This window comes from Aeromonas sp. 602200, assembly GCF_049173895.1.
In the GTDB taxonomy this organism is placed as follows: domain Bacteria; phylum Pseudomonadota; class Gammaproteobacteria; order Enterobacterales; family Aeromonadaceae; genus Aeromonas; species Aeromonas veronii_A.
This window is the reverse complement of the sequence record NZ_JAAKSL010000003.1, coordinates 1-56426: the sequence shown is the minus strand read 5'-3', so window position 1 is coordinate 56426 and position 56426 is coordinate 1. Positions and strand designations below refer to the sequence as shown.

The 56426-nt window shown below is 59.9% G+C and carries 56 protein-coding genes, 2 tRNA genes, 1 pseudogene and 1 riboswitch (1 of these 60 running past the window's edge); of the genes and pseudogenes, 23 read left to right on the top strand and 36 right to left on the bottom strand.

Annotated elements, in window-relative coordinates:
- Window positions 1–120: the start of an NAD-dependent malic enzyme gene (locus G5221_RS05600; RefSeq protein WP_421262951.1), read on the bottom strand. The gene continues 1575 nt to the left of window position 1, outside the view; only the first 120 of its 1695 coding nucleotides appear in the window; the start codon lies at window positions 118–120; its stop codon lies off the left edge, out of view.
- A gap of 69 nt (window positions 121–189) precedes the next feature.
- Window positions 190–1047 carry a helix-turn-helix transcriptional regulator gene (locus tag G5221_RS05595; RefSeq protein WP_227341102.1) on the bottom strand — a complete coding sequence of 286 codons (858 nt, stop codon included), beginning with the start codon at window positions 1045–1047 and terminating at the stop codon, window positions 190–192.
- A 120-nt stretch (window positions 1048–1167) separates the two neighbouring features.
- On the opposite strand from G5221_RS05595, the gene G5221_RS05590 reads away from it, so the two are divergent.
- Together G5221_RS05590 and G5221_RS05585 are read left to right on the top strand one after the other, a co-directional pair.
- Complete coding sequence (locus G5221_RS05590; protein WP_047435970.1) at window positions 1168–2547, top strand: MATE family efflux transporter; 1380 nt, start codon at window positions 1168–1170, stop codon at window positions 2545–2547.
- Window positions 2548–2670: 123 nt separating this feature from the next.
- Window positions 2671–2919, top strand: coding sequence for a YciN family protein (locus tag G5221_RS05585; RefSeq protein ID WP_005338382.1), 249 nt, complete (start codon window positions 2671–2673; stop codon window positions 2917–2919).
- A gap of 33 nt (window positions 2920–2952) precedes the next feature.
- On the opposite strand, the gene G5221_RS05580 is transcribed toward G5221_RS05585, so the two are convergent.
- Complete coding sequence (locus G5221_RS05580; protein WP_227341103.1) at window positions 2953–4074, bottom strand: GGDEF domain-containing protein; 1122 nt, start codon at window positions 4072–4074, stop codon at window positions 2953–2955.
- A 246-nt stretch (window positions 4075–4320) separates the two neighbouring features.
- Between G5221_RS05580 and G5221_RS05575 the strand changes: the two genes are divergently transcribed.
- Together G5221_RS05575 and G5221_RS05570 are read left to right on the top strand one after the other, a co-directional pair.
- On the top strand, window positions 4321–5718 hold the full coding sequence (locus G5221_RS05575; protein ID WP_040066712.1) for a nucleobase:cation symporter-2 family protein: 1398 nt from the start codon (window positions 4321–4323) through the stop codon (window positions 5716–5718).
- 103 nt (window positions 5719–5821) lie between these two features.
- The gene (locus tag G5221_RS05570; protein ID WP_421262950.1) at window positions 5822–6538 is read left to right on the top strand and encodes a lipoyl protein ligase domain-containing protein; all 717 of its coding nucleotides are present in this window, start codon (window positions 5822–5824) and stop codon (window positions 6536–6538) included.
- A 115-nt stretch (window positions 6539–6653) separates the two neighbouring features.
- Here the strand turns inward: G5221_RS05570 and G5221_RS05565 are convergent, their stop codons facing one another.
- Window positions 6654–8030, bottom strand: a complete 1377-nt coding sequence (locus tag G5221_RS05565) for an alanine/glycine:cation symporter family protein (RefSeq protein WP_421262949.1) — start codon at window positions 8028–8030, stop codon at window positions 6654–6656.
- Window positions 8031–8137: 107 nt separating this feature from the next.
- Window positions 8138–8253: riboswitch (glycine riboswitch) on the bottom strand.
- A gap of 507 nt (window positions 8254–8760) precedes the next feature.
- On the opposite strand from G5221_RS05565, the gene G5221_RS05560 reads away from it, so the two are divergent.
- Window positions 8761–9927, top strand: coding sequence for a type III PLP-dependent enzyme (locus tag G5221_RS05560; protein WP_058059164.1), 1167 nt, complete (start codon window positions 8761–8763; stop codon window positions 9925–9927).
- A gap of 68 nt (window positions 9928–9995) precedes the next feature.
- Here G5221_RS05560 and G5221_RS05555 read toward each other — a convergent pair whose 3' ends face one another.
- Together G5221_RS05555 and G5221_RS05550 are read right to left on the bottom strand one after the other, a co-directional pair.
- A complete protein-coding gene (locus G5221_RS05555; protein ID WP_216951830.1) occupies window positions 9996–10964 on the bottom strand; it encodes a calcium/sodium antiporter in 969 nt (322 codons plus the stop codon).
- Window positions 10965–11089: 125 nt separating this feature from the next.
- Window positions 11090–11563: a peroxiredoxin gene (locus G5221_RS05550; RefSeq protein WP_100646526.1), complete on the bottom strand. Its 474-nt coding sequence runs from the start codon at window positions 11561–11563 to the stop codon at window positions 11090–11092.
- A 126-nt stretch (window positions 11564–11689) separates the two neighbouring features.
- Here G5221_RS05550 and G5221_RS05545 point away from each other — a divergent pair, with 126 nt between their 5' ends.
- Window positions 11690–12616 carry a phenylacetate--CoA ligase family protein gene (locus tag G5221_RS05545; RefSeq protein WP_421172538.1) on the top strand — a complete coding sequence of 309 codons (927 nt, stop codon included), beginning with the start codon at window positions 11690–11692 and terminating at the stop codon, window positions 12614–12616.
- Between the two features lie 83 nt (window positions 12617–12699).
- Here the strand turns inward: G5221_RS05545 and yfcD are convergent, their stop codons facing one another.
- Entirely contained in the window at window positions 12700–13182 is a 483-nt protein-coding gene (gene yfcD, locus G5221_RS05540) for an NUDIX hydrolase YfcD (protein ID WP_021229132.1), read from the bottom strand.
- A gap of 203 nt (window positions 13183–13385) precedes the next feature.
- Between yfcD and G5221_RS05535 the strand changes: the two genes are divergently transcribed.
- Window positions 13386–13604 (top strand): DUF1107 family protein, encoded by a 219-nt coding sequence (locus G5221_RS05535; protein ID WP_421172537.1) that lies wholly within the window; start codon window positions 13386–13388, stop codon window positions 13602–13604.
- Window positions 13605–13658: 54 nt separating this feature from the next.
- Here the strand turns inward: G5221_RS05535 and G5221_RS05530 are convergent, their stop codons facing one another.
- The 12 genes from G5221_RS05530 to G5221_RS05475 form a co-directional block, all read right to left on the bottom strand.
- A complete protein-coding gene (locus G5221_RS05530; RefSeq protein ID WP_227341111.1) occupies window positions 13659–13973 on the bottom strand; it encodes a DUF2845 domain-containing protein in 315 nt (104 codons plus the stop codon).
- A gap of 188 nt (window positions 13974–14161) precedes the next feature.
- Window positions 14162–14773, bottom strand: a complete 612-nt coding sequence (locus tag G5221_RS05525) for an FKBP-type peptidyl-prolyl cis-trans isomerase (RefSeq protein ID WP_005338405.1) — start codon at window positions 14771–14773, stop codon at window positions 14162–14164.
- Between the two features lie 150 nt (window positions 14774–14923).
- Window positions 14924–15649 (bottom strand): copper homeostasis protein CutC, encoded by a 726-nt coding sequence (locus G5221_RS05520; protein ID WP_421172536.1) that lies wholly within the window; start codon window positions 15647–15649, stop codon window positions 14924–14926.
- Window positions 15650–15690: 41 nt separating this feature from the next.
- On the bottom strand, window positions 15691–16593 hold the full coding sequence (locus tag G5221_RS05515; RefSeq protein ID WP_421236333.1) for an ROK family protein: 903 nt from the start codon (window positions 16591–16593) through the stop codon (window positions 15691–15693).
- A 108-nt stretch (window positions 16594–16701) separates the two neighbouring features.
- Window positions 16702–17208, bottom strand: coding sequence for a GNAT family N-acetyltransferase (locus G5221_RS05510; RefSeq protein ID WP_421262948.1), 507 nt, complete (start codon window positions 17206–17208; stop codon window positions 16702–16704).
- Window positions 17196–18002 (bottom strand): M48 family metallopeptidase, encoded by an 807-nt coding sequence (locus G5221_RS05505; protein ID WP_216951834.1) that lies wholly within the window; start codon window positions 18000–18002, stop codon window positions 17196–17198. Before G5221_RS05505 ends, G5221_RS05510 begins: the two co-directional genes overlap by 13 nt.
- A gap of 181 nt (window positions 18003–18183) precedes the next feature.
- On the bottom strand, window positions 18184–19158 hold the full coding sequence (locus G5221_RS05500) for a PstS family phosphate ABC transporter substrate-binding protein (protein ID WP_216951835.1): 975 nt from the start codon (window positions 19156–19158) through the stop codon (window positions 18184–18186).
- A gap of 178 nt (window positions 19159–19336) precedes the next feature.
- Window positions 19337–20632, bottom strand: coding sequence for a phosphate regulon sensor histidine kinase PhoR (gene phoR, locus G5221_RS05495; protein ID WP_227341115.1), 1296 nt, complete (start codon window positions 20630–20632; stop codon window positions 19337–19339).
- Window positions 20633–20640: 8 nt separating this feature from the next.
- A complete protein-coding gene (phoB, locus tag G5221_RS05490) occupies window positions 20641–21330 on the bottom strand; it encodes a phosphate regulon transcriptional regulator PhoB (RefSeq protein ID WP_026457670.1) in 690 nt (229 codons plus the stop codon).
- A gap of 101 nt (window positions 21331–21431) precedes the next feature.
- The gene (locus G5221_RS05485) at window positions 21432–21845 is read right to left on the bottom strand and encodes a VOC family protein (RefSeq protein ID WP_167572379.1); all 414 of its coding nucleotides are present in this window, start codon (window positions 21843–21845) and stop codon (window positions 21432–21434) included.
- A gap of 35 nt (window positions 21846–21880) precedes the next feature.
- The gene (locus G5221_RS05480; protein WP_227341118.1) at window positions 21881–23161 is read right to left on the bottom strand and encodes a GGDEF domain-containing protein; all 1281 of its coding nucleotides are present in this window, start codon (window positions 23159–23161) and stop codon (window positions 21881–21883) included.
- A gap of 167 nt (window positions 23162–23328) precedes the next feature.
- Entirely contained in the window at window positions 23329–24123 is a 795-nt protein-coding gene (locus G5221_RS05475) for an AraC family transcriptional regulator (protein ID WP_227341120.1), read from the bottom strand.
- 233 nt (window positions 24124–24356) lie between these two features.
- On the opposite strand from G5221_RS05475, the gene G5221_RS05470 reads away from it, so the two are divergent.
- The gene (locus tag G5221_RS05470) at window positions 24357–25256 is read left to right on the top strand and encodes a DMT family transporter (RefSeq protein WP_421262947.1); all 900 of its coding nucleotides are present in this window, start codon (window positions 24357–24359) and stop codon (window positions 25254–25256) included.
- 76 nt (window positions 25257–25332) lie between these two features.
- On the opposite strand, the gene G5221_RS05465 is transcribed toward G5221_RS05470, so the two are convergent.
- From G5221_RS05465 to G5221_RS05450, 4 genes are read right to left on the bottom strand one after another with little or no spacing between them, the layout of a single operon-like run.
- A complete protein-coding gene (locus tag G5221_RS05465; RefSeq protein WP_421262946.1) occupies window positions 25333–26028 on the bottom strand; it encodes a response regulator in 696 nt (231 codons plus the stop codon).
- A 3-nt stretch (window positions 26029–26031) separates the two neighbouring features.
- The gene (locus G5221_RS05460; protein WP_227341121.1) at window positions 26032–27600 is read right to left on the bottom strand and encodes an ATP-binding protein; all 1569 of its coding nucleotides are present in this window, start codon (window positions 27598–27600) and stop codon (window positions 26032–26034) included.
- Between the two features lie 17 nt (window positions 27601–27617).
- A complete protein-coding gene (locus G5221_RS05455; protein WP_227341122.1) occupies window positions 27618–29168 on the bottom strand; it encodes an NAD-dependent malic enzyme in 1551 nt (516 codons plus the stop codon).
- Window positions 29169–29191: 23 nt separating this feature from the next.
- Window positions 29192–30508 (bottom strand): 2-hydroxycarboxylate transporter family protein, encoded by a 1317-nt coding sequence (locus G5221_RS05450; RefSeq protein WP_421262945.1) that lies wholly within the window; start codon window positions 30506–30508, stop codon window positions 29192–29194.
- 987 nt (window positions 30509–31495) lie between these two features.
- Here G5221_RS05450 and G5221_RS05445 point away from each other — a divergent pair.
- The 5 genes from G5221_RS05445 (at window position 31496) to G5221_RS05425 (ending at window position 35587) form a co-directional block, all read left to right on the top strand.
- Window positions 31496–32008: a MarR family transcriptional regulator gene (locus tag G5221_RS05445; protein WP_005349886.1), complete on the top strand. Its 513-nt coding sequence runs from the start codon at window positions 31496–31498 to the stop codon at window positions 32006–32008.
- Between the two features lies 1 nt (window position 32009).
- Window positions 32010–33065 carry an HlyD family secretion protein gene (locus G5221_RS05440; RefSeq protein WP_227341125.1) on the top strand — a complete coding sequence of 352 codons (1056 nt, stop codon included), beginning with the start codon at window positions 32010–32012 and terminating at the stop codon, window positions 33063–33065.
- A complete protein-coding gene (locus tag G5221_RS05435) occupies window positions 33055–34152 on the top strand; it encodes a DUF2955 domain-containing protein (RefSeq protein ID WP_227341127.1) in 1098 nt (365 codons plus the stop codon). Before G5221_RS05440 ends, G5221_RS05435 begins: the two co-directional genes overlap by 11 nt.
- A 171-nt stretch (window positions 34153–34323) precedes the next feature.
- The gene (locus G5221_RS05430; RefSeq protein ID WP_075115715.1) at window positions 34324–35088 is read left to right on the top strand and encodes a substrate-binding periplasmic protein; all 765 of its coding nucleotides are present in this window, start codon (window positions 34324–34326) and stop codon (window positions 35086–35088) included.
- A gap of 142 nt (window positions 35089–35230) precedes the next feature.
- Window positions 35231–35587, top strand: a complete 357-nt coding sequence (locus G5221_RS05425) for an MliC family protein (protein ID WP_005338437.1) — start codon at window positions 35231–35233, stop codon at window positions 35585–35587.
- A 56-nt stretch (window positions 35588–35643) separates the two neighbouring features.
- Here the strand turns inward: G5221_RS05425 and G5221_RS05420 are convergent, their stop codons facing one another.
- From G5221_RS05420 to nrdD, 4 genes are all read right to left on the bottom strand, one after another.
- Window positions 35644–36036 (bottom strand): TonB family protein, encoded by a 393-nt coding sequence (locus tag G5221_RS05420; RefSeq protein ID WP_005358848.1) that lies wholly within the window; start codon window positions 36034–36036, stop codon window positions 35644–35646.
- 176 nt (window positions 36037–36212) lie between these two features.
- On the bottom strand, window positions 36213–36383 hold the full coding sequence (locus G5221_RS05415; protein ID WP_005338440.1) for a YqaE/Pmp3 family membrane protein: 171 nt from the start codon (window positions 36381–36383) through the stop codon (window positions 36213–36215).
- Between the two features lie 64 nt (window positions 36384–36447).
- Complete coding sequence (gene nrdG / locus G5221_RS05410; protein WP_128815586.1) at window positions 36448–36957, bottom strand: anaerobic ribonucleoside-triphosphate reductase-activating protein; 510 nt, start codon at window positions 36955–36957, stop codon at window positions 36448–36450.
- Between the two features lie 100 nt (window positions 36958–37057).
- The gene (gene nrdD / locus G5221_RS05405; protein ID WP_201997898.1) at window positions 37058–39175 is read right to left on the bottom strand and encodes an anaerobic ribonucleoside-triphosphate reductase; all 2118 of its coding nucleotides are present in this window, start codon (window positions 39173–39175) and stop codon (window positions 37058–37060) included.
- A 446-nt stretch (window positions 39176–39621) separates the two neighbouring features.
- Between nrdD and G5221_RS05400 the strand changes: the two genes are divergently transcribed.
- Window positions 39622–40596 carry an ABC transporter substrate-binding protein gene (locus G5221_RS05400; protein WP_227341129.1) on the top strand — a complete coding sequence of 325 codons (975 nt, stop codon included), beginning with the start codon at window positions 39622–39624 and terminating at the stop codon, window positions 40594–40596.
- A 73-nt stretch (window positions 40597–40669) separates the two neighbouring features.
- Here the strand turns inward: G5221_RS05400 and G5221_RS05395 are convergent, their stop codons facing one another.
- The 3 genes from G5221_RS05395 to G5221_RS05385 form a co-directional block, all read right to left on the bottom strand.
- Window positions 40670–41221: a hemerythrin domain-containing protein gene (locus tag G5221_RS05395; RefSeq protein WP_216951846.1), complete on the bottom strand. Its 552-nt coding sequence runs from the start codon at window positions 41219–41221 to the stop codon at window positions 40670–40672.
- Window positions 41222–41293: 72 nt separating this feature from the next.
- A complete protein-coding gene (gene ung / locus G5221_RS05390; protein ID WP_227341130.1) occupies window positions 41294–41971 on the bottom strand; it encodes a uracil-DNA glycosylase in 678 nt (225 codons plus the stop codon).
- A gap of 69 nt (window positions 41972–42040) precedes the next feature.
- Entirely contained in the window at window positions 42041–42763 is a 723-nt protein-coding gene (locus tag G5221_RS05385) for a substrate-binding periplasmic protein (protein ID WP_227341131.1), read from the bottom strand.
- Window positions 42764–43147: 384 nt separating this feature from the next.
- Between G5221_RS05385 and grcA the strand changes: the two genes are divergently transcribed.
- The gene (gene grcA / locus G5221_RS05380) at window positions 43148–43528 is read left to right on the top strand and encodes an autonomous glycyl radical cofactor GrcA (protein ID WP_216951849.1); all 381 of its coding nucleotides are present in this window, start codon (window positions 43148–43150) and stop codon (window positions 43526–43528) included.
- 144 nt (window positions 43529–43672) lie between these two features.
- Here the strand turns inward: grcA and kdsA are convergent, their stop codons facing one another.
- The 6 genes from kdsA to hemA form a co-directional block, all read right to left on the bottom strand.
- Complete coding sequence (gene kdsA / locus G5221_RS05375) at window positions 43673–44527, bottom strand: 3-deoxy-8-phosphooctulonate synthase (protein ID WP_216951850.1); 855 nt, start codon at window positions 44525–44527, stop codon at window positions 43673–43675.
- A 183-nt stretch (window positions 44528–44710) separates the two neighbouring features.
- The gene (locus G5221_RS05370; RefSeq protein WP_005334938.1) at window positions 44711–45511 is read right to left on the bottom strand and encodes a SirB1 family protein; all 801 of its coding nucleotides are present in this window, start codon (window positions 45509–45511) and stop codon (window positions 44711–44713) included.
- Window positions 45512–45523: 12 nt separating this feature from the next.
- A complete protein-coding gene (locus G5221_RS05365; protein WP_005334939.1) occupies window positions 45524–45907 on the bottom strand; it encodes a SirB2 family protein in 384 nt (127 codons plus the stop codon).
- Between the two features lie 56 nt (window positions 45908–45963).
- On the bottom strand, window positions 45964–46815 hold the full coding sequence (gene prmC / locus G5221_RS05360) for a peptide chain release factor N(5)-glutamine methyltransferase (protein WP_227341132.1): 852 nt from the start codon (window positions 46813–46815) through the stop codon (window positions 45964–45966).
- 61 nt (window positions 46816–46876) lie between these two features.
- Entirely contained in the window at window positions 46877–47965 is a 1089-nt protein-coding gene (gene prfA, locus G5221_RS05355) for a peptide chain release factor 1 (protein ID WP_213386574.1), read from the bottom strand.
- A 51-nt stretch (window positions 47966–48016) separates the two neighbouring features.
- Window positions 48017–49276: a glutamyl-tRNA reductase gene (gene hemA / locus G5221_RS05350; RefSeq protein ID WP_005362209.1), complete on the bottom strand. Its 1260-nt coding sequence runs from the start codon at window positions 49274–49276 to the stop codon at window positions 48017–48019.
- Between the two features lie 126 nt (window positions 49277–49402).
- On the opposite strand from hemA, the gene lolB reads away from it, so the two are divergent.
- The 8 genes and pseudogenes from lolB to G5221_RS05310 all read left to right on the top strand — a co-directional run bounded on the left by lolB (window position 49403) and on the right by G5221_RS05310 (window position 56426).
- Window positions 49403–49981, top strand: a complete 579-nt coding sequence (lolB, locus tag G5221_RS05345) for a lipoprotein insertase outer membrane protein LolB (protein WP_227341133.1) — start codon at window positions 49403–49405, stop codon at window positions 49979–49981.
- Window positions 49981–50851: pseudogene (gene ispE / locus G5221_RS05340) on the top strand (4-(cytidine 5'-diphospho)-2-C-methyl-D-erythritol kinase). Before lolB ends, ispE begins: the two are co-directional and overlap by 1 nt.
- Window positions 50831–50905, top strand: a tRNA-Gln gene (locus tag G5221_RS05335). Before ispE ends, G5221_RS05335 begins: the two are co-directional and overlap by 21 nt.
- Window positions 50906–51100: 195 nt before the next feature.
- On the top strand, window positions 51101–52048 hold the full coding sequence (locus G5221_RS05330; protein WP_005343846.1) for a ribose-phosphate pyrophosphokinase: 948 nt from the start codon (window positions 51101–51103) through the stop codon (window positions 52046–52048).
- Between the two features lie 116 nt (window positions 52049–52164).
- Complete coding sequence (locus tag G5221_RS05325; RefSeq protein ID WP_421262944.1) at window positions 52165–54153, top strand: bifunctional metallophosphatase/5'-nucleotidase; 1989 nt, start codon at window positions 52165–52167, stop codon at window positions 54151–54153.
- Between the two features lie 218 nt (window positions 54154–54371).
- A complete protein-coding gene (gene pth, locus G5221_RS05320; protein WP_227341136.1) occupies window positions 54372–54962 on the top strand; it encodes an aminoacyl-tRNA hydrolase in 591 nt (196 codons plus the stop codon).
- Between the two features lie 61 nt (window positions 54963–55023).
- Entirely contained in the window at window positions 55024–56115 is a 1092-nt protein-coding gene (gene ychF / locus G5221_RS05315) for a redox-regulated ATPase YchF (RefSeq protein ID WP_005353921.1), read from the top strand.
- Window positions 56116–56349: 234 nt separating this feature from the next.
- Window positions 56350–56426 (top strand) — tRNA-Met (locus G5221_RS05310).

Here is a 56426-nt window from a genome sequence, read left to right as displayed (position 1 = left end):
GAAGTTGCTGCGCTCTTCGTTGGTGAAGGCGCTGCCCTTGTTGAGCAAGGGGGTCTCCAGCAGGGCGGGACCGGCGTAGGGAATGTAGAGAGGACGTTTCTGGTTATTATCTTCAAACATGGATCTTGGTACCTAAACGGTTAGCTAGACGCAGGGACCCGCCGATCCTAGGGGCTTGTCTCATTAATTTCAAAGAGTTTGCACATCCGTTGCAAAAGGTTTGCGACCCAGTCGACGAAAGGCGCCGGGGGTCTGACCAGTCAGACGGCGAAAGCAGTTGGCAAAGTTGGCCCCATCGCTGTAACCGACCCGGGCCGCCAGCTCGCCAAGTGGCCAGTTGGTATAGAGCAGCAGCTGGCGTGCCTTGTTCATTCTGAGCTCGGTCACCCTCGCCATCGGCCCCATACCGAACGCTTGCTGACAGAGGCGATGCAGATGGGGGACGGAGCAGGCCATCTGTCGGGCCAACAGGGCGACACTCCAGGGTTCATCCAGGCGCGCCTCCACCCGGCGAAACAGAGCCTGCAATCTGAGTTCAGGGGTGCCGCGCACCTCCCCTTGCAGGGTGCGCTCCAGCAGCGCCAGCAACAGGCTGAGCAGTTGAGGTTGCAGCGAAGAGCGAACCCCTTCCCCCTGCATCAGGCTGAGCAGATGGTAGAGCTGATCGCCGCCATCCCCTTGCCAGATACGGTGACCAAGGCGATGCAGGTGCTGCCAGCGCGGCACGTCATCGAGCAAAATCCAGCTGATCTGCCAGCTTTCGCCAATCAGTTTGAGACCACCGGGCACGGCGGCGGGCAGGAAAATCAGTGACCCGGCCGGAATGGCTTGCTCCCCCTCGTCGGTGAGCAGCGCGCCCCCCTCATCGTGACTCACCATCAGGATGTGAAACTCGGGGCGATTGCGGCGGATCAGGTAGTGATCCCGCACCCGGGAGAGGCCGGTCAGGAAGATCCCTGCCTCGCCGAGCAGGGGCAGCCCTTCACGTCCCAGCATCTGCTCTTCACAGGCTGGCGCTATCTCCAGACACTCGCTGGCAAATGGCATAACACCTCAAAAGGATAGTTTTACACAAGAAAACCGAGAGCTACTCACAGTGAGAAGAGCCTCATCAGCCCCTATCATACCCCTGACAAACCTTGCTTTTCTCATACCCGGTTAACAACTATGAATTATTGGCAAGCGATTTTAAAACAAACCACCGATCGCGAGTTCATGACCCGATTGTGGCGGCTGGCCCTGCCTGTCTCGCTGCAATCCATGATGTTCTCCCTGCTCGGCCTCATCGATATCATGATGGTGAGCCAGCTTGGCACCACGGCTGTGGCGGCGGTCGGCTTGGGTAACCGGGTCTTCTTCTTCAATCTGCTGGTGATAGCGGGCCTCGCGGGCGGGGTCTCGGTATTGGCAGCACAATACTTCGGGCGCGGGGAGATGGCCGGGGTACGCCGCTCCCTGGCGCTGGCCATAGTGGGCGCCCTGCTGGTCACCCTGCCCTTTGCCTTCATCTATGTGTTATCACCGGGCAGCGTACTCGGTTTTGCCAGTCAGGATCCGGCGCTGCGGGCACTGGCGGATCAATTCTTGATGATCACCGGCGCCACCATCCTCTGTACCGCCATCGTGGTGCCGCTGGAGTCAGCCCTGCGCTCGGTGGGCAATGCCGCTGCGCCAACCCGCATCGGCATTATCGCCATCATCGCCAACGTCATCCTCAATTACGCCCTCATCTTCGGTCACTTCGGCTTCGAGGCGATGGGGGTGGCTGGCTCGGCCTGGGGCACCACCATTTCCCGACTGCTGCAGACAGCCCTGCTGCTGCTCTACGTAAAGCGTTATGAGGCGCGCCTGATCCCGCGCGCACCAGACTGGCTGGCCGCCTTCAAGCGCAAGGAGGTGGTGCGCTTTACCCTGATCGCCCTGCCGCTGCTGTTCCATGACGGCCTTTGGGCCTTCGGCATGCTGATTTACGGCTTTCTCTATGCCCATCTTGGCACCGATTCGCTGGCCATCATGACCACACTCGGCACCCTGGAGAGCATCCTTATCTCCCTCTTCTTCGGACTGGCGGTGGCCTGCTCCACCCTGCTCGGCCACCGGCTCGGGGCCGAGGAGTACGAGATTGCCTGGCAGCACTCCCAGCTGTTCCTGCTGCTGGCACCGATTGGCGCACTACTGGTCGGGATCATCGTCTGGCTGCTGCAAGCCAACCTGCTGCAGTGGGTCGGCAACCTGCCCCCCGAGCTGATGACGGAAGCGGGTCAGGTGCTCGGCATCATGTGTCTCGGGATGCTGCTCAAGGTGTTCAACATGGTGGGGATCATCGGGGTGCTGCGCTCTGGCGGTGATGTGAACTACAGCATCTTTATCGACATCGTCGGCATGTGGTGCATCGGCATCCCGCTCGCCTGGGTGGCGGTCACGCTGCTCGGCTGGCCCCTCTCCTGGGTGGTGGCGGTGGTCTTGCTGGAGGAGCTTAGCAAGGTGCTGCTGGTGCAGCGCCGTATTCGCCAGCGCTGCTGGTTGAAGAATCTGGTGATCGGATAAACAGCCACAAATCGGGGTCATATCAATGACAGAAAAACCCTGTTTGCAGTATGCTGGGCGCCTCTTCAATCAGAGGCAGGGATCCACGGTTTCCCTGTCCAGTAGTCGTTTAAGGAGACGAGCATGCAACCACAGAAAGAGCTGATCACCGAGACGGCCCTGCTTGAGATGGCCAACAAGATCATCAAAGAGCATGAAGACTTCATCCACGGTATGCGCGCCGATTCGGTGGAGCAGAAGGGGGATATTCTGGTGTTCAAGGGGGAGTATTTCCTGGCCGAAGACGGCACCCCGACCGGCAAGACCATGGCGGTCTTCAACATGTTCAAGCTGCTGGCCCAGCAGCTCTCCGGCAAGTACAAGCTGGCCTGATCTCGCCAGCTCATTGCCAACAGGATGCCGCCCTCAGGCGGCATCTGTTTTTGCGCGGTTCTGCCCCTCGACCACCACGCAGTTGCGTCCCGCCATCTTGGCCTGATAGAGACACTCGTCGGCACGGTTGATCAGAATATCGATGGTGTCATCGGCACGAGCCATGGCAATCCCGATACTCACCGTCACCTCCAGCAATTCGTCCGAGGTGGGGCTCTTCACCAGCCGCGCCTCGACGGCAATGCGCAGCCGCTCGGCCATTTTGCTCGTCAGCGCCGGATCGGCGCAGTTGTGCATCAGGATGGCAAACTCTTCGCCGCCATAACGCCCCAGCACCATGTCAGGCTCCAGCTGCTCTCCCAGGGTGGTCGCCACCTCCTTGAGCACCGCATCCCCCGCCAGATGGCCGTAGATATCGTTGATCCGCTTGAAGCGATCGAGATCCAGCAGCATCACCGCAAAGGGCTTCTTCTTGAGTTGCAGCCGGATTCTGGCCTGCTCCAGCTGCTTCATTAGCAGGCGGCGGTTCATCATGCCGGTCAGCTCATCGGTGGTCGATTCCCGATATAGCCGCAGCAGCATGTTGAGCTGGCCGCACTGCACCCAGCAACTGGCCATGGTAAACATGCCGAGCACCCACACCTGATTCAGGGTGGCCTGACTCCAGATGCTCTGGCCCACCAGCAGCCAGTGACCCAGCAGCATGGTCACCAGCACCACGCCTGCCAGTTGCAAGCCGAGGGAGAGGGGGATGGGGAAGATGGCAAACAGGGTGATCAGCAGATAGGGAAAGGCCGCATAGCCCGCCTGCAACTCCTGTCCGGCGCCAAAGCTGTTCAGGCAGAAGAGGGAGAAGAGCATCATCACGGCCATCAGGTAGCCAAGGGCCAGCTTCATCCGTTCCCGCTTGAAGTGGATGAGGTACGAGAGCGGAATAAGTGGTGAGAGCGCCAGGGTGCAGAAGATCCTGGCCTGGAACAGCTGCTCGAAATGAACGGCGGGCAAGGTCAACCAATCCACCACGGCCCAGGCGGGCAACCCGAGCATCAGCAGACAGGTCAGCAGGCGCAAACGCACCGTCATAAAGCCCATGCGAGTACGAGTAAAGTCTTCGGAGTGAACCCTCGCACTCCAGAACTCTGACAACTTGAGCATCCAGAGTCTCCACGATGAATACTGAGGGCTCATTCTACACCTACAAAGTGGTAAAAATGTCATTAGCGTGGAGAATAAAAAGGAGAGGTCGGTCACACAAACCGACAGATGATAATCGCAGTGCGCAAACGTTTCAACCCATCAAAAAATAAACCTTTTTTTGCATAATTAGCGCTGGTCAGCCTCATTTCAATCACTACAATAGCGCCCAATTTTCTCCCCCTCCCCACACAATTCGAGGTACTTATGGAACAGGCTGCTGTCACACGCGCCAATCGAGAGGCACATCCACCCAGGCGAGCCCATAGCGAACTGGTCTATGGCATAGAGGATGTCCCGCCTCTGCCCCAGACGCTGTTCGCCGCCCTGCAGCATATGCTCGCCATGTTTGTCGCCATCATTACCCCGCCCCTGATTATCGCCAATGCCCTCGGCCTCCCTGCCGCCGACACCCGTTATATCGTCTCCATGTCGCTGGTCATGTCCGGCATCGCCTCCTTCATTCAAACCCGCCGCTTCGGCCCCATCGGTTCCGGCCTGCTCTCGGTACAGGGCACCAGCTTCAACTTCCTCGGCCCCATCATTGCCTCCGGTCTCGCCCTCAAGCAGGCCGCTATGCCCACCGAGGATCTGTTGGGCACATTGTTTGGCACTATGATGGTTGCCGCACTCACCATAGTGGTGATGAGCCGCTTCCTCCATCTGGTGAAACGGATCATCACCCCGCTGGTGACCGGCATAGTGGTGCTGCTGATCGGTCTGACCCTGATCAAAGTGGGCCTGATCAGCATGGGCGGCGGTTATGCAGCCCTCTCTGATGGCAGCTTCGCCAGTCACACCAACCTCTTCCTCTCCCTGCTGGTGCTCGGCCTTATCGTGTTGCTGCAACGCAGTCGCAACCCCTGGTTGCGCCTCTCCGCCATCATGATCGCCATGCTGGCGGGCTATGCCGTGGCCCTGCTGTTGGGCAAAGTGAGCGCCCCCACCTTCGATGGCCCCCTGGTGATGGTGCCCATTCCGCTTCACTACGGTCTCGGCTTTGACTGGCAGCTGTTCGTGCCGCTCGCCATCATCTTCGTGGTGACGGCGCTCGAAGCGATCGGCGACATGACCGCCACCTCGGACATCTCCGGCGAGCCACTGGAAGGGCCTGTCTATATGGAGCGGATCAAAGGCGGCGTGCTGGCCGATGGTGCCAACTCCATGCTGGCGGCGGTGTTCTCCACCTTCCCCATGTCCACCTTCGCCCAGAATAACGGCGTTATTCAGCTGACCGGGGTGGCCAGCCGCCATGTCGGGCTCTTCATCGCCGCCATGCTGGCCCTGCTCGGCCTGTTCCCGGCGGTCGCCAGCCTGGTGCAGCAGATCCCCGAGCCCGTGCTGGGGGGCGCCACCATCGTGATGTTCGGCACCATCGCCGCCGCTGGCGTGCGCATCATTGCCCGCGAGGAGCTGGATCGCCGCGCCCTGATGATCCTGGCGGTGTCGCTGGCCATGGGGCTGGGGGTCGCACAGGTGCCGGAAGTGCTGCAACACCTGCCAGAGCTGGCCAAGAGCGTGCTCTCCTACGGCGTCGCCACCGGTGGCATTACCGCCATCGTGCTCAACCTGCTGCTACCAAAGCGCGAAGCGCGTCACTCCTGAGACATCGTCCACCGATAGCCAACCCAAGCCCCGCACTTGCGGGGCTTTACCTTGCCTGTCGCCACGGGTAGTGTGCTGGGCAGCCTTTTTTGAGGATGCCGCCATGCCCTATTGCCTGCTCTCCACCCTCTCCAATACCGCTTCACCCGCACAGATACTGGCGCAAGAGCAGTGCTGGTTGCGCGACTGTGCCCATGACGGCCAGCCCCGCGCTCACCTCTGGCAAGCGCCCCAATGCCTGATTGTCACTCGCAAGGATACCCGCCTCCCCCGTTACGAAGCCGCCTGCAAACAGCTGGCAGACGAAGGCTGGCCGGTGCATGTGCGCGACAGCGGTGGCACTGCCGTGCCCCACGGGGCGGGGATCCTCAACCTATCCCTGCTGCTGCCCCGTACCACCACAGATCTCGCCCACTACTACCGGCTGCTGGGGGCGCCACTGCTGACCCTTCTGGCGGAATACGGCCTTGAGGGAAGCTATGACTTCGTACCCGGCTCCTTTTGCGATGGTCAGTACAATCTGGTGATCGGGGGACGCAAGATCACCGGTACCGCCCAGCGCTGGCTGGCGCCGGGGCAGGATCACCAGGGCGCCGTGCTGGCGCAAGCCATGCTGCTGGTGGCGGGTGATGTGGATGAGGGAACCAAGATGGCGAGCCGCTTCTACGAGCTGGCGGGCGGCGAGCTGCGTTTTATGGCGGGAACCTCCACCACGCTGGCAAGCTGCATCGATTGGCACGGTAGCGATCAGGCGCTGGTAGAGAAAGTGCGAGCACGTCTGGATAGCCTGCTGAGCGAGGGGCTATCCCCCCCATCCTGACCTTATCCCGAAGGGAGAGGGAAAGTCCTCGTCCATAGACACAGCGCACAAAAAAAGCCATGACCGGAGTCGTGGCTTGTTCTTTTCAAGGGGAGCGTGAAACGGGCTGAGGCGTTCAGGCCGTCTGCGGCTCCGGCTCGGCTTCGCTATCCAGATCCCGGCTAAAGTAGGCGCGGGTCTCGGCGATCACCACATGGCGCAGGCCAATCAGGCCGATGAGGTTGGGCACCGCCATCAGGCCGTTAACGATATCGGCCAGCAGCCAAATCATGTCCAGATGGAGGAAAGCACCGCTCGCAACCAGCGCCAGATAGACCAAACGATAGGGCTTGATCGCCTTCACCCCGAACAGGTATTCGGTGCAGCGCTCGCCGTAGTAGTTCCAGCCAAGGATGGTGGTAAAGGCGAAGAACAGCAGGCCAATGCTCACCAGATACTGGCCGACATGGGCATCGAGCCCCTGGGCAAAAGCCAGACTGGTCATGGCCGCGCCGCTTGCATCGCCGCTCCACACCCCGGTCACCACCAGGGTCAGGCCGGTCATGGTGCAGATGATGATGGTGTCGATGAAGGTACCTGTCATGGAGACCAGCCCCTGCTCCACGCAAGAGTCGGTCTTGGCCGCCGCCGCCGCGATGGGCGCAGAGCCCAGTCCCGATTCGTTGGAGAAAACCCCGCGCGCCACCCCGGACTGGATTGCCAACATGATGCTGGCCCCAACGAAGCCGCCGGTCGCCGCATGGCCGGTGAAGGCACTCTCGATAACCAGCATGACGGCATCGGGCAGGGCGCTGGCGTTGTTCACCAGCACGCCCAGACAGGCGACGATGTAGAAGATGGCCATGAAGGGCACCACCTTGCTCGACACGCTGGAGATGGACTTGATCCCTCCCAGAGTCACCAGCGCCACGATCAGGGTCAGCACCACGGCGGTCGCTTCACGGGGCACCGAGAAGGAGAGGCTCATGGCGTCGGAGATGGCATTGACCTGCGGGAAGGTACCGATGCCGAAGAAGGCCACGCCGATACCGAACAGGGCAAACAGCTTGGCGAGCGGTTTGGAACCGAGCCCCTTCTCCAGATAGTACATGGGACCGCCAGCCATCTGGCCGTTGGCATCCTGCTCGCGGTATTTGACCGCCAGCAGGCACTCGGCATACTTGGTAGCCATGCCGAACAGTGCCGCCATCCACATCCAGAACAGGGCACCGGGGCCGCCGAGCTTGATGGCGGTAGCCACCCCGACGATGTTACCGGTGCCAATGGTGGCAGAGAGGGCGGTACAGAGGGCGCCGAAGCTGGAGACATCCCCCTGCTTGCCCTGCCCCTGATCGCGGCCAAAGACCAGCCGCAGAGCGAGCGGCAAGCGCACGACCTGAAGCAGACCCAGACGCAGGGTGAGATAGATACCGATCCCGACCAGCAGGATCAGCAGGGGCGGCCCCCAGATAAAACTATCGATGGCGGTTAACGCCGATTGAATTGATGACATGCATCCTCCTTAAGAAACATAAATTAAGGAGGAGAAGGATGATCTTCCCATAGGTGTCGCGATCGGCCAGAGGCGATCGGATGCGGGCCAAGCCCAGGTACAACCATCCCATCCCCTCTGTCCTTTTGCCTGAGAGTTTCCGGCGCCAGCCTGCCCTTGCGGGTAGTCATGGTGCCTTGCTCCTTCGGCGCCCGATTTAACGGGTCTCTCCAGAGTATCGTCCAGTAGCAGTCCACACCGGTTGCCCGGTACCTGAAAGATTCACTTCTTCGGTGGATGGTTGCCCATCGCTCTCCTGCTACCTTCATCCGAACTAGTTTGGATTAGGAAGTCGGCATGTTAATCCAAAAAATGTGAGCTGTCTCGCACTTGGCCGCCCCCATTTATATTTTTTTAGTGACCACCAGAATCGCAGCAAGAATGTTAAATATTAGTTAACTATCAACAAGTTAGGCTTTCACGGATCAAATGTGGCCCAAACGGGAAAAATGGCGGATAGAGAACAGTGATCCCTCTCGTTTCGCCAAGAAAATCTTGCCGACATATCTAATCAAAATGCTTGCACACAGAATCAATAAGCCGATAATCCGCTGCATAACCAAGCACTTTGTTATCAATTTATGCACTGTGTTCGGTTGGTCCCACCGGACCGCTCGCCTGACCCGGCCGTCGCCGGTTCAATCGCATATGGCTTGGGCATATCACGCCCCCTAAGGATGACCAAAAGAGAATGAACGAGACCCTGGTTGCAAAAGATGTGGTCGCACAAGATTACCGTCAGCTGGTTGAACAATTCGGCTCCCCCCTGCTGCTGCTCGACAAGGCAGCCGTCCGCAAACAGTATCGGGCCCTGGCCGCCGCCCTGCCCGATGTACGATTGCACTATGCACTCAAACCCCTGCCCCATGAGGCGGTGGTCTCTGTCTTGAAGGAAGAGGGGGCCTGTTTCGATCTGGCCACCAATGGCGAAGTGGATCTGGTGCGCAGTCAGGGGGTTCGCCCGGGACGTTGCATTCATACCCATCCCATCAAGCGCGACAGCGATATCCGTTATGCGCTGGAGTTCGGCTGCACTGTGTTTGTCTACGACAACCCGCTGGAGCTGGAGAAGTTCATTCCCTACAAGGACGAAGTGAAACTGCTGCTGCGGGTCAGCTTCCCGAACCCCGAGACCAAGGTCGATCTCTCCAAGAAGTTCGGCTGCACTCCGGAGCAGGCGCTGCCGCTGCTGCAACTGGCCCACGCCAAGGGGATCAAGGTGATGGGGCTGTCGTTCCACGTCGGCTCGCAAGTGCCTCATGCCCGTCGCCATGTGCAGGCCATCGACGCCTGCCGCGAGATCATGGAGCAAGCCTGGGCGCTCGGGCTCAAGCCCTGGGTGCTGGATATCGGCGGCGGTTTCCCGGTCGATTATGAGGGGGGCGAGTTCGATATCGACGGCTTCTGCGCCCCGATCCGCGAAGCGCTGGCCAAGCTGCCCGCTACCGTGCAGAAGATTGCCGAACCGGGCCGCTTTATCAGTGCGCCGGCCATGACTTCGGTATCCAGCGTGATGGGCAAGGCCCACCGTGGCGACAAGATCTGGTACTACCTGGATGATGGCCTCTACGGCAGCTACAACGGCCAGCTCTATGACCACGTCACCTATCCGGTGAGCACGCCTTATGCCAGTGGCGAGCTGCATAACTCGGTACTCTCAGGCCCCACCTGCGACAGTGTGGACGTGATCCGCGATGGCATCATGCTGCCCGATCTGGCTATCGGCGAACTGGTGGTTGGCAAGGTGATGGGCGCCTATACATGGGCCTCCGCCTCCACCTTCAACTTCTTCCCCAAGGCGAGCATCCTCATTCTGGACAGCAGTCAGAAGGGGCAGAAACTGGTGGCCGTCGCTTAAGACCGACACCCGAATGCAAAGAGGGGAAGCCAGGCTTCCCCTCTTTCGTTTTATCTTGCCAGATCTGGCTAGACGAACTGACTGGTCAGCAGCCAGCCGGTGTAGGCGACGAAGCAGGTGAGCAGCACGCCCCCCTCCAACCGGTTGATACGGCCCTGCCCCTTGCGGCCCAGACACATCACCAGCAGCAGCAGGGTCAACCCCATCATGATGCTCCAGTCGCGGGAGAGCACTTCCGGCGCCACATCCAACGGATGAATACCCGCCGCGATCCCCACCACCGCCAGGGTGTTGAACAGGTTGGAGCCCAGCACGTTGCCAAGGGCCAGATCATGCTCGTTCTTGCGAATGGCGATGAGAGACGAAGCCAGCTCCGGCAGGGAGGTTCCTATCGCGACTATGGTGAGACCAATCACCAAATCGCTGATACCAAGCGCCTGAGCGATGGTCACCGCCCCCCAGACCAACAGGCGGGAAGCGCCGATCAGCAGCACCAGCCCGACCACCAACCAGAAAACGGCGCTCTTGAGGGACATCCCCTCGCTCTCGATATCCTCGGCGGTCTCGGTATCCAGCGCATCTCCCTTGCCATTCATGCCAGCCCAGATGGACCAGCCCATCAGGGCAACGAAGACGGCCCCCAGAATGACCGCATCCATCCGGCCCAGATGACCATCAATCAGCAGGGCACCTGAGAGCAGGGTAATACCGAGCAGGATCGGGATCTCCTTGCGCACTACCTGAGAGGCCACCGCGATAGGGCTGATCAGTGCCGTCAGACCCAGGATCAGCGCGATATTGGTGATGTTGGAGCCATAGGCATTACCAAGCGCCAACCCGGGATTGCCCTGGGACGCCGCCAGCGCCGAGACCACCATCTCCGGGGCCGAGGTACCAAAACCGATGATCACCATGCCGATCAGCAGCGGCGGCATCCCCGCATAACGGGCGGTCGCCGCAGCGCCATCCACAAACTTGTCAGCACTCCAGACCAGCAGCGCCAGTCCGGCAATCAGGGCAACAACAGCCAGGGTCATAACATCTCCATCCCATCGCCAGTAAGCAACAGAGTCAGGACAAGCTCCTGACCCGATTCAAAAGTGGCGCCAGTGTAACGAGCCAGCCTCCCATTTCAAGGGGAAATCAAACTGCGATTAACATTTCACAGCACAGCCAGCAGACTCGCGGCATCGGAGACCTCAAACTTGCCAGGCGCCTCCACAAACAGCTGCTCGACCACGCCATCGTTGGCGATCAACGCAAAGCGCTGGGCGCGGATACCTCCAAAGGCGCCGGTATCCTTGGCCAGACCCAGCGCCCGGGTCCAGCTGCCGTCGCCATCCGCCAGCATGGTGATCGCCTCGGCATTCTGGGCCGTCTGCCAGGCCCGCATCACGAAAGCATCGTTGACCGACAGACAGCAGATGGCATCCACCCCTTTGGCCATAAACTGATCGGCCAGCACCACATAACCGGGCAGGTGGGCATTGGAGCAGGTGGGAGTAAAAGCACCGGGTACCGCAAACAGCACTACTTTTTTACCGGCGAACAGCGTCTGGCTATCCCGCAGCTGCTTGCCCTCGGCGGTGATAAAGGTAAATTCGCCCGAAGGCAGGGTCTGACCCATCGCAATCATTGTGCTCGTCCTTAAGTGGAGGGAGGAGGCCCCAGTCTACCCCACTGCCGAGCTGTGACACAGACCTCCCTTTGCCTGGATCATTTGAACTAACCTTGAGCAGGATCAGCCGACCAAGGAGGCCTCATGCAGCACTATTACGATGGACTGGAAATTCGCCCCCCCGCCTTGCGCGAACAACAGCAGCTGGAGCAGCTCAATCATCAGCTTACCCATGTCAGTCAATATTGCGCCGGTTACTCCAGCGTCTATCGCCAGTGCCGCCTCGAGGATCTGGCAGAGCTGGCCACCCTGCCACTGCTCGACAGCAAAGAGCTGTTTGCCGCCCAGCAGGCTCACCCTCCGTTCGCCGGACTCACCGGCCGCCCCGCCAGTCAGGCGCTGCGGGTCTTCTCCTGTCCGGGCCAGCTGGCCATCCCCGAGTATGCGGGAGCAGACTGGTGGGGGGCCGCTCGAGCACTGTTTGCCGCCGGCTTCAAGCCAGGTGAGGTAATACTCAATGGCCACGACTATCATGCCGGCCCCACCGCCTTTATCTTCGATAACGGAGCCCGCCAGCTCGGGGCTCCCGTGGCACCCTGCGGCCCCCACGATACCCAGCGCCAACTGGAGGCGCTGCTGCGCTATCAACCCACCGGCTACGTCGGCCCGCTGGTGACCCTGCTCGATCTGCTGGAAGCGGCCGAAGCGGCGGAGATCCCGAGCGACTCGCTGCGCCGCGCCCTGCTGTGTGAAGCCACTCACCCGGAAACCGCGCCGCTGCGCGCCATTCACGGCATTGCGGCCCTCAACTGTCTGGTGTGGCAAGATGTGGGGGTGGTGGCTTACGAGAGCCGACCAGGAGAGGGATTTATTGTGAGCGAGAGTTGCATCATCGAGATCATCGATCCCGCCAGCGGCGAGCCGGTGAGCGGCGACGAGACCGGCCAGCTGGTGCTGACCAGGCTTGACCTAGAGTATCCATTGCTGCGCCTCGTCACCGACTGGCAGGGGCACTGGCTCACGACGCCAAGCCCGTGCGGTCGCTCCAACCGGCGCCTAAAACTGGTGTAGCAGGCCAAGTAAATTCACAAATGCAGACGGGCAGCCATCAGGCTGCCCGTCTTCTCTCTGGCGAAGAAAATGTGCGGCGCTTGTCAGCGTCTCGCCTGCCAGGTGGCGATGGCGAGCAGGGAGTCGGGGGTAAATTCGCTGGCACGCTCGGCAATCTCGGCCAGGCTCATCCAGTGCACCGCGCTCACCTCTTCGGCCTGCAACTGCAGCGGCCCCTGATAACGGCAGCTGAAGAGACCGCCCCAGACCCGGTAGCCCTCCCCTTCGGCATAGAAGCTGCCAAAGCCCTGCAGTGGAACATCCATAATCCCCAGCTCTTCGGCCAACTCGCGCCGAGCGGAGCGCTCCATCTCCTCACCGGTGGTGACCACGCCACCAGCGCAGGCATCCAGCATGCCGGGGCAGAAATCCTTGCTGAGGGTGCGTCGCTGCACCAGGATCCGATCCGCGTCGTCGAGCACCAGAATATAGCTGGCGCGATGGCAGAGATTCTCCCGCCGCACCTTGGCTCGCTCGGCCACGCCAATCACCCGGTTATTCCCGTCCACCACATCAACCCATTCCACGCACAGGCCCTTTCGTTTGTTCCATTCAAGCCCGCAGTATATCGGTGCGGTGGTTTGCCATGGCACAACTTTTTCGATGATGACGTCAATTTGCCGAACTCACTGGCAAAATAAGGATTCATGCAAATCTTTATAAACCGTCATATCAATGTCATTGACCGACACCATAGTGTGCCCTGTCCAGGCAATCAGGGAACCGTGTGATGAAGGTATTCAAGCAGTTATCCCCACGGCAGATCGCTCGCTACATCAAGAGCTTTCATCGAGGCTATTTTGCCATCGAGTCGCTGGGGACATTTGAATTCAACGCGGGCAGGATCAGCCTCCATGGCCTGACCTGCCGCCAGCGGCTAAGACTGGCTCGCCAGATCAATCTGGCGGTCAGACAACTTGGTCACAACGACCCCTTGCCGGACATGTGAGTCAAAGGGTCTTGCCCTGCTGTCTGTTGTGCATCCATGCCTTTCGCCCGCCGGCTACTCGCCGCGCGGGCCATTTTCGATGTCGATTACCTTGCCGTTGCGCACGGTGACAAAACGCATGAATTCGTTCTTGCCGAAGTTATAGGTCCAGCGTTCACCATATTTGACCTCGACCACGTTGCCGTACTGATTCTCCTCGTTACGGGTAATATCTTCCCGCAACATCGGCTCGCCGCACTTGAGCAGCATCTCGGCGGTGCTGTCCCCTTCGGTTATGAGCGCATTCTTGCAGCGCATTGCGTCGGCGCTGGCCGGAATGCTCAGCAGCAACAGAGCAAGCCCCGCTACATTCTTCATCTTATTGCTCATCGGGTTCTCCTTATCCTCTCTAATGAGTCGCAGTATGCCTGTTTCCGTTTCTGAAAAAACCAGTCAATGGCGCAAAAACGCCGTCCTTTTCTGCTCTCCAGCCCGCTGCCCGCGACAAATGCTGTCTATCACATAACCCAAAAACAAACGGCGACCCGAGGGTCGCCGTTTGCATCAAGCCAGCAGGATCACAGGATGTCCAGCAGCTCGACTTCAAATACCAGTGCAGAGTAAGGCGGGATGGAGCCCGCGCCACGGGCACCGTAGGCCAGATCGTGGGGGATGTAGAGCTTCCACTTGGAACCAACCGGCATCAGCTGCAGCGCTTCAACCCAGCCAGCGATCACGCCGGTCACCGGGAATTCAGCCGGCTGGCCGCGAGCGACGGAGCTGTCGAATACGCCACCGTGGGTGAAGGTACCGTGGTAGTGCACACGCACGGACTGACCGGCTACCGGAACGGCACCGTTGCCTTCTACCAGCACTTCGTACTGCAGACCGGAGTCGGTCACCTTCACTTCAGCGCGCTTGGCGTTATCAGCCAGGAAGGCTTCGCCGTCAGCAGCGGCGGCCTTGGCGGCGGCTTCCTGCTCTTCTTGCATACGCGCAGTGATCACCTGGAAGGCATCATTGATATCGTCACGGCTGACCGCGAACTCCAGACCATTCAGGGCATCTGCCAGACCTTGTTGCAGGGCCGGGATATCCAGACCGGCAAAGGCTTGCTGCGCCAGCTGATCACCCATGTTGCGGCCGATGCCATAGCTGGCCTTCTGTTCGATAGAGTCGTATTGGGACATTGAGATGTTGCTCCAGATCCATGTAGTAAAGAGGCGGGATAATATCAGACTTTTGGCCGGGGTGCTGCCGGGGGCGCCCCTGATTTCCCCGTCAGTGGGAGGAACTTCACACAAGATGCGGATGAACGCCGCCCAACGGCGGCGATCTGCTTAACCGCGATCCAGCAATGCTCTGACCGCAGCGACCTTGGCACCATCGGTGATATTGACCCGACCATCATCCGAAGTGCCCATATTCACTCCGTGCGGCACCATGCCACCGCGCCAGCCCATGCCGGACATATGCACTTCACTCACCCCGGTGAACTCGATGATGGTACGCACATTGTCGGCATTGACCCCGGCGCCCGGCATCAGGCTGGCACGTCCCGCCAGCGCCTGCTGCATCTCCTGCAGGGTCTCGAGCCCAGCCAGCGCGGTTGCGGCGTGGCCCGAGCTCAGAATACGCTCGCAACCGGCCGCGACTATGGTCTCCAGATCCAGACGCCAGTCGGAGGAGAGGTCGATGGCGCGATGGAAGGTGACCCCCAACGGGCCGGCAGCATCCACCAGCTGTTTGAGCTTGGCGGCTGGCACCCGCCCCTCCTCATCCAGCAGACCGACCACCACCCCTTGCAGCCCCGCAGCGCGTGCCGCCGCAATATCCAGCAGCATCATCTCGAACTCGCCGTCGTTGAAGCAAAAATCCCCGGCGCGCGGGCGGATCATGGCGTACACCGGCACGGTGGCGTGGCGGGCAGCCAGTTGCATAAAGCCGTAGGAGGGGGTCAGACCGCCCAGCCCCAGCGCAGAGCAGAGCTCGATGCGATCCGCCCCGGATTGCTGGGCGGTAAACAGGGATTCCAGGTTGTCGATACAGATTTCAAGACGGGTCATGAGGACTCCTTTTTCGGGGAGATCAGACCCCACATCTGATCTCATAGATTGAGCAAGGCTGCGCCCCGCACACCACCGGCACCGCCGAAGCGAGCCTGGCGGATCTCGGGCAGGGCGACCCCGGGCAGCAAGTGACCGGGCAGACGCAGCGGCAGCTGTTCATAGAGGGCGGGCAGGCCGCTCAGGCCGCCCCCCAACACCACCACTTCGGGATCAATCACCGAAATGGCGGTGGCAAGCCCGGCGGCCATGACCTCCAGCCAGCAGTCGACCGTCTCGACCGCATGGGGTTCATGGGCCTCGAAGCGTCCCACAATCTGGTGACCCGTGGCGCGCTGGCCATGGAAATGATGATAGAGACGCTCCAGACCGGTGCCGGAGGCATAGGTTTCAAAACAGACCAGACGGCCGCAGCCGCAACGGGGACGGGGCAACTCGGGGAACTTCATCAGCATGGTCGCGGGCAGGGGGTAGTGACCAATCTCGCCAGCCAGCCAGTTGCGCCCCTGAATAAGCTTGCCCGCCAGATAGACGGCGCCGCCGATGCCGGTGCCAATGGTGACGCCAAGCGCACTGCCTGCGCCGTCGGCTGCCCCTTGATGCACTTCGGACCAGAGGAAGCAGTTGGCGTCGTTATCCACCTTGACCGGCCGCTCCAGCAGCTCGGCCAGATCGGCACCCAGATGGCGACCATTGATGGAGGGTAGATTGGCCGCCACTATGCTGTGATCCTGGCTGTTGATGACACCGGGGAAACCGATGCCGACCGAGCCCCGAGCGCCGAAGCGGGCATCCGCCTGCTCGACCCGGGAGCGGATCAGCTGCTGCAGCCCCTCGTAATCGTTGCCCGGGGTGCTCATGCGCTCCTCGTGGCAGAGGTTCAATGCACCGTCATAGACCGCGAAGGCGATCTTGGTGCCACCGATATCAAAGCCGTAATACATGCCAGCACTCCCTTGTCAGCCCGTGTTTATCCAACTCTGTTCCAAGGGGGACATTGTATTAATTCGCAAAAAAAATAAAGTGACCGAAGGCGAAAAACGGGAGAGTGATCAGAGCAAACGGCTCATTTGTCGCTGCAGGCAGGGCTGCCCGAAGCTTATCAGGGTGCGCTCCTCGCCATCAAAAACGAAGCCGCGGCGCAGGTAGAATCCCTCGCCAATGTGGTTGCCATCGAGCAGCCACAATTTGACGCTATGGCAACCGGCGCGGCGCATCTGCATCGCCACCGCCTGCCACAGCCGTTTGCCATAGCCTTGTCGCCAGTGGTCGGGATGGAGGTAAAAAGCGCGGATCAGGGCATGGCTCTGTCCCGCTTCCTGCTGTGGTTGCCAGTAGAGCAGACCAATCACCACCTCATCGAGACAAAGCAGCATGGGCCTTGGGCCCGGCTCGGCCAGACGGCTCTGCCAGATCTGCAGATGCGCGGTGACATCGAGCTGTTCCAGCAGGTCGGCTCCGAGCACCTGGCCATAGGCAGCGAGCCAGCTGGCTCGCTGCATCACCGTCATGGCAGCAGCATCATCGCTGCGCGCCATGCGCAGGCTTATGCCTTGCATTGGGGCACCAGACCGTTGGCGCGGGCCTGCTCATAGAGCGGCAGCACTTGCGCCTGTTGCGCCTGCAACTCGGCGATCCGGTTCTCGTTGCTCGGGTGGGTGGAGAGCAGTTGCGGCGGGGTGTTGCCACCGGCGGCGGCACTCATGTTTTGCCACAGGGGGATTGCCTCGGCCGGATTGAACCCGGCGCGCGCCATCAGCTCAAGTCCGAGCCGATCCGCTTCGCTCTCCTGAGTACGGCCATAGGGCAACATCACCCCCACCTCGACCCCGAGGCCAAGGGCGGCCATGGTGGCGCCGCGATACTCGCTGGTGCCCATGGCAATGTCCGCAGCCGCCAGACCGATCCCCGCCAACTGGCTGCGTGAGAGTCGCTCGTTGGAGTGCTGGGCCAGCACGTGAGTCAACTCGTGACCGATGACGGTCGCCAGCTGATCCTGATTCTTGGCCACCTTGAGCAGGCCGCTGTAGACCCCGATCTTGCCGCCGGGCAGGGCGAAGGCGTTGACCTGCTTGGAGTCAAACACCACCACTTCCCAATTGGTGATGCCATAGCTGGCCGGCACCTGGGCGGTCACCGCCTTGGCGACACAGGAGACATAGGCGTTGAGTTTGGCATCCTTGCTCACCTTCTCCTGCTTTTTCATATGCTCGAAGGAGTCGGCACCAAGCTGGTTCATCTGCTGGGGGGAGTAGAGCAGCATCTGGCTGCGGCCAGTCGGCGACTGGGCGCAGGCGACCAGCAGGGAACTACAGAGGGCTACCAGGCCAAACTTGGAGAGGGACGCAATCATGAAGGGATCCTTTGCCATAACGTTGCCCTATTCTCGGAAATGCAGCCCTGCTACGCAAGGGAACCTGCCCCCGGCTGGCGGAAAAACATCCATCCAGCGCTATTAACAGAACTGACAGTCACCAAAAACAAAACGAGCCCGATTGGGGCTCGTTTTATCAGTAGATGCTGGCAGCAAGCGGTTACATGATGCCCAGCTTTTTCAGATCCGCCTGCACCACCTTGGCCGGTACCGGTACGTAGCCATCTTTGGCAACGATGTTCTGGCCCGCCTTGGAGAGCATCATCTTGACGAACTCCTGCTCCATCGGAGAGAGCGGCTTGTTCGGATGCTTGTTCACGTAAACGTACAGGAAGCGTGACAGCGGATATTTGCCGGTGATGGCATTATCGGCAGTAGCATCGACAAAGGTCTTGCCATCCTTGGAGAGCGGAATGGCACGAACGCCGGAGGTAACGTAACCAATACCGGAGTAACCGATACTGTTGAGGGAAGCGGAAACAGACTGCACCACGGAGGCGGAACCCGGCTGCTCGTTCACACCGCTCTTGAAGTCACCATTACAGAGCGCGTGCTCCTTGAAGTAACCGTAGGTGCCGGATACCGAGTTGCGACCGAACAGTTGCAGATCCTTGCCGGACCAGCTGCCATCCAGACCCAGATCAGACCACTTGGTAGCCGCCTTGGCTTCGCCGCACTTGAGTGTGCTGGAGAAAACGGCATCAACCTGCTGCATGGTCAGCCCCTTGATGGGGTTGTCCTTGTTGACGAATACCGCCAGGGCATCGACGGCAACGCGGATAGCGGTCGGCTTGTAGCCATAACGCTTCTCGAACGCTTCGATTTCACCGGCCTTCATGGCGCGGCTCATGGGACCAAACTGGGCAACCCCTTCGGTCAGGGCGGTCGGTGCGGTAGAAGAGCCGGCCGCCTGGATCTGGACATTTACGTTGGGGTAGACACGCTTAAATTCTTCTGCCCACAGGGTCATCATGTTGGCCAGAGTATCAGAGCCGACAGAGGACAGGTTGCCTGAGATACCGCTGGTCGGAGTGTAATCCGGCAGATCCTTGTCGACACCATAGGCCAGGGTGCTGGCAGAAAACAGGGTTGCTGCGGTAAATCCTATTACACCAGCCAGTTTGTTGAGTTTCATCCAATCTCTCCAAAGTTACAGAAGGTCCGTTCTTAAGACGGCGCCAGTATCTGACCTGGCAGTGACAAATTTATGGATTAAATGTGACACTTTAATGACATGACAACAAAGTTGCACAAATGCAGAGAGGGCCCGCATTGTGGCCCTCTCGAATTTACTAACCCATTGTCATAAAAGGCTATTTTAACACCACCATACGAGCCGGTATCATGAAGCTGAAGCGACTGCCAAGGCCGACACGACTTTCAATCTCGAGCTGACAGTCATGATGACTGAGGGCATGCTTGACGATGGCAAGGCCGAGTCCGGAGCCACCGGTGTGGCGGGAGCGGGCCTTGTCGACCCGATAGAACCGTTCGGTCAGCCGCGCCAGATGCTCGGGGGCAATCCCCTCCCCCTCATCCCTCACGGCAAACAGCGCCATTGCCCCCTGCTTGCGCCACTCCACGCTGATCTTGCGCCCTGCCGGTGTGTAGTGGATGGCGTTGTAGACCAGATTGGAGACGGCGCTGCGCAGCTGCTCCTTATCCCCGCGCACAAACAGGTCTGGCTGCACCATGAATTCGATCTGGTGGGCCCGTTCGCCCGAGAGCGCCCGCGCCTCCTGCTCCAGCAGTCCGAGCATGGCAGGCATGTCCACCAGATGGGAGAGATCAACGGTCGGTGCCGCCTCGATGCGCGACAGGGTGAGCAGCTGGTTGACCAAATTGTCCATCCGGATGGTCTGCTCCATCATCACCCGGTGCGCCTTGGCCCACATGGCAGGCGGGGGCGGATCTTCAGTCATCTCCAGATAGCCCTTGAGCACGGTGAGCGGAGTGCGCAGCTCGTGGGAGACATTGGAGACAAAGTGCTTGCGGGTCTTCTCCAGACTGCGCAGGCGGGTGACATCGCGTACCACCAGCATCGCCTGATCGGAGGCGTAGGGCATAATGCGAAACTCGAGAAACTTCTCTTCGTTGATCGGAGAAGTCATCTCCAGTGGTTCATCATAGCTCCCCTTCCCCAGATAGGCGGCAAAGGCAGGATGGCGGATCAGGTTGCCAATGTGCTGACCTGCATCTTCCGGCCAGCGGAAACCGAGCAGTTGCTCTGCCAGCCGGTTGCACCAGAGGATGCTGCCATCTTCGCGAAACACCACGGCCGCATCGGGCAGCGCCTCGGCCCCCTCCCGAAAGCGGCGGATCAGCCCCGCCAGCTCGCGCCGCCGAGCCCGGTGACGCTGTTGCAATTTGTAGATCCCGTTGAAAATGTGCTCCCAGCTGCCACTGCCGTTAGGTGGTACCAGGCTGCGGTCGTGCCACAGCCAATCAGACAGCCGCTTCTGAAAACGGTAATGCCAGCCCAGATGCAACACTGCCGCCACCAACAGGCAGAGGGCAAGATGATCAATCAACCAGCCAACCAATGCGAAGGGGGCGTAGAAAAACGCCATTCGCCACAACTGTCGCCGCCAGGCGTAAGGTTGCAACATAACTGCCTCTAGAGACGGGTTGAGAAGCGGTATCCGGCTCCACGCACCGTCTGGATCAATCTGTCGTGCCCTGTCTCTTCAATCGCCTTGCGCAGGCGCCGAATATGCACATCCACGGTTCTGTCCTCGACGTACACATTGGTACCCCAGACATTGTTGAGCAACTGCTCACGGCTATAGACCCGCTCGGGGTGAGTCATGAAGAAATGCAGCAGCTTGAATTCGGTCGGCCCCATGTCGAGCGCCTTCTCCTCGGCACTGACCCGGTGGGAGACGGGGTCCAGCTTGAGCCCCTGCACCTCGATCACCTCGTCTACCGAGGTGGGGGAGACTCGGCGCATCACCGCATGGAGGCGAGCGGTGAGCTCCTTGGGCGAGAACGGCTTGGTGATATAGTCGTCGGCACCGGCCTCCAGACCACGCACCTTGTCCTCCTCCTCACCGCGGGCGGTGAGCATCACCACCGGGATCTGGCGGGTCACCTCATCCTGCTTGAGCTGTTTGATAAACTGGATGCCACTGCCGCCTGGCATCATCCAGTCCAGCACGATAAGTTCCGGGTAGGGTTCACGCACCTTCGCCAGTCCGTCGGCGAAATCTTCCGCTTCAATCGTCTCATACCCCTTCTGCTCCAGCACGAAACAGAGCATTTCGCGGATCGGTGCTTCGTCCTCGACCACCAGAATTCGCTTAGCCATTCCCTTCTCTCTCCTCTGTGAAGATGGGTGCGCCAATTATTAGAATTTTCTGTGACACTTTTATGACTTTATGACAGGCGGGATGATAAACGTTTTCAGATTCAGTTGGCAGCAGCGCGTTGCAGCAGGTCCCAGCGGTTGCCACTGATATCCTCGAACACTACCACGGTGCCGTAGGACTCCTGTCGAGGCTGTTCACAAAAATGGACACCATACTGCTGCATCCGCCGGTAATCCCGCCAGAAGTCATCGGTCTCGAGGAACAGAAATACCCGTCCGCCACCCTGTTTGCCAATGGCGGCCAGCTGCTCCGGGGTCGCAGCCCGCGCCAGCAGCAACGAGGAACCCGAGCTGCCAGCGGGAGCAACCCGCACCCAGCGTTTGCCCGGTTTGCCCGGTTCGTCGAGCCGGGTATCTTCCAGCAGCGCAAACCCCAGCCCCTCGGTGAAAAAGGCGATAGCCTCGTCATAGTCGGCCACCAGCAGGGTCAGGGCACCAATAGATTGTCTGGTCATCTTGCTCTCGTCTTTAACATGTCATGCTACCGCCCTCAATGCGCCACTACCCGGTTGCGTCCCTGCGTCTTGGCCTGATAGAGCGCCTCGTCGGCACGTTTGAGTACGCATTCCCATGGCTCTCCCCCCCGCTCGGCCACCCCGAACGAAGCGGTCACCCGCAAGGCCAGCGGCCAATGGGGAGATGCCTCCAGCAGGGTACGCAGCCGCTCGGCCAGGATACACGCCCGCAACTCATCGTAATCAAGGCAGACCAACACAAACTCCTCTCCCCCCCAGCGCACCAGATGGCAGAGGGGATCGCAGTGGCGCAGGATCTCGCTGACCAGCAGTTTGAGCACCTCGTCTCCCACCGGATGGCCATGGCTATCGTTGATCTGTTTGAAGTGATCCACATCGATATAGACAAGAGTGCAGGGCTGCTCACCTATCTCGAGCAGCAGTCGCTCACCGCCGAGCCGGTTGAGGGCGCCGGTCAGGGCATCATAACAGGCCTCCTCGCGGGAGCGGCGATTCTCTTCACTCAAGGTCCGGTTGAGCGCCTCGGCCTCCAGTTTGGCCTGATGGGCATGCTGCAAGCGCTGCTTCATCAAAAGGTGGTTGATCAGAAAAACGGTACAACCGTAAAGAAACCAGACAAACAGGATCAGCCGATAGAAGAGGGTGGCATCGAGCCAGCTACCGTGAAACTGCAGCGCTTCGATCACCACGCCATGCTTACCGGGCGGCATATCTGAACCAGCCATAACCTCTATGGCATAAACCCGATCCAGATTGGCCCCCTGCTGCTGCAACGGCACATTGTAACGGGTTATCCACCAGGTCGCCGGGGTAAACACATCCAGTGGCACCTCGTGATCCCGGCCGTAATCCGCCGGCCGAAAAATGATCTCGTTGAACTTGGATTGCTCAGGCTCATCAACCCGGTCATAGACCGGATTGTAGTTGCGCAGATACAAGCGCCAATCCTGCTCGCCAGCCCCGGTTACGCTCAAACGGATATGAAGTGTGCCAAAACGGGTCAGATTAATCCCCTTGTCACGGGGGGTCAGGGTGAGGATAAGGCCGCAACTTGGGTAGCTGGCCGGATTGGCGGTTAACGTACAGACCACTCCGGGATGATCATCCGCCGAGGGTTGATAGCGCACCGCCCCCGGCCCAGCATCCCGTGGCTGCTGCACTGTGATGGAGAGCGGCCACTCCTTGATATCGAGAACTCGCTCTGGCCCGAACTCGAACAGCAGGATGGCACAACCGGTGAGCACCAGCAGATACCAGAATAGTGACTCGGCCAAACGGGAACCGGACGCGATCATGCTTACCCTAACCCCTGAATATGAAGGCACAGCCATTCACTCGGGCAGACAACCGATCGTTGCTGCCAGATGGCCCATGATAACAGGGCTCTATGATAATCCCTGTAACGACAAGAAACAGGCTACTTATCATGGCATTCACACTGCATCGCTCCCGTTTTTTCCCATTAGAGCCCCCGTTCTGCCGATTGCTGGCGATAACGCTGGGGTGAACATCCCAGCTCCCGGTTGAACATGGCGATAAAGGCCGAGGTGGAGCCGTAACCGAGCCGCCAGCTGATCTCCTGAATGGGCATGTCCCCCTTGAGCCAGGCCAGCGCCTTGAGCAACCGCAGCCGCGCCCGCCACTGACCGAAACTCATCCCCAGCTCCCGCAGGCAGCGCCGCGCCAGGGTGCGCTCTGTGGTGTGCAGTTGTCCTGCCCACTGGGCCAGAGTACGGGGATCGGCAGGATCGCTGTGCAACGCCGCCAGCATGGGAGCCAGCAGCTTGTCCTGACTCATCGGCAGGTAGCTCTCCTGACAGCGGGTGCGCGCCAGTCGCTCCACCAGCAACTCGGCCTGACGCTGATCCCACTCATCCGCCATATGGCTTACCCGCCGTTCGCAAAAGTCGCTCAGCAGGGCGCGGATCAGCGGGGTGAGCAGTAGCAATCTGGGCTCTGACGGCAGCTTGGCCGCCAGCTCGTGGCTGACGTAGATGGAGGTGTAGTCGAGGGTCTGCTCGTTGTAGGAGGTATGGTCGAGCTCCGCCGGCACCCAGATCAGATAGTCGGCAGGGGCCACCAGTCGCTGATCACCCAGCTCTATCTCCATGATCCCCAGACTGATCATGTTGAGCTGGCCCCAGGGGTGGGAGTGCAGCACGGTCGCGCTGTCGGCCAGCATCTGCTGGTAACTGAAATAGAGCGGATTGGGAGCGGGCAGAACGACATCTACCGGCTGAAAGTGGTGAGTGGCCATCAGCGCCCCTTGTCAGCGAGAGAGAGGAGCAGGCGTGATGCAACGCCCTGTTGGCTCGGTCGCCGGCACAGGCCAAAAGCAGCCACCAGTTGCGGGCAGACGCAGCCCGTGTGGGCCGGAATAAGGTGCATCAGAAAGAGTTGTCTTTTCTGCTGGGTCATCTGTCTGTTTTACGCTACTTGATAATATAAAGACAAGGGTAGACTTGGCCCCCTGTTAATAAGGAGCCTCTGATGCGAATCTTTTCCCCTCTTCTCTTTCCGCTGATGGCGGTGCTGATCTGGGCTACCAATACCGTGGTTTCCAAGGCGGCCGCCAGCGTGCTCGACCCCGCGGCTATCTCCTTCTATCGCTGGGTGATTGCCGCCCTGGCGCTGACCCCCTTCTGTCTGCCAACCCTCTGGTGGCGACGCAGTGAGGTTCGCCCCTGGCTCGGCAAGCTGCTGGTGCTGGCGGCGCTCGGTATGGTGCTCTACCAGTGCCTCGCTTACTACGCTGCTCACAGCACTTCGGCCACCAATATGGGGGTGATTGGCTCCCTCATTCCACTGCTCACCCTGCTGCAAGGGGCGCTCTTCTTCGGCCAGCGTCCCGGCAAACAGGCACTGCTCGGCATGAGTATCTCCCTGTTCGGAGTGCTCTGGCTGCTTGGCAAGGGCGAACCGCTCGCCCTGCTCCATAACGGCATCAACCCGGGGGATGGCATGATGTTGCTGGGCTCCGCCAGCTATGCCCTCTACGGCCTGCTGATCCGCCGCTGGCACCTGCCGTTTGGCCCCTGGCTCAACCTCTACATGCAGATCCTGCTGGCCGTACTGCTGCTGGTGCCGCTCGCTCTCAGCGCCGACTCGATGGCGGTGCCAGCCGAAGGGTGGGGACTGGTGCTCTTCGCCGGGCTCGCCTCCTCCCTGCTGGCGGCTTACTGTTGGATGCGCGGCCTCGCCTGCATGGGCGCCGAGCGCACTTCGGTCTTTATGAACCTGATGCCGCTCTGTACGGCGCTGATCGCTGTCGTCGGCCTGGGCGAGCCGATCCACGGCTATCACCTGCTGGGTGGAGGGCTGATCCTTTGCGGGGTGATGGCCTCCCAGCTGAAGGGGCGTGCGCCGGTAGCCGAACGGGAAGCCGCCTGAGAACGTACATCGTCCGGAAACAACAAGGGAGCCCATGGCTCCCTTGTTGTTTCTGCAATACACGCCAGTGAGCACCTCAACCGGCCCGGCGCCAGCGGTAGCGCCGCTCCGGCCGCCCCCGCTGACCGTAGTTGAGATCTACATCCACCCGATCTTCCGACTCCAGATACTCCAGATAGCGGCGCGCCGTGGTGCGGCTGAGGGAGAGTCGCAGCGCCACCGTGTCGGTGGAGAAGACGCTCTCCGGCTCACCCGCCAGCAGATCCAGCACCTGACGCAGGGTGATGCTGTCGATCCCCTTGGGGGTGACACGCATCTCCTTGACCTGAGTGCGACCTCCCTTGCCCAGCAGCTTGTCGAGATCTTCCTGCTCCAGCCGACCCCGCTCGCACAGACGGCTGTGCAGTTGCAGGATCTCGTCCAGACTCTGCTGGATGCGAAACAGCCGCAATGGTTTGATGACGTAGTCATGAACCCCCAGGTTGAGGGCCTGCTGGATGGTCTCCACATCCCGCGAGGCAGTCACCATGATGACGTAGGCTTCGCGGTTGTGGCTGCGCAGGCGGCTCACCCACTCAAGGCCGGAGCCATCGGGCAGGGAGACATCCACCAGCAGCAGTTGGGGCACCACACCGGCCATCATGGCATCGGCCTGGGCCAGGGTGCCGGCCCGCCCCAGCAGGGAGAAACCGGATGTCGCCGCCACCAGTTCTGACAAGATGGCACCGATCCGATCGTCATCTTCAATAACAAGCGTGATTATTGGGTCCATGGCTCACATTAATTGGTTTTTATTCAAGTAGATACCAAACAGGGTGGTCTGCTCGGCGGTTCGCCGCCATTCTATCACACCCTCGTGCCGACCCACGGTCTCCTTGACCAGGAACAGACCCACCCCGTGATCGCCGCTCTGGCGACTCACCCCGTAATCGAACAGATGATCGGCCAGCTCCTCGTCGACCCCCTCGCCGCTATCCTCCACCTCGATCACCAGTCGCCGCCCCACATCGCACAGAGAGAGCAGCACCCGCGGCGGCCGCTGCTGGCGGTTGCGCCAGGCCGCCAGCAGACCGTTGTCCAGCAGGTTGCCAATGAGGGTGATGAGATCGGCCGAGACCGAGGCCGGATACTCCGCCAGCGCCGAATCGGGATCGAGCTCCAGGGTCACCCCCAGCTCGCGGGCCCGGCTGAACTTGCCGAGAATAAGCCCCGCCACCGGCTTGTTGTCGATCAGCCGCAGCAGCTCCTGCAGCATGGTCTGGCACGCTTCGTTCTCCTGCTGGATCAGCTCCACCGCCTGATCCACATGGCCCAGCTGCAACAGACCGGAGAGGCTGCTCAGCTTGTTGGCAAACTCGTGGCTCTGCATCCGCAGCATCTCGGCATACTGGCGCAGATGGGTCACCTGCACCCCCAGACAGGCGGCCACCTCCGGACGGCTGAAGATCAGCAACCGCCCCGGCGCCTTGCCCTGCACCGCCTGCCAGCGACCGACAAAGGACTCCCCCTGAATGGTGAAGCTCACCTCGCCCCCCTCCTGCTCCAGACAGGGGGCAAGGGGCGGCACCAGCTCCGCCAGCGACTGCCCCTGCAGGGCATGGCGCCCGGTAACCGGCAGCCGCAGCTGATAGCTGGCGGTGCTGTTGATCATGTTGATGTTGCCGCGGCCATCGAGGGCAATCACCCCTTCGGTGATGTGCTCCAGCACCAGATCCTGCAGGGTGAAACGGCGCACGATTGCCTCCGGCTCCAGATCGAGCAGGGTCTTGCGCAGCAGATACTGCACCCAGAGCGCCAGCAGCAGGCCGCACCCCAGCACCGCAACGATGGCGCAGATGAGCAGGGCCACCCGCTCCATATAGATGCCCTCCACCTGCTGCATCAGGTAGCCCACCACCACGGCCCCCATGACGCGCCCATCCCCGCCAACCACCGGGGAGAAGCAGCGGATCGCCGGCCCCATGGTGCCCCGATCCTTGGAGCAGTAGCTGCGCCGCTCCTGCAGCGCGGGCCAGATATCCTCACCGCGAAACTTCTGTCCCACCAGCTCGGGGTTGGGGTGGCTGAGGCGGCGACCATGCTCGTCGGTTACCACCATATAGGTGGCATCGGTGCGGTTGCAGACCGCCTCCACATAGTCGCGCAGGGTAGGGTCACTGCCCTGACGCAGGGCCTCGACCACCCGGGTATCCGCCGCCATCACCCGTGCCAGATCGCTCCCCTTATCCTGCAGGTTGCTCTCCAGCAGATGACGGATAAAGAGGGCCAGCAGACTGCCCAGAATGAGGATCAGTAGCAGGGAGAGCCCGAGAGAGAGGGTGACCAACTGGTGGCGAAGTTTCATGCACATACCTTAAAACGTCAGGACGCAGCCCAATAGTGCGGATGCCACCAGGTCTGGTCAATCAAAGGTGCCGGATCGCCAACAAAATCGGCCAATCCTTCCTCGCGGACACAGAGCGCCACCGCTCTGGCGACGGCGCGGGCCACCTCTCCCACCTGCTCGATGGGGGGCAACAGCCGGCCCGCCACCAGCGGATAGACGCCGACAGCCCGCACCGCGGCCAGCAACATGCCATCGCTGATGCGGCGCGCCTTGACGGCGCAGGCCCCGAGACCAATCCCCGGGAAGACATAGACGTTGTTGCACTGGGAGACTACCCGCCGCTCCCCCGCCACCGTCACCGGCGCAAACGGGCTGCCGGTGGCCAGCAGGGCGCGGCCATCTGTGGCAGCCCATACCTGCTCGGGGGTGGCCTCGGCGCTGCGGGTCGGGTTGGAGAGTGGCAGGATCACCGGCTGATCGCACACCTCCCCCATCGCCTGCAACACCTCGCCAGTAAAGAGGCCGCCCTGACCGCTCACCCCGATCAGCACAGCCGGGCGCACCTGACGGATGATCTCCAGCAGCGAACTACTCCCCTCCTCAACGGCGCGGGCAAACGGCTGTTGGGCGCGAGTCAGGTTGGGACGATCGGCGCAGACCACCCCGTCCTGATCAAACAGCCAGACGCCGTTGTGACTCCCCGCCAGCTGGGCCAACATGGCGGCAATGCCGCAACCGGCAGAACCGGCACCGACGATCAGCACAGGGGCATCACTGAGGGCGGTCCCCGCTTGTTGCAACCCGGCCAGCACGCAGGCGGAGGCGACCGCCGCCGTGCCCTGAATATCGTCGTTGAACATGCAGAGCTCGTCCCGATAGCGGGTCAGCAGGTTGGCGGCGTGCTTGCCGGCAAAATCCTCAAACTGCAGCACCACCTGCGGCCAGCGCTTGCGAATGGCGGCCACCACCTTGTCCATGAAGTGGTAGTAGCTCTCGCCGTCGATCCGCTGGGCCTGCCAGCCGAGGTAGGAGTCATCCTCCAGCAGTTCGGGGTTGTTGGTGCCCACATCGACACAGAGCGGCAGGGTGCGTGCCGGGTTGATGCCGCCAGCGGCGGAGTAGAGCGCCAGCTTGCCGATGCAGATCCCCATGCCACCGATACCGAGATCGCCAAGCCCCAGCACCCGCTCGCCATCGGAGATGACGATCACGTCCACCTCCTGCTCCACCGACTCGAGGATGTCGTCGAGATCGTCCCGGTCGTGCCAGGAGAGATAGAGCCCGTGGCTACGCAGATAGAGATCGCTGTGGCGCTGACATGCCTCCCCCACCACCGGGGTGTAGATGATCGGCAGCAGCTCCGGCAGGTGGTGGCGCACCAGATCGTAGAAGAGTACGGGGTTGTCCTCCTGCAGCTGACGCAGCAGCAGATGCTGGTCAAACGGACTCTGCATGGCGCTGACCAATCGGTAGATCCGGCGTCGTTGTTGGGAGAGGGACTCCTCCTTATGCGGCATGCGGCCGCGTACACCCTGACGCTTGCGTTCTGCATAGGGCAGGCTGGTGCCCATCATGATGTCGTTCATCTTGTTTGTTCCTCAATCCGGTATCAGGCGAGCAGGGAGATAAGGGCGGTGGCCAGGATCAGCATCACGGCGCCGCCAAGGCGAGAGGAGATCTGGGCAAAGGGCATCAGCTTCATCCGCTGGGCCGCCGAGAGCACGGCTACGTCGCCGGTGCCGCCCATGTTGGCCATACAAAGTCCGCCGGTGATGGCCGCCTCGATGGGATAGAAACCGATCATCCGGCCCACCAGCGCCGCGCCGAGGGCGCCGCCAATCACGGTGACCATGACCAGCACGAAGTAGCTGATGGAGAAGGCGCTGATCAGTTCCGGAATACTGGTGTAGGCGACGCCGATCCCCACCAGCAGGGAGGGAGTGAGGTTGCTCACCACAAACTGATACCAGTCGGCCGCCGCCTGCTCATAACGGCGCGGCAGCAGGCCGCTCACCTTGATAAAGGCGACCGCCAAAATCATCAGGGCGAAGGGGTGCATGGGGATAAAGTTGCCAAGCAGGGAACCCAGCACAAACATGCTGGAGCTGATAAAAAGCCCCATACCCAGACTCTGCAGGGTCGGCGCTTCGGCCTGCTCATCGGCAATGCTCTGGCTACTCTCTTTAACCATCAGCTTGCCGTTGCCAGTCAGGGAGGGGTAACGGCGACCGAGCCGCGCCAGCAGGGAGCCCACCAGAATGGCCAGGGTATTGGCGATCACCACCGCCGGTACCATGCGCGACAAGAGATCCGCACTGGACATCTGCATCGGGCCGGAGAGGATCTCCACCAACGGCACCGCACCGGCGCCCATGCCACCGCCCATGATCGGCAGGCCGATCAGCAGCACCGCATTCTTGAAGCCATACCCCATCAGGGAGCCGACCAGCCCCACGCTCAGCAGCGCCAGTGCGACGCCACCAAGAATGACTGGCAGATAGCGCATGGCGGCATTTTTCAGCAAAGCGCCGCTCATGCCGAACACCGAACCTGTCACCAGACTGGCGATAAAGAAGTTGAGAAAGCCCCCCTCCTTCATGAAGTTGGTGATGACCTGTCCGGCCTGCACCGGCAGCAACTGGTACTCGAACAGGGCGGCGACGCCGAAGATGGCGAGGATGGTGCCGCCACCCAGATATTCGCGGATCGGCATGATCCGCTCCCCCAGCTCGGTCAGCAGGGTGCCCAACACGAACATCAGCGCCAGCGCACCGACCATGCCCAGCGGCAACGAGCCGTTCCAGCCGGAAAAGAGAACGCAGGTCGCCAACCCCAGAAATATAAAGAGCGGCATACCGGCAATTTGTTGGCCGCCCATAAAGGCGGCCTTTTCTTGTGTGGTTTGTAGGGGGGAGAGGTTTTCCATTGTTATGTACTCTGCGTGTGATTGTGGCCGCTACTTTATTGATCCCCCTCGCCCCTGTCGGTTAGCCAGATTGCAAAGCCATATAAAAACATTAAAAACTTAAACATCATGGTGCCGCCAACGTGCGCTGCACAATAGAACACCAGACCATCGATGCCCTGCTCGACCAGGAAATAGGGCGATAAAACGAGCGAACCCAATGATGGATATTTGGGTGATCAGCAGTAATAACGATGCGATGATCTCCCCCCTTCGGGGAAATAACAGAGCCAGATGACAAGCTCTGCGACCATTTATCGCCACAGATCCTGTGAGTGATAATCAGCGGGCAACGTCATCGCCATAACGCGAGTGCCACGGCTTGCCACATCAGGGTTTGAGTCGGCGTGCAGGAAGCACGCACGATGAAAAAGGGTGAGGAGAAAGATACAAAAAGGGGAGATTGAAATAGTGATGAGCCAAGCCAGCGAATACCAAAGCACTGGCTTGAACTCACAAGGATCACACACAGTCAGGTCTATTCTGCCAACAGCAATGGAATATTGGCGGGGTCAAAATCATGACTGATATCGGTACTTCTGATTGCGCCTTCCCGATTCACGCCATGGTGTGACTCTGCACCATATTCCCCATCACTCAACAGCGCTTCAATTGCCAGATACACACATCCACTGTCATATCCATCCACAACCCGTTCCCCCCCTTGTTTTATAACCACATCAATATTAGCGAATAAAAAAAGAGCTGCTCGCTGAAGCTGAAAATTTCATGAAAATAACCACTGGATATCCTCCATTCACGGCGCAATATCCGAATCGGCAAGAGGGCCTCGAGTGGATCAGCCCCGAGAATAATATCAGGGGCTCGAATGCTGCCAACTCGCACCAGCGAAAAATCCGACCAGAAACATGATCCGCATCACACTATTTACTTAGCCTGCTAAACAAGTATGATAGTTAGCAGGCTAAGTACATTGAGGATGAGAAGATGACGGATCTGGAAAGGTTGCGCGAGCTGTCGCTCGCCGAGCAGATAGCGCGGATGCACCGGCTATGGCGTACTGCCGCCGACCTGGAGCTGGCTCCCCTTGGCCTCACCCATCCCCGCTGGACCGCGCTGTGGAAACTCTCCCGCATGGGGAACCATGTCAGCCAGAAGACCCTGGCCGAAGCCCTCGAGATAGAGCTCCCATCCCTGATGCGCACCCTGGGCCAGCTGGAAGAGCAGGGACTGATTGAGCGCCACTGCTGCAGTCAGGACAAGCGGGCCCGCATCGTCTGCGTGACCCCGGCTGGCCAGACCCTGCTCGATCAGATCGCCGACCGCATCATGAATATCCGTCGGGAGCTGCTGGGGGGCATCGACGAGCAGACCCTGCAGCTGTTTGAAGCCACGGTGCAGCGGATCTCGGCCAACGCCCTCAGCAAAATTGAACAACACCACGACCGACAAGCCGGAGGCGATACAAGCCCTCCCGAGACCGACACAGAGAGAGAATAAGATGACCCCGGATCAACAATTTACCCGTTGGATCAAATGGTCCATGGCTGGCTTTGCCACCCTGTTTGCCTATTTTCTGATAGCCGACCTGCTGATGCCCCTCACCCCTCAGGCGATGGCGACCCGGGTGGTCACCAAGCTGGCCCCCCAGGTGAGCGGCAAGGTGATCGAGGTCGCCATTCACAACAACCAGCAGGTCAAGAAGGGGGATCTGCTGTTCAGGCTCGATCCGGCCCCTTTTGAACTGGCGGTGGAGCAGGCCCGCCTAGCGCTGGCGCAGGCAGAGCAGCAGAACAGTGAACTGGATGCCGCCCTGACAGCTGCCGTTGCCGAGATCAACGCCAAAGAGACGCTGGCCAGCCAGAAATGGCGCGAGGCTGAGCGCATCGATGCGCTCTACCAACGTCACATGGTTTCGCTGCAACAAAAAGATGAAGCTGACAGCGCCCTGCGCAGCGCCCAGGCCAACCTGCGCGCCAGTCAGGCCAAGCTGGCCCAGATCAAGGCCAGTCGTGGCGTGACCGGTGAGGATAATCTGTTGCTGCGCCAGGCCCGCAACAAGCTGGCGCAAGCGCAGCTGGCCCTCTCTTACAGCCGGGTCCACGCGGATCAGGATGGCACCATCACCAACCTGCAGCTCAAGCCGGGCAGTATCGCCAGCTCCGGCAGCCCGCTGCTGGCACTGGTGTCGGAACAGGTGGACGTCATTGCCGATTTTCGGGAGAAGAGCCTGCGCCATATCGGTGAGCAAACCCGCGCACTGGTGGCCTTCGATGGCGAGCCGGGTCAGCTCTATCCTGCCCGGGTAAGCAGTCTGGATGCCGGAGTGAGTGCCGGTCAGTTTGATGCCAATGGTCGACTGGCCGCACCGGTGGAGTCGGATCGCTGGGTACGGGATGCCCAGCGGATGCGGCTGCACCTCGAGCTGGAGCAGCTCCCCGACCATCTGCCAGCCGGGGCGCGGGCCACGGTACAACTGCTGCCGGACAATGCCCTGACCGCCATGCTGGCACGAGGCCAGATCCACCTGCTCAGCCTGCTCCATTATGTCTACTAACCACGCCACTCACCCGTCGGCCAATACCGCCCCAGCACACCCCGCCGGTGGTGCTGCCACCCACCTCTGGTATCGGCCCCTCACCGGCAACGAGCTGCGCCAGTGCCTGCGCATCGCCTTTGGCTGCACTACGGGCTTTCTGCTCTGCAAGCTGTTTGGCTGGAGTTACGGGGTCTTCTATACAGTCACGCCGGTGCTGCTGCTGGGGATGGTGCCGGTGATGAATGGCCATGCCGCGCGCCAGCTGATCGCGGCGGCTGTGGTCTGTGGGGTGGAGGTCGGTCTGCTGGGGGGACTGTTTGGCAGCCATCCGGCGCTGATGACCCCTATCGCCTTTCTGCTGTTTCTCTACCGCTTCGCCGCCATGTCGCGGGGCAGCCTGTTTCTGTTCGGGGCCAACGGAGTGCTGAGCCTCAGCATCATGCTGCACTTTGCCAGCTATCCGCAGACCGACCTCAACGACCTGATCCTCAACAATATCTGGGCGAGCATGCTGTCGGTGCTGATCGCTTCCCTGATGACCATGCTGATCCCGGATGTGGATGCAAGACCCAAGCCCGCCTCGGCCCCCAAGTCGCCGCACCGGATGCGCCATGAAGCCCTGCTGGGGGCCACAGTGGCCACCCTGTCGTTTCTGGTATTTCAGGTGTTTGACCTGCGCGACTCCATGTCTGCCCAGGCCACAACCCTGCTGGTGCTGTTCCCCATGCACTGGAACGGTGCGCTGAGTTATGCCCGCAAACGGGCGATGGGCACCTTGCTGGGTGTCACCTTCGGCTTGCTCGGCCAGTTGCTGCTCTATGACTGGTCAGGGCAACTGCTGCTGGTCGCCCCGTTACTGTGGCTCGGCGCCATGCTGTTCAGCCATGCCCACGTCAAGGAGGCAGGCGGCTCCGGGGTCGGCTTTGGCGCCCTCACCACCCTCGGCATCCTGTTTGGCCAATACCTCACTCCGGGCAACGATCTGGTGTTCAGCGCCCTCTACCGGGTGAGCAGCATCCTGTTTGCCATCGTGGTCACCCTGCTGGCCTGCTACCTCGTCCACCGGTTGCTCAATCGCTTCGAGGCGACCCGCTTCGGTTATTGATTTCCTGTTGTAAGCACTGTTGTCAGCCCATGGATGAGCTCTCTTTCGCCCCGTCGCCTGCCGGGGCGTTTTTTCTCTCCCTCGTGTGCCTCCCTTGTCATCCCCCCACCACCACAGCTCAGCGCAGAAGTACGGCTATGCTTGTAAGGCTGCTGTCGATGAGGTGTACCTATGGTCGCGTTGTTAAAAAAATGGCTGGTTTGTCTGATGCTGTTGGCTACCAGCCCACTCGGGGCCACACCGCTTGTCATTGGTGCCGAAGATGACTGGGCCCCCTACTGCGAGCGCGACAAGGACAATGAGGATGACCAGCCCCACGGACTGGCGCCTGAGCTGGTCAAGGCGGTGTTCGCCGCCGAAGGGATCGAGATTGTCTTTCGCACCCTCCCCTTCGCCCGCTGCATGCACGATGCGAAAAGCGGCAAACTTGCGGGGTGCTTCAACGCCACCATCACCGAAGAGAACCGCTACCAGTACCATTGGCACGATACCCCCATGTTCGAGGAGGATCTTGCCATCTTCGCCCTTGCCAGCGACCCGCAACGGGATCTCAAGCTCACCTCGCTGGAAGGCAAGCGGGTGGGCATCACCCTCGGCTACACCTACCCCACCGATTTTATGGAGAACCCCAGGATCACCCGCTTTCAGGCCAAATCCGATGCCCAGATCCTCGAGATGCTGGTACGCGGCCGGGTCGACTACATCCTGATGAACGGCATGCCGGGCTATCTCAAGATCCAGCAGAAGCAGCTGACCGGCAAGGTGGTCAAGGTTGGCAAACTCTCCACCGATGGCTTCTGGCTCGCCTTCTCCCGCCACCACCCGCAAGGGGAAGCGCTCGCCAAACAGTTCGAGCAGGGGCTGCAGAAGATCAAAAACAACGGCATCTATGAGACGCTGATCCGCCAGTTTGAAACCAGACTTGGCCTCTACTGATGGCGATACCTTCCTGATTGCGCCCCCCTCATACTCGCGCGGTATGCCGGACAGCCAGCGACGCACCGAATGGCCGTGCGGATTGCACAATAACGGCAACCTGTTAGGCTCACGCCCGTATGACACCAATGGAGCTGTAATCATGAATAAGGTACATATGATGGCCGCTGGTGCGCTGGCCCTCGGCCTGCTCGCTGGCTGCAATCAGGGCAATACCCTCTCAGTCACTGGTGGCGAACCGGTCAGTTATCAGTGCGAGCAGGGCAAGAAGGTGCAGGTGCGCTACTTCTCCCTCTCCGACGAGAGCCTCAACTTTATCAAGCTGTCACTGCCGGACGGCAAGGATTACACCCTGCCCCAGGCCATTTCGGCCTCCGGCGCCCGCTATACGGACGAACATGAGGCCGTCTGGTGGAACAAGGGGGATGAGGGCTTTGTCGAGCTTCGGGATCAGGATGGCGAGTGGCAGACCGCCTACAACGACTGCAAACAGCAATAAACGTGACCCCGGCCTGGCCGGGGTCTCTCTTTCTCTGGCATCAGAGTGGTGGGGGATCAGTTGATCTCGATCTCGAAGCGGTTGGTCACCTCGACCGGAATGGCATCCGGGTTGCCCTCTGCCGGGCTGTAGCGGATCCGCGAGAGGGTCGCCAGCGCGCTCTGTTCCAGTTCGCCGGGGGGCTCGGCCGCCACCACTTCCGGCTTGACCGGCGTGCCGCTGGCGTCGATTTGATAGCGAACTTCCACATACCCCTTGACCGGTTTGGCTGGCAGGGCTGGCTCGTCATTACCAAGCCATGACCACTGCTTCTCCTGAACCCAGTAGCTGGACAACTGCTCGAGAGGGATAGCGATCGGAGCGCGCTCGTGCGCCACCTCCTGACGGGATGAGCACCCCAGCAACAGTGTCACTGCCAGACCTGACCATACTGCGACTTTCCACTTCATGTAACGCTCCTTGTTCTTTGCCGGTGCTTGTTGCCGGACTGCAGGACGCTCAACGCGGCCCGCTTGGTCAGTCACCCATCCTAACGAAAAAGTATTCGTATGAACATGAACAAAAGGACCAACCCCGAGAGGTTGGCCCTTTTATCGTCAATGAGCTCACTAACCAGCCGCTGGCATCAGCCGCGCTTGTCACTCACCACCAGCCAGAGCGCATGGACCATACCCGGCAGACCGCCCATCAGGGTCAGCACTATGTTGATTAGAAAGTGCAGGCTAAAGCCCACCTGGATAAAAGCGCACACAGGGGGTAGGAAAATGGCCAGCAGGATCTTGAGCAGATTGTTCATCTCGGCTCTCCTTTTCAAAAATGTCGTCAGGATTGGAATGGGCTAACCATAAACATCCCGGACTTCAACTGCAAACCAGACAGGGAATTCGCTCACCCGCATCACGCCAGGCATTGAGATTGTGGATCTGCTGATTGCTGCTGCCACGCCAGAGCAAACCGGGATCCGCCAACGCCTTTTCAAACTTGCCATCCACCAGCACATCCAGCAAGGCAACCAGCTCACGCTGGGCCTCTGACAGCTCGCCGAGCAGATAGCCGGTCCAGCACCAGATATCCTTGCCCGGACACTCGGCGCGCACCCGTTTCACCAGCGCCAGCACGTGGGGCACGTTGGCCGGGTGGAGCGGATCGCCGCCGGAGAGCGACAGACCTCGCCGTTTGATGCGGCTGTCGTTGAGGTCGCTAATGACGCGATCGCTCATCGCCTCATCGAACGGCTTGCCGCCATCGAGCCGCCAGGTGCTCTGGTTGTAGCAACCCGGGCACTGGTGCTCGCAACCGGAGACAAACAGGGTGGCACGGGTGCCGGGGCCATTAATCACATCGACCGGGTAGTATTGGTGGTAGTGCATCGCTTGTTTCCTGCCTCGTTCACGGGAAGGCGGCATGGTTGCCGCCCTCCAATGAAAATGGCCCCTTGAGTCAGGGGCCAGCTCTTCATCGCCTGTGCGCTTACATATGTTTGACGCGGCGCTTCACCTCTTCCTGCTTGCCCGCATTGAAGGGGCGCGCATCCGGGCTGCCGAGGTAGCCGCAGACACGGCGGGTCACCGACACCTTGGCCGGGTCGTGGTTGCCGCAGCGCGGGCAAGTAAAGCCCTTGGAGGTACATTCGAACTCACCGGTGAAGCCGCAGTCGTAGCACTCGTCGATGGGAGTGTTGGTACCGTAGTAGGGCACCTTGTCATAGCTGTAGTCCCAGACGTTCTCCAGCGCTTCCAGATTGTGCTGGATGTTGGGGTACTCGCCGTAGCAGATGAAGCCACCGCTGGCGATGGGCGGATAGGGCGCCTCGAAGTCCAGCTTGTCGTACGGGTTGACCTGCTTCTCCACATCAAGGTGGAAGCTGTTGGTGTAGTAACCCTTGTCGGTCACGCCGGATACCACGCCAAACTCCTTGGCATCGATGCGGCAGAAACGGGTGCAGAGGTTCTCGCTCGGGGTGGAGTAGAGGCTGAAGCCGTAGCCAGTCTCCTCTTTCCACTCATCGATGGCCGCCCTGAGACGGGCGATGATAGCGATGGCTTTCTGTTGCAGCTCGGCGCTGTCAAACAGGTGCACCTTGTCACCAAACAGGGCGTTGATGGTCTCGTGAACCCCGATATAACCGAGGGAAATGGAGGCGCGGCCGTTCTTGAAGATCTCGCTGACGTTGTCGTCCGCCTTGAGGCGCACGCCGCAAGCCCCTTCCATATAGAGGATCGGTGCAACCCGTGCTTTCACCCCGTCCAGACGGGTGATGCGGTACATCAGCGCCTTCTTGGCGACCCGCAGGGAGGCATCGAGACGATCCCAGAAGTCCGCTTCGTCACGGGATTTCAGCGCAATGCGCGGCAGGTTGAGGCTCACCACACCCAGGTTGTTGCGACCTTCGTGGATCAGCTCGCCATTCTCCTCGTAGGCGCCGAGGAAGGATCGGCAACCCATGGGAGTCTTGAAGGAGCCGGTCACCTTGACCACCTGGTCGTAGTTGAGGATGTCCGGATACATCCGCTTGGAGGCACACTCCAGCGCCAGCTGCTTGATGTCGTAGTTGGGATCGCCCTGCTTGTGGTTGAGGCCATCCTTGATGGCGAACACCAGTTTCGGGAACACGGCGGTCTTCTTGTTCTTGCCAAGGCCAGCGATGCGGTTCCTGAGGATGGCGCGCTGGATCATCCGCGACTCCCAGCTGTCCCCCAGACCAAAGCCGAAGGTGACGAACGGGGTCTGACCGTTGGCGGTGTGCAGGGTGTTGACCTCGTACTCCAGCGACTGGAAGGCGTCGTAGCACTCTTTCTCGGTGCGAGCCATGGCGTAGGCTTCCACATCGGCAATGCCCCACTCTTCAGCCACTTCACGGTGTTTCTGCCAGCTGATGGTCACATAGGGGGCCAGCACTTCGTCGATGCGGTTGATGGTGGTGCCGCCATAGATGTGGCTCGCCACCTGGGCGATGATCTGGGCGGTCACCGCCGTGGCGGTGCTGATGGATTTCGGAGTATCGATCTCCGCATTGCCCATCTTGAAGCCGTGAGTCAGCATCCCTTTCAGATCGATCAACATGCAGTTGAACATCGGGAAGAAAGGTGAGTAATCGAGATCGTGGAAGTGCAGATCACCGCTCTCATGAGCCTGAACCACATCACGGGGCAGCATGTGGCTGGTGGCATAGTGCTTGGCGACGATACCGGCCAGCAGGTCGCGCTGGGTCGGGATCACCTTGGAGTCTTTGTTGGCATTCTCGTTGAGCAGGGCGGCATTGGTCTGCTCAACCAGACCGCGGATCTCCTGCGCCAGACGGCCGCGCGCCTCGCGAGCCTGATCTCTGTCGTGACGATATTCGATATAGGCACGGGCGATGGCCTTGTCGTCGGAAGCCATCAGGTGGTTTTCGACCCGGTTCTGGATCTCGTGGATATCAACTTCACCACGCCCTTCCAGCTCCTGACTCACGGCATTGGCAATGCGGGAGGCGAGTGCCGGATTGGCCTGATTGACCGCTTCCGCCGCACGGCTGACCGCCTCTGCAATCAGCTGGGCATTGAATGGTGCGCGACATCCGTCACGTTTGATCACAACCGGTTTCATGGATTTTCCCCGTTAAAAGGCCAGGCATTTGCCTCTGGCTCACCCTTGTTGGGCCCCCCTCCCGGCATCTCGTCCTGGACGCAAATAAATTCAGCCGAGGCTTGACAAGCCTGGGCTGAAGATAGGAGGGGAACAGCTTATACACAGCTTAATAACACAACATATAGGGATTAAAAACGAATGCGTCCCTATATGTGGTGTCTATTAGGCACCAAAGCGCATCCTCATTTCTTGATCCAGAACAGGTTTTTCAGCGAGCGGGACAGTTCACGACCAACCAAAAAAGAGCCCCATTCAAATCCAACCTCAAGCAGAGTGCGGGCTGGAGTCTGATCCATCAACCCGAAAAAAAATCGCCTCCCACCGCACAGGTTTCGAGATGACAGCGTCAACCAAAACCGCCCATACTGAACAAGAACTCTCTCCCCCTCGACAAGGGATAACCCATGCGCACCTCCCTGCTGTTGCTACTGCTATCAACCCTCTCACTGCCGCTCTGGGCCGCCAACATTCTGGTGATCAGCAGCTACCATCCCGAATACCTGTGGGAGCAAAGCTACAACAAAGGGCTGCTAGATGGCTTGCAGGGGGAGCACAAGATCACCCACTTCTATATGGACACCAAACGCCATCCACGGGAGAAGTTCGACGAGATCGCCCAGCAAGCCATCGCCTTTTATCTGAAGAGCAAACCGGATCTGGTAGTACTGGGGGATGACAACGCCATCAACTATCTGGCCAACGAGATCGCCTCGCTGGGCACCCCGGTGGTATTTCTCGGCATGAACGAGAATCCGCGCCTCAAGGGCTTTGTCGGCCACCCCAAGATCACCGGGGTGCTGGAACGCCCCCTGCTCAAGCGCAACATCAGCGAAATAAGCCAGATGATGGGAGGGCTTGACAAGGCGCTGGTACTGTTTGATTCCAGCAATGTGGCCCTCACCGCTATCGAGGATGAATTCAAGACCCAGACCGAATTGCGAGTCGGCCAGACCCGGGTCAACAGCCAGCTGATGGGGGATTACAGCCTCTGGCAGGAGGCGGTGCTCAACGCCAAGAAGAATGCCTATCAGGCAATCTTCCTCGGCCTCTACCACACGCTGGTCGACGATAATGGCAAGCATGTGAGCGAACAGACGGTGCTGGAGTGGACCAGCGCCAACACACCGGTTCCTCTCTTCTGTTTCTGGGAGTTTGCCGTCGGCAAGGGGATGGCCATCGGCGGGCTGGTACTGGACGGCCACGATCAGGGGTTGCAGGCAGCGTCCCTTATCAACACCATACTGGCGGGCACCCTGCCCCGTACTATCTCCCCGCGAGCGGCCCTGCGCGGCGAATATGTCTTCAGCAAGAGCGAGCTGGCCCGCTGGCAGCTCACTGTGCCCGACAAATGGCACAACAAAATCATGTGGCGTGAGTAACAATAAGTAACCCGGCACATTGGCCGGGTAACACCTGCACAGTCAGATGACTGATGACCGAAAGCCGCGTGCGTCAGCTGGCAGCAAAAGGCAGGGAGAGGCGCTTGGCAAGCGCCTGGAAGTGCTGGCTGATCTCGGCACCAAACAGAGGATCACCGATAGCTCGGTTCTGCCAGTTTTGCTCCAGATGACGCCAGTCATCCTCGGTCAGGGAGTCACGCAGATGGGGGAAGATCACCCCTTCTTCGTAGTTCATGTGTGCCTCTTGCAGCTCCACGAAGCGCTCCAGCTTGGCGGTGAACTGATCGAGCGGGATCACCGCATCCATCAGGATCATCTCCACCATCTCCTTGAGCTCGGTCCCCGCCTCCAGCAACTTGAGATGCTCCTCATGCAAGCGGTTCGCGACATCCCCCTCCACCACCCGGTATTTCAGGTAGTAGTCATAGACAAGATCTTCCTTGGGGTGGTGATACTTGTCAGAAACCTCCCGCAGATAATCGATGACATCGCGCACCAGAAAATAGCTGATGGGTTGCTCGGCACGAATGGCGGCTAGCTTCTGCTTCAGCAGATCCAGCAGTCGGGCGATATTGAGGTGATCCTTGTGCAAACTCGATAACATGGGCACTCCTTGGCGCTGAAATAAAATGTTACTTTCCTGAGTATACGGTCATTTGTCGCCCGAACTTTGCACTCAATCAAGTGGTTGGCAGACAGATTGCCATTCGATCGGGCTTTTACCCTGCAATTCCAGCAGGCGGTTGGTCTCGGAAAAGTGGCCGCAGCCGATAAAACCACGGTGGGCTGAAAGGGGGCTGGGATGGGGTGCCGTCAACACGTGGTGGCGCTGCCGGTCGATAAAACGCCCTTTCTTCTGGGCATGGGAGCCCCACAACAGAAATACCACCCCGTTACAACTGGCATTGATCTGCTCGATGACCCGATCGGTGAAGGTTTCCCACCCCAGATGGGCATGAGAGTGTGCCTGACCGGCCTGCACTGTCAGCACTGTGTTGAGCAGCAGAACCCCCTGTCTGGCCCAGGACTCCAGAAAACCGTGATTGGGTGTGACGAAACCAGGCAGATCCCGCTGCATCTCCTTATAGATGTTGACCAGTGAGGGGGGAGTACGCACCCCGGGCAGGACGGAGAAGCAGAGACCATGTGCCTGATTCGGGCCATGGTAGGGATCCTGCCCCAGGATCACCACCTTGACCTGATCCAGTTCGGTCAGTTTGAAAGCATTGAACACATCGGCCGGGGGGGGGTAGATCACCTTGCCCGCTTCCCGCTCTGCCCTGACGGTCGCCAGCGTACACTTGAAATAGTCCTGCTCTTTTTCAGAGCCAATCACATCACTCCAGGTCAGCACCCCGGCCTCCTCACTTGATACGGCGAAGGAGTCAGGATAGGGGGGCAGCCCGCAAGACGCAACCGTGACTCACACTTTCCAGAGCCTGGCGAGCCGGCCGGAGCGCTCCAGTTTGTGCAGACCGGCGTTAAACAGCAACATCAAGCGGCGGGCATCGGGATCGGCCTTGCGCATCAGCAGATAGCCCGGCTGGGACCAGATGGGATCGAGGGCACCACTCAATGCTGCCGCTTGGGGATGACGAGAGAGAACCTGCTGAAACAGAACCTGTGCCACCTGTTCATCCATGACCAGATAACGAATGCGTCCGGTGAGCAGTTTCTCCATGCTCTCCTCATCGGAGTCGGACCACTCAAGAGACAGCTCGGATTGTCTTGCTGCAAACCCTTCACCATAAAAATAGCCACGGGTAACCCCGACAGGCTCGTTTTTCAGCTCACCCAAACTGACCAATGGCGAACCATTAAGTGCAAGCAGACGGGTCGTAAATTTGCCCAGCGATGCAGAGAGATAGAAGTGCTGCTCGCGCTCGCGAGAGCGAAACCAGGGCATGGTAATCATATAACGCCCTTCAAGAGTCAGGCTGTATGCCTCAGACCAGGGGTAGAAATGAAAGCTGACATCGACCCCCTGCTCGGCAAAGGCCTCACGTACCACCTGACAGAGAAACCCCTGATTGGGCAGCGACTCACTGATATAAGGCGGCCATTCGCCCACCGCTATGCGTACTGTTTCGGCCCGGACCACAGCTGTGATTGCCCAGCAACAGAACAGGGCCAACCATCCCCACATTCGCCACCTGATATTCACCCGACACTCTCCTTGCTTTCTGCTGAGTGTAGCCAACTCCTCAATCCACCACAGAAAAGCCGAAAAAGATGTAGTTAAATTACTAGATTAAAAAGGTAAAAGATGCATAATTTTGATATCTTACAAAATCATAAAAATGACCTATTTTTGATTAAACTCAAGAATTTAATCCCATTTAAATGGCACTTTATTGATTTTTATTGATCTAGATCAATTTTAGTAATATTACCAACATGGTATATATGACCCCATCAAAGCAAAGGTGTAAGGCAAGGGCCCTTTAAGCCACCGCAATTAACGGTAGCTTAAATACATCAGGGTAATTTCCTTACAGTTGGATTCGCGTTCCCATTGAGGAGTCATACCATGATCAAAGGCATTCAAATCACCCAGGCTGCCAACACCGCCCTGCTGAACTCTTTCTGGCTGCTGGACGAAGAGAAGCAACAGGCTCGCTGCATCTGTGTCAAAGGCGATGCCTTTGCTGCCGATCAGGAAGTCGCACTCTCTGATCTGGGTCAGTTCGAATACCGCGAACTGCCTGTTCAGGCCGAACCGGCTGTTGAAGGTGGTCAGCACCTGAACGTCAACGTGCTGCGTCGCGAAACCCTGGAAGATGCTATCGCGAATCCGGAGAAGTACCCGCAGCTGACCATCCGCGTATCTGGCTACGCAGTGCGTTTCAACGCCCTGACCCCGGAACAGCAGCGTGACGTGGTTACCCGTACTTTCACCCAGAGCCTGTAATCAGCGTCCTGCAGTGAACCGCTGATACTTGCTGTATCAGCACAAAAAACGGCCTGTCGGCCGTTTTTTTATACGTGCTTTCACTGGGCAAGCGTAAAAAACAAGGCCTCGCATTGCGAGGCCTTGTGATAAGTGCTTGTCCCATCAAGCAGAGGTATCCAGGGGCTCAAAACCCTTGATCAGGTCATCGATGGCCTTCATCTGTTTGAGGAAGCCTTCCAGCTTGTCGAGCGGCAGGGCGCTCGGGCCATCACAGCGGGCAATTTTCGGATCCGGGTGTGATTCGATAAAGAGACCGGCCAGACCGACCGCCATGCCGGCGCGCGCCAGCTCGGTCACTTGCTCGCGACGGCCACCGGAGGCGGCACCCAGCGGATCACGGCACTGCAGGGAGTGGGTCACGTCGAAGATCACCGGATAGCCACCGGTGCTCTTCTTCATCACGCCCAGACCCAGCATGTCCACCACCAGGTTGTCGTAGCCGAAGTTGGCACCGCGCTCGCACAGGATCAGCTGATCGTTGCCGCACTCCTCAAACTTGTCGGTGATGTTCTTCATCTGGCTTGGGCTGAGGAACTGCGGCTTCTTGATGTTGATGACGTTGCCGGTGCGGGCCATGGCTTCCACCAGATCAGTCTGGCGCGCCAGGAAGGCGGGCAGCTGGATAACGTCCACCACCTCGGCGACCGGCTTGGCCTGATGGGGTTCGTGCAGATCGGAGATGACCGGCATGCCGAAGGTCGCTTTCAGCTCCTGGAAAATCTTCATACCCTCTTCCAGACCCGGACCGCGGTAGGAGTGGATGGAGGAGCGGTTGGCCTTGTCCCAGCTCGCCTTGAAGACAAACGGGATGCCCAGCTTGCTTGTCACTTCCACGTACTTCTCGCACACCGCCATCGCCATGTCGCGGGATTCCAACACGTTCATGCCACCAAACAGCACGAACGGTTTGTCGTTGGCAACGTCGATCTGGTTGATCTTGATATTCTTCTGTTCCATCTAAGACTTCCTTAATGAAGGGGCCTGAAGCCAAGTTACTCCGTTGCAGCCGAGCGCTGCGGCCTTGATATTCTTCTGTTTCAACTCCAAGACATCCTTAATAAAAGGGCCTGAAGCCTAGTTACTCCGTTGCGACCGGACGCAGCGGCCTTGATATTCTTCTGTTTCAGTTTCAAGCCGCCCTTAATGGAGGGGCTTGGGGCTCAGATCCAGCGCGGCCAGCTGTACTTTCAGCACATCGGCGACCGGATCGTCCGGGCATTGTTCAATAAAATATTCAAAATCGTCGGCGGCCTGGCGCGGGCAATCGAGCTGCTCGTAGATAAAGCCGCGATCCCGCGTCTCCAGCGGATCGCCGGGCTTCATCCGCAGCAACAGCTCGCTGCAACGCAGCGCCTCGGGCATGCGATCTTCCCGCAGCAGGGCCCCCTTGCTGACGTTGAGCAGCCGTTCGATGATCTCCCACTGGCCGGAGGGCTGCAGGTAGTCGGGAGTGAGGGTCGCCAAGTCCCCCAACGCACCGCGCAGCAGCAGCTCGATGCGGGCCAGACTCAGCTCGTCGCCGGTAAAGGGGTCGACATAGACCTCCCCCTCGCCACCGGCAAAGCTCACCAGGAAGTGGCCGGGGAAGCAGATCCCCTCCACATCGAGCCCGAGCTTGCGCCCCAGCTGGATAATGAGAATGCCGAGGCTGACCGGGATCCCCTTGCGCTGAACCAGCACCTGATTGAGATCGCAGTTGTTGGCAGAGAAATAATCCTGCCAGTCGCCATGAAAACCGAGGCTGTGGTAGAAGCCCTGCAGCAACTGCTGGCGCACCTCGTCGCAGGTGCCCTCTTCGATCTGCTCGTCCAGCCACTCGTCCAGCAGGTTCAACTCGCGCATCCCCTCCTCGACCGAGCCATAAATTTCGTCACTGACTGACAACGCCAGCTCGGTGATGTCGTGGGCTTCGAAATCGGTCCATTCGTCTATGTGTAACATTCTCTTCATGCCTTAGCCGAACACACTCGTCTGTTTGAGCACTGCCAACTTGGCAATAAAGTAGATCCAGCCGAGCGCCCCCAGAAAGGAGCACCAGCGCACCAGATTGCTTTTGGCCAGCCGCAGCGCCATCGCCGCCAGAAATACCAGCACCAGAATGGCCATCAGCTTCTCGCTGAGCCAGGGCGTTCCGTTATTGAGCGGGTTGAGATCCAGCACCATGCAAAGCAATACGCCGGAGAGCACCACCAGTCCGTTGAGCCAGCCGCTGACCTTCATCACCGGCGCGCTGTAGGCACGGCCAGTGGCGGTCTGCACCCAGTAGAAGCGGAGCATAAACATCAGCACGGCCCCGGCTATCAGGGTGAGGTGCAGGTGCTTGAGCACAAAAACCATATTAAATCCTTGTATGGCGGCGCACAGGCGACCCGCCGTGTAACAGTAAGGGGCCGTCAGCGCAGCGGGCAGAGGCCCAGCGTCACCCTGTCGTTATCCCCGTAATCGCGCACCGTGGCTACCTCGCGGTAGCCGCCATCGCGCAGCAACTGACGCACCGCCTCCCCCTGATCCCAGCCATGTTCCAGCAGCAACCAGCCATCGGTCAGCAGATAAGCGGGGGCATGGGCCACGATGTGGCGGATATCGGCCAACCCGGCGTCATCGGCAACCAGCGCCGAGCGGGGTTCAAAGCGCACGTCACCCTGCTCGAGATGGGGATCGGCGCCATCAATATAGGGGGGATTGGAGACAATCACCGCAAATCGTGGCGTCTTGTCGCAATCCGGCTCGCCCAGCGGCTCGAACCAGCTGCCATCGCGCACCTCGATGGGCAATCCCAGCGCGACGCTGTTCTCGCGGGCCAGCGCCGCGGCATCCGCCATCCGATCCACCGCCCATACATCGACCTCGGGTCGCTCGGACTTGAGCGCCAGCGCGATGGCGCCGGTGCCGGTGCCCAGATCCAGCACGGCGCACGGCCCTTGCGGGATTTTGGTCAACGCCTGCTCGACCAGCACCTCGGTATCGGGGCGCGGGATCAGGGTCGCCGGACTTACCTTGAGGGGCAGCGACCAGAACTCCCGCTCTCCCACCAGATGGGCGATGGGTTCGCCATTGAGACGTCGGGTCAGCCACTCCTGCAGGGTGGCCTGCTGGGCAGCATCCAGCTCGCGCTCTGGCCAGGTCATCAGATAGCTGCGGCGGCAATCGAGCAGATGGCAGAGCAGCACATCGGCGTCGGCGCGGGGGGATTCCCCCTCTGCCAGCACAGCCATGATATGGGCGCGGGCCTGCTGGATCTGCATCAGTGCCACTCCACCTTATGGGCAGCACACTTAATGCGAGCTTGCCGGATCACCATTTGCATCAGTTGTTCTCGGCCAGCGAGGCGAGCTGATCGGCCTGATACTCCTGCACCAGCGGGGTGATGATGCAGTCCAGATCCCCTTCCAAAATTTCGGAGAGGCGATACAGGGTGAGGTTGATGCGGTGCTCGGAGAGGCGCCCCTGCGGGTAGTTGTAGGTACGAATGCGCTCGGAGCGATCACCGGAGCCCACCAGATTGCGGCGGGTGCTCTGCTCGGCGGCACGGTGGCGCTCATCCTCGGCCGCTTGCAGACGGGCAGAGAGCACTGACATCGCCTTGGCGCGGTTCTTGTGCTGGGAACGCTCGTCCTGACACTCCACCACCAGACCGGTCGGCAGGTGAGTGATACGAATGGCCGAGTCGGTCTTGTTGACGTGCTGACCACCGGCACCGGAGGCACGGAAAGTATCGATCTTCAAGTCGGAAGGGTTGATCTCGATCTGCTCGGCTTCCGGCACTTCCGGCAGCACCGCAACGGTACAGGCGGAGGTGTGCACCCGGCCCTGAGATTCGGTCTCCGGCACCCGCTGCACCCGATGACCACCGGATTCAAACTTGAGGCGGCCATAGACGCGCTCGCCGTCGATCTTCGCGATCACCTCCTTGTAGCCACCGTATTCACCGTCGTTGCAGCTGACGATGGAAACGCGCCAGCCCTGACGCTCGGCAAACCGTGAATACATGCGGAACAGGTCACCGGCAAAGATGGCCGCTTCGTCACCACCGGCACCCGCGCGGATCTCCAGATAGCAGTTGTTGTCATCCTTGGGATCCTTGGGCAGCAACATCAGTTGCAGCTCCTGCTCCAGCGCCTCCAGATTGGCCTTGGCCAGCGGCAGCTCCTCCTGCGCCATCTCGCGCAGGTCGGCATCCTCCTCCTCCAGCATCATCTGGGTGGTCTCCAGATCATCCTGAGCCTGACGGTAACGCTGGAAGGCGTGAACGATATCTTCCAGCTGGGCATATTCGCGGGTCAGGGCGCGGTAGCGATCCTGATCCGAGACCACGTCTGGCTCGCCGAGCATGGCCTGTACTTCTTCGTGGCGCTCGATGAGGCCTTCCAGCTTTCTGATCAGTGACGGATTCATAACTCTTGCATTCTCAATGGAGGACGGGACAACCGGCAGGTTGCCCGAAAATTATGGCTCTTGTGACAACCCCAGCGCCTGCCGCAAGCGGGAGAGCTCGCTCTGATCCCCCTGGGAGGCAGCCTGGCGCAACGCCTGGGTCGGCGCGTGGATCAATTTGTTGGTGAGGCGATGAGCCATCGCCTTGAGCGCCTGTTCGGCACTCTCGCCCTGGGCCAGCGCCAGCAGGGCGCGTTGCAACTCTTCGTCAGCCACTTGCTGGGACTGATGGCGGTAATCGCGAATGAGGTCGACCGAGCTCTGGCCGCGATACCAGCCCATAAACTCGTCGCGCTCTTCCTGCACGATCACTTCCGCCTGTGCGGCGGCCCGTTTACGGGTTTCGAGGTTCTGCTCGATGATCCCCTGCAAATCATCCACCGTGTAGAGATAGGCATCGGAGAGCTCATCGACTTCGGCTTCGATGTCGCGCGGCACGGCAATATCCACCAGAAACATCGGCTTGAAGCGGCGGGCCTTCAGCGCGCGCTCCACCATCCCCTTGCCGATGATGGGTAAAGGACTGGCCGTCGAGCTGATGACAATATCCGCCTCGTGCAGATAGTCGGGGATCTCTTCGAGCGTCATCACCTGGGCACCGAATTCGGCCGCCAAGGTCTGGGCACGCTGCAGGGTGCGGTTGGCCACCATCATCTTGGTGACGTTCTGCTCGCGCAGGTGACGGGCAACCAGTTCAATGGTCTCCCCCGCCCCGACCAGCAGCACCTTGGTCTGGGAGAGATCGGAGAAGATCCGCCGACCCAGGCTGACGGCGGCAAAGGCCACCGACACGGCACTGGCGCCAATCTCGGTATCGGTGCGCACCCGTTTGGCCACCGAGAAGGATTTCTGGAACAGCCGCTCCAGCGCCCCCTTCACCGACTCCGCCTGCTGGGCATGGGCGTAGGATTGCTTGATCTGCCCCAGGATCTGCGGCTCCCCCAGCACCAGCGAGTCGAGCCCGCACGCCACCCGCATCAGGTGGCGCACCGCCTCTTCATCGTGATGCTGATAGATGGCAGTGACCAGTTCGGCAGCGTCCAGCCCGTGGAACTGTTGCAGCCAGCGCAGCACTTGCTCCTGCCGCTCCTCCTCCAGATTGCAATAGAGTTCGGTCCGGTTGCAGGTGGAGACGATCACCGCCTCGCTGACACCGGGTTGGCTCACCAGTTCACGCAAGGCGCGATCGATGCAGTCCGGGCCAAATGCGACCCGTTCCCGCAAGGCGACACTGGCGGTGTTGTGGTTGATTCCGAGGGCAAGCAAACTCATGAGTGGGCGACGATCATTTCATACGCTGGGTGCAAAGGCTGCCAATTGTACGAGAAAGGGTAAGTCTTTAAAAGCAATACGGCCGCCCCGTATACTGTGGCAAATTCCTCTCTCTGGAGCCGTCTCTTGCTGCTACGTATTTTTACCCTCACCTGCCTGCTGTTGCTGGCCGGTTGTGCCACCACCCAGCCCCAGCGTGACCAGGTGAACTGGAACCAGGAGCGGGCCCGTCTCGAGCAACTGACCCACTGGCAGCTATCCGGCAAGATGGCCATCATCACGCCACAGCAAAAGGGCAGCGCCCGTCTCAACTGGCAGCAGGATGGGGAGGATTATCGCCTCAACCTCACCAGCCTGATTGGTACCAGCATTCTGGAGCTCTCCCGCAGCAAGGGAGAGATCACCCTGCTCGACAGCGACGGCAATCGCCACCAGAGCCAGGATGCCGAAACGCTCATCTATCAACTGACCGGCTGGAATATTCCGGTTGCGGGATTGCCAGAGTGGATCAAGGGGCTGCCGGGTCAGGCGGAGTTTGAACTCAACCCCGACAGCAGTCTGGCCAGCGTGCGCGACGGCCAGTGGCAGATCGTCTATGGCGATTATCGGGATCAGGATGGCTACCGCCTGCCACACCAGCTGACCATGACCGGCCAGAACAGCCGCCTCAAGCTTCAGATCAACCAATGGACTCTTGCACGTTAATGGCTTCCACACGCTGGCCGGCACCGGCCAAACTCAACCTGTTTCTACACGTCAATGGCCGTCGTCCCGATGGCTATCACGAGCTGCAGACCCTGTTTATCTTCCTCAACCACAGCGACTGGCTCGAGTTCGAGGTGATACCGAATAGCGACACTCTCACCCTGAGCCCGGCCATTCCCGGTGTGCCGGATGAGCAGAATCTGATTATCCGGGCGGCGCGCCTGCTGCAGGCAACCCTGTCGAGCCCGCAAGGTGCCCATATCCGGCTGGAAAAAGTGCTGCCCATGGGAGGCGGTATTGGCGGCGGTTCATCCGATGCAGCGACCACGCTGGTAGCGCTTAACCACCTCTGGCAGGCGGGTTTGAGTGAAGATGAACTGGCTGCGCTCGGCGTCCAGCTGGGGGCCGATGTGCCGGTGTTTGTCCGTGGCAAGGCGGCCTTTGCCGAAGGGGTGGGCGAGCGGCTGCAACCGGTCGAACTACCCGATGCCTGGTATCTGGTACTCAAACCCGATTGCCATGTAGCGACCGCAGCCGTATTCCAGGATCCGGAGCTGCCGAGAGCCACGCCGAAAATGTCGCTGGACAACCTGCTGGAAGGCGAGTGGAAAAACGATTGCGAATCACTGGTGAAAAAGCGCCACCCCGAGGTTGCCAATGCGCTCGGCTGGTTGCTAGAATACGCGCCGTCAAGAATGACGGGCACAGGAGCCTGCGTCTTTGCTCAATTTGAAGACGAAGTGACTGCTCGGGAAGTGTTGGCCTGCGTGCCGAAGGGACTTGATGGGTTTGTCGCCAAGGGCGAGAACATATCACCTCTCTTCTCCACATTGCAACAGTTCAAATGATTGGGGTATCGCCAAGCGGTAAGGCAGCGGGTTTTGATCTCGCCATTCCTAGGTTCGAATCCTAGTACCCCAGCCAATTTTACCGAACGGTATTGATGATGATTAACGTGGCCGGTTTTGCACTCGGCCACGGATTCGGGTTACCGGTATCATCACATTCATTGGGCAGCAGACACCTTGTACGTTATCTTGATAAATCGTTTGCCCCAAAACGATAGGGTCTGATTTCAGACTCCCCCACATACTGGATGCAACCCCGAGGTTTCAAACCGTGCCTGACATGAAGCTGTTTGCTGGTAACGCAACGCCGGAACTAGCCCAGAAGATCGCAGATCGCCTGTTTATCAAACTCGGCAATGCTGCCGTAGGTCGCTTTAGCGACGGCGAGATCAGCGTACAGATCAATGAGAATGTACGTGGTGGCGATATCTTCATCATTCAATCCACCTGTGCCCCGACCAACGACAATTTGATGGAATTGATCGTCATGGTGGATGCTCTGCGTCGTGCTTCAGCTGGCCGTATCACTGCCGTTATCCCCTACTTTGGTTATGCCCGTCAGGACCGCCGCGTCCGCTCCGCCCGTGTACCCATCACCGCCAAGGTTGTCGCTGACTTCCTCTCCAGCGTCGGTGTGGATCGCGTGCTGACCGTTGACCTGCATGCCGAGCAAATTCAAGGTTTCTTCGACGTTCCGGTAGACAACGTGTTCGGTAGCCCGGTGCTGCTGGAAGACATGAAGTCCAAAAACCTCGAGTCTCCTGTCGTTGTCTCCCCGGACATCGGTGGCGTCGTGCGTGCCCGCGCCATCGCCAAGCTGCTGGATGACACCGACATCGCCATCATCGACAAGCGCCGTCCCCGCCCGAACGTCTCCCAGGTCATGCACCTGATTGGTGACGTTGCCGGCCGCGACTGCATCATCGTTGATGACATGATCGACACCGGCGGCACCCTGTGCAAAGCCGCAGAGGCCCTGAAAGAGCGCGGTGCCAAGCGTGTATTCGCTTACGCTACCCACCCGGTCTTCTCCGGTTCCGCCGTCGAGAACATCAAGAACTCCGTGATCGATGAACTGATCATCACCGACTCCATCCCGCTCACTGCGGAGATGAAAGCGGTCGGCAAGGTCAAGCAGCTGACTCTGTCAACTGTACTGGCCGAAGCCATTCGTCGCATCAGCAACGAAGAGTCCATCTCTGCCATGTTTGAGCATTGATAGATTCAGCAATAACGAAAACCGCCATCAGGCGGTTTTCGTCTTTCTGGACCTTCTCTTTCCAACTTTCTGCTATCTGGTACGACCCTGCCCCCAGCAGGCTTAAGGATTTACCCATGAATTGCTTGCGTCCCCTCCTGCTCGCGACCCTCACCTCCGCCCTGTTCGCCTGTCAGCCCGCCAAAGAGAACCCGCCCTTCGTGCTGACCCTGGCTCACATGAACGACACCCACTCCCAGTTTGATCCGGTCAATGCCGAGATCAAAGGGCAGATCTTTGCCCAGCAGGGGGAGATGGACACCCTCTATACCCGCTTTGGCGGTTACCCGCGCCTGCTGACCATGGCGAAAGCCTATCAGGCCGAGGCGCTGGCCAAGAACCAGCCCTTGCTGCTGCTGCACGGCGGTGATGCCTGGCAGGGCAGTGGCTACTTCAAACTCAACGAGGGGATGGCCAACGCCGAGTTGCTGAGCCAGTTCGGCCTCGATGCCATGGCGCTGGGCAACCACGAGTTCGATCTGGATAACCAGAAGCTGGCCCGCTTCATCGAGGGGGTCAACTTCCCGGTGCTGGCCGCCAACCTCGACACCAAGGCCGATCCGGCCCTCAGCAAGGCTGACAACCTCAAGCCCTTCGTGGTCTACGCCTTTGACGGCAACCAGAAGAGCCCGGTCACCGATCTCGACAACCTGCCGCAAGGCAAACAGCTGGTCGCCGTCATCGGTCTGGTGCTGGAAGACATGGGCAATATCGCCCCCAACGTCGGCAAGCTGCGCTTTGGCAAGGAGGTCGCCTCGGCTCAGGCCACGGTCGACATGCTGCAAGCCAAGGGGATCCACCAGATCGTGGCGCTGACCCACATCGGCAACGAGCGGGATCTGGCGCTGGCGGCCAAGGTAAACGGCCTCGATGCCATCGTCGGCGGCCACTCCCACAGCCTGCTCGGCGATTTTCGCAATATCGGCTGGGGCAAGACCGGCGATTACGCCAAGCTGGTGACCAATCCGGATGGCATCGGCAAAACCTGCGTGGTGCAGGCGGGCTCCTACGCCCAGGCCATCGGTCTGGCACAGATAACCTTTGACAGCCAGGGTCAGGTGACCGACTGCCAGGGCCACAATAGCCTGCTGGCCAGCCGCGACTTCTTCGCCGATGCGGCGCGCAAGCAAGCGCTCGACGATGCCCGCAGCAAAGAGGCAAGCCAGTTTGTCGACAGCCAGCCCAATCTGGTCACCGTGGATGAAGATCCGCGTCTGCGCGGCATCATCGACAGCCACTACAAACCGGCGCTGGAGAAAGCCTACGGCCCGGTGATCGGCACCATCCCCGAGCAGCTGCAAAATGCCCGTCGCCCCGGCGACAACGGCAGCGACAGCCACGGCTCAGATGTCGCGCCGCTGGTTGCCGAAGGGGAGTTCTACTGGGCCAATACCCCAGCAGTGCAAGCCCTGACCGGCGGCCCGGTCGACTTCGCTCTAGTGGCGGTGGGCGGCGTGCGCGCCGACCTGCCCGCTGGCGAATGGCGCGAGGGGGACAGCTCCCTCACCCTGCTGCCGTTCAAGAACCAGCTCTCGGTGCTGACCCTGACCGGTGCCGAGGTACGCGCCCTGCTGACCGAGACCATCACCGCCACCCTGCCCGCCAGCGCCCATGCCGGCAAGTTCCCCTATGGCGGTCACCTGCGTTACACCTTCCAGGAGACCGACGCAGGCAAGGCGGGCACTCTGACCCAATTGCAGCGCAAAACCGCAAGCGGCGAGTGGCAGGATCTGGTGGATAGCCAGCGCTATCGGGTGGTGATGAACGCCTACAGCGCCAACGGCAACGATGGCTGGCAGGCACTGGCCAATGCCCAGCGTCAGAAGAGCGAGCGGGTCGATATCGCCAGCGTCAATGGCAAGTTGACCGCCTTCCCGGTGTTGAAAGTGGCACAAAACGGCGAACTGCTGAGCGCCGTCTATGCCCCGGACCAGGCCCTCGATTGCAAGGCCAGCGGCGTGGATTGTGGCACCGATGCAGCGTCTTTCGTGGAGTATGTGCGCGATGCCCGTCCCACCCTGACCGCACTGGATGAAGAGACCGTCACCTTGCTGCGTGCCAAATAACGACGGTAGTCAACCGGGCACAATCCATCGGTAAGCTGAAACGGGCCTCTTGCAAGAGGCCCGTTTGCCCACCGTTAGCCACCCATTGGCCGCAATAATGCTGCAAATCCCGCCATAACATGCGCATTGGTTGAGTGATCGCCACTCGGCGGCTAGAATATTGCGTCCTATTGCCCTGGGTAGTGTGCCCACGGCAGCTGCGAGTGAAGACATCAAGCGTGACAAGCGAAATCAAACTGATCGTCGGACTGGGCAACCCCGGCCCGGAATATGCTAAGACCCGCCACAATGCGGGCGCCTGGTATGTGGAGCAACTGGCCCGCTGGCACAATGTTAGCCTGCGTGAAGAACCCAAGTTCTTCGGCCATACTGCCCGCATCCTGGTCGAGGGGCAGGATGTGCGGCTGCTCATCCCGAACACCTACATGAATCTCTCTGGCAAGGCGGTGGCCGCACTGGCGCGTTTTTATCAGATTGAGCCGGAAGCGATGCTGGTGGCCCATGACGAACTGGATCTGCCGCCGGGCATCGCCAAGTTCAAGCAGGGTGGTGGTCATGGTGGCCATAACGGCCTCAAGGACATCATCGCCAAGATGGGCAACAACAATAACTTCTTCCGGCTGCGTCTCGGGATCGGCCATCCCGGCAGCAAAGAGCAGGTGGCTGGCTTCGTCCTGACCAGGGCCCCCAGCAGTGAACAGAACCTGATCGACGCCGCGCTGGACGAATCCCTGCGCGCCACCGATATCCTGTTCAAACAAGATATGACCAAGGCCATGAATCGCTTGCACAGCTTCAAAGCCGAATAAAGCATGACACGGGCCGCCTACGGGCGAGCCTCACAGCATCCATCAAGTAAGGTAACAATCCATGGGTTTTAAATGCGGTATCGTGGGCCTGCCCAATGTAGGCAAATCCACCCTGTTCAACGCACTGACCAAGGCCGGTATCGAAGCCGCCAACTTCCCGTTCTGCACCATCGAGCCGAACACAGGTGTGGTGCCGATGCCGGATCCCCGCCTCGATCAGCTGGCTGCCATCATCAATCCGCAGCGCGTTGTACCGACCACCATGGAATTTGTGGACATCGCCGGTCTGGTTGCCGGTGCCTCCAAGGGTGAAGGTCTGGGTAACCAGTTCCTGGCCAACATCCGTGAAACCGAAGCGATCGGCCACGTAGTGCGCTGCTTCGACGACGAGAACATCATTCACGTTGCCGGCAAGGTCTCCCCTGCTGACGATATCGAAGTGATCAACACCGAGCTGGCCCTGTCGGATCTGGACGCCTGCGAGCGCGCCATTCACCGCCAGTCCAAGCGCGCCAAAGGCGGCGACAAGGATGCCAAGCTTGAAGTAGAAGTGCTTGAGAAGATCAAGGTCGCACTGGAAAACGGCCAGATGATCCGCGGCATGAAGCTGGATAAGGAAGAGCTGGCCGCCGTGAGCCACCTCAACTTCCTGACCCTGAAACCAACCATGTATATCGCCAACGTGGCGGAAGATGGCTTCGAGAACAACCCCTATCTGGACAAGGTGCGTGAAATCGCCGCCGCCGAGAACGCGGTCGTGGTCGTGGTCTGCTGTGCCATCGAAGCCGACATCGCCGAACTGGACGACGAAGATCGCGCCGAGTTCATGGCTGACCTTGGTATCGAAGAGCCGGGCCTGAACCGCGTGATCCGCTCCGGCTACCAGCTGCTCAACCTGCAGACCTACTTCACCGCCGGTGTGAAAGAGGTGCGCGCCTGGACTATTCCGGTCGGTGCTACTGCCCCGCAAGCGGCTGGCAAGATCCACACTGACTTTGAAAAAGGCTTTATTCGCGCCCAAACCATCGCCTTTGAAGACTTTATCAACTACAAGGGTGAGCAAGGCGCCAAGGAAGCGGGCAAGATGCGCGCTGAAGGGAAAGATTACATCGTCAAAGATGGCGATATCATGAATTTCCTGTTCAACGTCTAATCCCATGACAGGCCAGCATTTGCTGGCCTGTTTTTTATCTGCCATTGCCCGGGCAATCATGGCAATGTCGTAAAAAAAAGCAGATTGTTGGGCTTTTGCGCAACAGAGACCAATAACTGGTCAAACGCACTCAAATTGCGTTTTTCTGGCAAAAAAAGGGTTGACGCCCCAGAGCCAGATACGCATAATTCGGCCCGCACAGTGACGAGGTAACGACTCACCGGAAGCAAGGTTGGCTATGTAGCTCAGTTGGTTAGAGCATCGCACTCATAATGCGGGGGTCACAGGTTCGAATCCCGTCATAGCCACCA

Bases quoted from the DNA above. Each gene is read 5' to 3' on its own strand.
- G5221_RS05570 (WP_421262950.1), top strand. From the start codon at position 5,822: ATGCCCTATTGCCTGCTCTCCACCCTCTCCAATACCGCTTCACCCGCA.
- G5221_RS05400 (WP_227341129.1), top strand. From the start codon at position 39,622: ATGCGCACCTCCCTGCTGTTGCTACTGCTATCAACCCTCTCACTGCCG.
- prmC (WP_227341132.1), bottom strand. From the start codon at position 46,815: ATGCAGATCCAGCAGGCCCGCGCCCATATCATGGCTGTGCTGGCAGAG.
- ychF (WP_005353921.1), top strand. From the start codon at position 55,024: ATGGGTTTTAAATGCGGTATCGTGGGCCTGCCCAATGTAGGCAAATCC.
- G5221_RS05595 (WP_227341102.1), bottom strand. From the start codon at position 1,047: ATGCCATTTGCCAGCGAGTGTCTGGAGATAGCGCCAGCCTGTGAAGAG.
- G5221_RS05535 (WP_421172537.1), top strand. From the start codon at position 13,386: ATGAAGGTATTCAAGCAGTTATCCCCACGGCAGATCGCTCGCTACATC.
- phoB (WP_026457670.1), bottom strand. From the start codon at position 21,330: ATGGCTAAGCGAATTCTGGTGGTCGAGGACGAAGCACCGATCCGCGAA.
- G5221_RS05485 (WP_167572379.1), bottom strand. From the start codon at position 21,845: ATGACCAGACAATCTATTGGTGCCCTGACCCTGCTGGTGGCCGACTAT.
- G5221_RS05385 (WP_227341131.1), bottom strand. From the start codon at position 42,763: ATGTGGGGATGGTTGGCCCTGTTCTGTTGCTGGGCAATCACAGCTGTG.
- nrdD (WP_201997898.1), bottom strand. From the start codon at position 39,175: ATGAAACCGGTTGTGATCAAACGTGACGGATGTCGCGCACCATTCAAT.
- G5221_RS05445 (WP_005349886.1), top strand. From the start codon at position 31,496: ATGACGGATCTGGAAAGGTTGCGCGAGCTGTCGCTCGCCGAGCAGATA.
- G5221_RS05525 (WP_005338405.1), bottom strand. From the start codon at position 14,773: ATGTCCCAATACGACTCTATCGAACAGAAGGCCAGCTATGGCATCGGC.
- G5221_RS05520 (WP_421172536.1), bottom strand. From the start codon at position 15,649: ATGACCCGTCTTGAAATCTGTATCGACAACCTGGAATCCCTGTTTACC.
- G5221_RS05440 (WP_227341125.1), top strand. From the start codon at position 32,010: ATGACCCCGGATCAACAATTTACCCGTTGGATCAAATGGTCCATGGCT.
- G5221_RS05500 (WP_216951835.1), bottom strand. From the start codon at position 19,158: ATGAAACTCAACAAACTGGCTGGTGTAATAGGATTTACCGCAGCAACC.
- grcA (WP_216951849.1), top strand. From the start codon at position 43,148: ATGATCAAAGGCATTCAAATCACCCAGGCTGCCAACACCGCCCTGCTG.
- G5221_RS05565 (WP_421262949.1), bottom strand. From the start codon at position 8,030: ATGTCATCAATTCAATCGGCGTTAACCGCCATCGATAGTTTTATCTGG.
- G5221_RS05555 (WP_216951830.1), bottom strand. From the start codon at position 10,964: ATGACCCTGGCTGTTGTTGCCCTGATTGCCGGACTGGCGCTGCTGGTC.
- G5221_RS05420 (WP_005358848.1), bottom strand. From the start codon at position 36,036: ATGAAGTGGAAAGTCGCAGTATGGTCAGGTCTGGCAGTGACACTGTTG.
- G5221_RS05460 (WP_227341121.1), bottom strand. From the start codon at position 27,600: ATGAAACTTCGCCACCAGTTGGTCACCCTCTCTCTCGGGCTCTCCCTG.
- G5221_RS05415 (WP_005338440.1), bottom strand. From the start codon at position 36,383: ATGAACAATCTGCTCAAGATCCTGCTGGCCATTTTCCTACCCCCTGTG.
- G5221_RS05530 (WP_227341111.1), bottom strand. From the start codon at position 13,973: ATGAGCAATAAGATGAAGAATGTAGCGGGGCTTGCTCTGTTGCTGCTG.
- G5221_RS05465 (WP_421262946.1), bottom strand. From the start codon at position 26,028: ATGGACCCAATAATCACGCTTGTTATTGAAGATGACGATCGGATCGGT.
- G5221_RS05560 (WP_058059164.1), top strand. From the start codon at position 8,761: ATGAACGAGACCCTGGTTGCAAAAGATGTGGTCGCACAAGATTACCGT.
- G5221_RS05470 (WP_421262947.1), top strand. From the start codon at position 24,357: ATGCGAATCTTTTCCCCTCTTCTCTTTCCGCTGATGGCGGTGCTGATC.
- G5221_RS05430 (WP_075115715.1), top strand. From the start codon at position 34,324: ATGGTCGCGTTGTTAAAAAAATGGCTGGTTTGTCTGATGCTGTTGGCT.
- G5221_RS05580 (WP_227341103.1), bottom strand. From the start codon at position 4,074: ATGCTCAAGTTGTCAGAGTTCTGGAGTGCGAGGGTTCACTCCGAAGAC.
- G5221_RS05510 (WP_421262948.1), bottom strand. From the start codon at position 17,208: ATGCAAGGCATAAGCCTGCGCATGGCGCGCAGCGATGATGCTGCTGCC.
- kdsA (WP_216951850.1), bottom strand. From the start codon at position 44,527: ATGGAACAGAAGAATATCAAGATCAACCAGATCGACGTTGCCAACGAC.
- G5221_RS05575 (WP_040066712.1), top strand. From the start codon at position 4,321: ATGGAACAGGCTGCTGTCACACGCGCCAATCGAGAGGCACATCCACCC.
- G5221_RS05515 (WP_421236333.1), bottom strand. From the start codon at position 16,593: ATGTATTACGGCTTTGATATCGGTGGCACCAAGATCGCCTTCGCGGTC.
- G5221_RS05480 (WP_227341118.1), bottom strand. From the start codon at position 23,161: ATGATCGCGTCCGGTTCCCGTTTGGCCGAGTCACTATTCTGGTATCTG.
- G5221_RS05545 (WP_421172538.1), top strand. From the start codon at position 11,690: ATGCAGCACTATTACGATGGACTGGAAATTCGCCCCCCCGCCTTGCGC.
- G5221_RS05435 (WP_227341127.1), top strand. From the start codon at position 33,055: ATGTCTACTAACCACGCCACTCACCCGTCGGCCAATACCGCCCCAGCA.
- G5221_RS05505 (WP_216951834.1), bottom strand. From the start codon at position 18,002: ATGATTGCGTCCCTCTCCAAGTTTGGCCTGGTAGCCCTCTGTAGTTCC.
- hemA (WP_005362209.1), bottom strand. From the start codon at position 49,276: ATGAGTTTGCTTGCCCTCGGAATCAACCACAACACCGCCAGTGTCGCC.
- G5221_RS05365 (WP_005334939.1), bottom strand. From the start codon at position 45,907: ATGGTTTTTGTGCTCAAGCACCTGCACCTCACCCTGATAGCCGGGGCC.
- G5221_RS05450 (WP_421262945.1), bottom strand. From the start codon at position 30,508: ATGGAAAACCTCTCCCCCCTACAAACCACACAAGAAAAGGCCGCCTTT.
- phoR (WP_227341115.1), bottom strand. From the start codon at position 20,632: ATGTTGCAACCTTACGCCTGGCGGCGACAGTTGTGGCGAATGGCGTTT.
- G5221_RS05475 (WP_227341120.1), bottom strand. From the start codon at position 24,123: ATGGCCACTCACCACTTTCAGCCGGTAGATGTCGTTCTGCCCGCTCCC.
- G5221_RS05425 (WP_005338437.1), top strand. From the start codon at position 35,231: ATGAATAAGGTACATATGATGGCCGCTGGTGCGCTGGCCCTCGGCCTG.
- G5221_RS05370 (WP_005334938.1), bottom strand. From the start codon at position 45,511: ATGTTACACATAGACGAATGGACCGATTTCGAAGCCCACGACATCACC.
- G5221_RS05395 (WP_216951846.1), bottom strand. From the start codon at position 41,221: ATGTTATCGAGTTTGCACAAGGATCACCTCAATATCGCCCGACTGCTG.
- G5221_RS05325 (WP_421262944.1), top strand. From the start codon at position 52,165: ATGAATTGCTTGCGTCCCCTCCTGCTCGCGACCCTCACCTCCGCCCTG.
- G5221_RS05590 (WP_047435970.1), top strand. From the start codon at position 1,168: ATGAATTATTGGCAAGCGATTTTAAAACAAACCACCGATCGCGAGTTC.
- G5221_RS05585 (WP_005338382.1), top strand. From the start codon at position 2,671: ATGCAACCACAGAAAGAGCTGATCACCGAGACGGCCCTGCTTGAGATG.
- nrdG (WP_128815586.1), bottom strand. From the start codon at position 36,957: ATGCACTACCACCAATACTACCCGGTCGATGTGATTAATGGCCCCGGC.
- G5221_RS05550 (WP_100646526.1), bottom strand. From the start codon at position 11,563: ATGATTGCGATGGGTCAGACCCTGCCTTCGGGCGAATTTACCTTTATC.
- prfA (WP_213386574.1), bottom strand. From the start codon at position 47,965: ATGAATCCGTCACTGATCAGAAAGCTGGAAGGCCTCATCGAGCGCCAC.
- G5221_RS05455 (WP_227341122.1), bottom strand. From the start codon at position 29,168: ATGAACGACATCATGATGGGCACCAGCCTGCCCTATGCAGAACGCAAG.